Here is a 53,543-nt window from a genome sequence, read left to right as displayed (position 1 = left end):
TGCTGCGCATCTGTCCTTCCATGGTTCGGATGCCTCTATCGGCTAGTGCTGCGCTCTGTCGCGTAGCACGGACCAGGCGACGAGCTTCTGCGAGTGCCGTAGCGATGCATTGGCCGGACTGGTCGACGGCAGCGGTTGCAGGGCGATGTCGAGATGCAGGCCGTCGAGCCTATCGGCGATCAGCGAGTCGAACAATCGCGCCGCGACAGCGCCGTTGAAATAGATGCGGCGTATGCCCGGATGGGTACGCAGGAAAGCGGCGATGTCGTTCGGCACGCGGCCATCCTTCGCCACCGGCGCGCCGGCATAGGCTGTGCGATCACAGGACTGCACCACGTCCCACAGTGCGATGCGGTTCTGTTTCAGGATGCGCAGGCGCAGCTCGTACGGCAGGCAGGGGCCCGCGCCGTACAAGGCGCCCATGATCTTCCAGAACGAATCGCTGGCATGAGCGTAGTACTCGCGCACGCGCAGCGCTTCGATGCCGGGCATGCTGCCTAGGATCAGCGTCTGAGCGCGCGGGTCGCAGACCGGCGCGAACGAACTGGGACGTAGCCGCAAGCTCGGCGGCATGCTTGCCAGCGCGTGGCGCACGGCGGGAACGGTGTGCAGCTGCATCGCCAGATCCGAACCTGCGCTCAGCGCGGCGCGCCGCGGCGGAACAGGTTGACGATGGCCAACAGGATCACCGCGCCCAGCAGCGAAACGAGGAAGCTGCCGAGCGAAAGTCCGGTATTGATCGTGCCGATGCCGACCAGCGGCGAGATGAGCCAGCCGGCCAGGATGGCGCCGACGATGCCGACGACGATGTTGAGCAGGATGCCCTGCTGCGCATCGCGACGCATGATGATGCTGGCGAGCCAGCCGACGACGCCGCCGATGATGAGCCAGATGATGATTCCCATGCCGCACGCTCCTTGTGGACGGGCGATGCGCCGAGGAGCGCATCGCGAAAGATGAAGAGAGGCCCGCCAGGGCAAGAGGCGGGGAGATGCGGCTGGCGGGCCTCATGCAGGACGTTGGCTTGGGGTGTGCCGTCGGCGCTGCAGGATCGTCACTGCAAGTTCGGTGCCAGCCGCTGATCTGCGGTTTTCGCCGTGGTTTCGCCGCAATCTGCAGGCAACGCGAGCGGCGTGGAATGCAGCTCGCACGACGCATGCGGCGCTCAGTTCGGGGTGTCGACGCCCGCCGGCGGTTGCAGGTACATCGCCGGGATGATGCGGCGCGCTTCCGGTGCGGCGATCAGGCCTTCCAGGCAGAGGAGAGCGGCATCGGCGAAGTCGCGATGGCCCTCGGCGGTGGCGAACAATACGAGGTGCGCCAGCGCATCGATCGCATCGGCGGCGGCTTCGGGCAGGACTTGCGCTTCTTCGATCGACATGACTGCTTCCTTTCGTCGGATGTCTTCGCCTCGAAAGCGAGTGTGCTCCGCGAAAGCCGTCCGGTGCGTGAATCGCCATCCGCCGCCGACATGTCGTGCGAACCGCATGGCGGCTTGCAAGCTGCAATGGTTTTGCCAACCGCGTTTCGCGGTGTAGCGCGCCGCGACCTATGGCATGCGCATTGCTTGGCGAACCGTATGCATCGGACGCCAGGACGGCGACCGCGCAAGGAGGAAGCGATGGACAGAACGAGCCATGCCCGTCAGGACGCGGGGCGTAGCGGAAGGAATCCGCGGAAACCAACCTGGCACCAGGCGTCGGAGACGCATGATGTTTCCGAAGGCGACGACTACGGCTTGCGCCGCGACGCCGGCTTCTACTTCAACCAGGGCCAGGGACGGCAACGCTGGATCGAGCAGGGCCTGGGCCAGGAAGGTTTCGAGCGCAGTCGTTACTCCGATCGTGCGGAGAACTATCGCAACGGATATCGCCAAGCGCCGAGAGCGGGCGAGGGCGGTGAAGGTTATGGCGGACCGGTCGATCCGAATCACGGACAATCGGTCGAAGGCTATGGCGGCCAGAAAGATTACGCGGTGGAAGTGTTCGAACACGTCGCGAAAGGCCGCTCGTTCCATGTGTCCGTCCGTTCCGACATGGCGATCGTCGATGAGGTGCGCGAACTGCTGGCCGACAATCCGTCGCTCGACGCGCGTGACATCGACGCGGCCTGTTTCCAGGGCATCGTGACCTTGCAGGGCACCGTCCCCGAGCACGCGATGCGGCATCTGGCCGAAAACCTCATCGCCTATTGTCATGGCGTGCGCCATGTGCGCAATCGCCTGATCGTCGGCGGCGTTTACGCATCGTCGGAGACGAACGTGCGTCCGTCCTTCAATGGAGAGAACTCATGAAGAGCATGGCGAAGTGGACGAGCCTCCTGTTCGTGGCGAGCATCAGCCTGATGTTCAGTCTTGCGTCACTGGCGACCGTGCCCGAACCGGCCAAACCAGTGAACACGGCCGTGGCCGGCAGCGACGACCGGGCCTTCGTCGAGCAGGCATTGCATTCGGGTCAGATGGAAGTGGCGATGGCGCGCATCGCCCAGGAAAAGGCCGCGGATCAATCGGTGAAAGAAACCGCGCGCATGCTCGAGCGCGAGCATGAGGAACTGAACCGGAAGCTGCAGGGCCTGCTGACGACGGCGCCTGGGGCGTCGAGCCAGGGCACCCTTTCGCAAGCGCAGATCGCGGCGGCCAACGCCGACATGAAGACGATGCAGGAACTGCAGGGGGATCGCTTCGACAGCGAGTACGTCGCCATGATGGTCATGCATCACAACGCCTCGATCCTGAAGTTCGAAGAAGCGAGCAACAACGAAAAGCTGAGCGCCGGCGTGAAACAACTGGCGCTCGATGCGTTGCCGACGCTGCGCCGGCATGCGGCGGCCGCACAGGGTCTGCAGGCCAGCCTGGCTGCGCGTTGACGGCGATCGCAAGGAGAAGAGCCATGCCGCGGGGCGAAAAATCGGCCTATACGGACAAGCAGAAGCGCCAGGCCCGCCACATCGAGCAGAGCGAGCTCGACAGCGGCAAGAGCCGCAAGACGGCCGAGCGCATCGCCTGGGCGACGGTGAACAAGCAGGATGGCGGCGGCAAGAAGAAGCGCTAGCTCGCGACGACAAAGAAGCAGGGAAGCAGGCGCGCACGAGCCGGTGTCCGGCGACATCGGCTTTTTGCCCGGCGCAGCGATTGGACAAGGAGAGTTTCATGGCGGATTCGGTGCGGTTGGCGGCGATAACGGCCTTCCTGGTCAAGCATCGCAAATCGCTTTTCTTCGACGCGCAGTCGCCGGATTCTCCGGTCATGGCGGCGGAAGCAGCGCAGTTCGCGAGCGACCTGGAAGCGCTCGGCCCCACGTTCATCAAGATCGGGCAGATGCTGTCCACGCGTTCGGATTTGCTGCCGGCCGAGTATCTCGCCGCCCTCGCGCGTTTGCAGGACGGCGCCGCGCCGATCGATGCCGACAGCATCCTGGAAGTGATCGAAGTGGAACTCGGCGCGCGGCCTGACAAACTGTTCGCGCAGTTCGAAACGACGCCGATCGGTACCGCCTCGTTCGCCCAGGTGCATGCCGCCGTGCTGCCCAGCGGCCGTGAGGTCGCGGTCAAGGTGCAGAAGCCAGGCATCGAAGCGCAGATCCAGGCCGACCTCGCCAGCATCGCGACCCTGGTGGCTTCGGTGGGCCTCGTCAGCGATATCGGCAAGCGTTACGGATTCGCCGAGTGGTTGGACGAATTCCGCATCGCCATCGCCGCCGAGCTCGACTACCTGCAGGAAGCGAGCAACCTCGAGATCTTCGCCGAGCGGTTCTCCGACTTTCCGCATCTCGACGTTCCCGAGCCGGTGCGCGACTACACGACGGCGCGCGTGCTGACGATGGAGCGCATGCGCGGCACGAAGGTCACGGCCATTCCCGGCGTGTTGCGCACCGAGACCGACTTCCTCGCGCTCGCCGAGGAACTGGGTCGTGCCTATCTCGACCAGATCTTCGTGCATGGCCTGATGCACGCCGATCCGCATCCGGGCAACGTGCTGCTGACCGACCCGCCGGGCCTGGCCCTGCTCGATCTGGGCATGGTCGGTTACGTCCCGCCGCGCATCCGCGACCAGCTGCTGAAGCTGGTACTGGCGGTCAGCGAGGGGCGGGGAGAACAGGCGGCCGAGATCCTCATACACCTGGGTACGCGCCTGGAGAAATTCGACGAGGCGCGTTTCCATCGCGAAACCGCCCGCTTGGTGGCGAAGTTCTCCAACGGGCGTTCGCAAGCGCAAAGCGAGGGCAGCATGCTCTCCACCCTGGTTGCGCTGGGCGCCGATTGCGGGCTGCGACCGCCGCGCGAACTGACGATGCTGGCCAAGACCCTGCTCAATCTCGAATCGGTGCTGGTGGCGCTGGAGCCGGCGATCTCGATGCGTGCCGTGTTGCACGAGCGACTGGAGCATGTGTTGCGCGAGCGCGCGCTGGGCAGCCTGGATCTGCGACGACTGGCGGTCGACGCGCTCGACGTGCAGGAACTGTTGCGCGAGTCGCCGCAGCGCCTGTCCAGTTTCCTCCGCACCCTGGCCGACAATCGTTTCCGCGTGCATGTCGCCGGTCTGGAGGAGTCGCGCCTGATCGAGAGCATGCAGAAGATCGCCAACCGCATCACCGCCGGCGTCATCGCGGCCGCGATGGTGATCGGCGCGGCGCTGATGATGCGTGTCGATACGGCCCACCGGCTGTTCGGCTATCCCGCCTTCGCCCTACTGATGTTTCTGCTGGCAGCCGGACTCGGCGGCGCGCTGGTGCTCAGCTCTCTGCTGGGCGACAGGCGGGCCGGCCCGCGCATCGAAAAAGACCCACTGTAAGCACGCATGGATCTCAAGAGCGGCTATCCGTTCTGGGCGATCCGGAGCGGGCTGATTCATGCGTTTCCGCGTCTGGAGCGAGATCTGCGCTGCGACGTCGCCATCGTTGGTGGGGGCATTACCGGTGCGATCGTCGCGACCGAACTGGCGGACCAGGGCTGGGACGTCATGTTGATCGAGAAGCGCGACATCGGCTGGGGTAGCACTGCCGCCAGTACCGCCCTGCTGCAGTACGAGATCGATACGCACCTGGTCGATCTCGCAAGACAGTATGGCGAAAACGACGCGGTGCTGGCCTATCGCGCCTGCCTTGACGCGCTCGACCGCTTGCGCGCGATCGCGCAGGGGCTGCGCGGAGTCGAATTCCGTCGGAGCGACAGCCTGTACGGCGCCAGCAGTTGGCGCGACGTCGGCAAACTGCGGGAAGAGTTCGCGATGCGCAAGCGGCACCATTTCCCGGCGCATTGGCTCGAGCGCAAGGCCCTGCGCGCGCTCTACGGCCTGGACGCGCAAGCCGCCATCCTCAGCACGGCGGCTGCCCATGTTGATCCGTATCGGTTGACCTATCGTCTGCTAACGAGGCTGCAATCGCATGGCGTTGGCGTGTTCGATCGCTCCGAGATCGCGAGCATCGAGGCCGGGGCGCGCTCGGTCCTGCTGCGCCTGTCAAACGGTGTCGCATTGCGCGCCGCGCACGCTGTCATTGCGGGCGGCTACGAAAGTCAGGCGTGGCTGCCCGAACGGGTCGCACGCAATCGCAGCAGCTACGCCTTCGTCACCGATCCGCTCGGCGAGGAGCGCATCGCGGCCCTCAGGCACACGATGTTCTGGGAATCGGCACGACCCTACCTGTACGTGCGTGCGACGAAGGATCACCGTTTGGTGGTCGGCGGGGAGGACGATGCCATCGACGTGCCCGCGAAGCGTGATCGGCGCGTTCTCGGCAAGGCAGAACGGATGGCCAGGAAGCTGCAGCGCCATTTCCCCGCGCTGGAGGTACGGCCCACCTTCTGTTGGGCCGGTACGTTCGCCGAGACGAAAGACGGCTTGCCCTTCTTCGGGCCGCATCCGCGTCACAGTCCGCGTCTGCATTTCGCCATGGCTTACGGTGGCAATGGCATCACCTATAGCGCCATTGGCGCTCAGCTGATTTCGGAACGCCTGCATCGCCGGCGCAGTCGCCTGGGCGAACTGTTTTCCTTCGATCGGCTCAGGCGTTGAGGACGGATTGGAAGGCCGGATGGTGTTGGCACGACTGATGCTGGTATTGCCTGCAAGCCATCGAAGGAGCGTGACATGGACGACAAGCGCAAGAAGGAAAAACCCTCGGCCGCCAAGCAGGTCGGCGCCGACCGGGCCAGGAATGCCAAGCAGCCGCAGGAAGGCCTGCCGACGCAGAACGTGCAGGGCGCGCGCATCCCGGACCAGGGCGGGCGTCGCGAACGCTCGTCGCGCTGAGACGCCGCCATGTGCTTCGCGGGGATAGAGGAAGACCAGTGGCAGCGTTGGCGCGATCAGGAGCGCAGGGAGAAATTCATCGCCAGCAGCGCGACGGCACCGGCCAATAGCAGGAGTTCCAACGAACCGACCATCAGCGTCGTGCGACCGACCTTGCCGAACCTGGCCACGCCGATCCATCTCGACAACGCGATCGGCGCGTAGATCGCGGCGGAAAACAGCAGCCCGACCTGATGCCAGGCGGGCTGCCAGGCGCACAGCGCGTAGAAGATCGCGAGCCCGAACTGCAGGCCTCCATAAACCGTTGCGTATTCGCAGCGGCCACCCGCGCTGAGCGAAAGGTAGCCGACGGCCTGCGACGTGGCGTCCAGACGAATCGTGCACCATGCGGCGAACGCGAGATACAGCATTGCATTTAGCCAGAGGTAGGCCACGGTCATGTCGCGTGCTCCGTTCGGGAATGGCGGCAGGATGCTCGTCGATGCGTGCAGGGCGCGAGAACGCGCGCTGGCATGGCTCCTGCTGCGGAATGTTCGTACCCCCACGGAGATGAGGCCATGAAAACCAGGCATGTCGTATGCACGCCCGATGTCGCCGCCGCCCGTTCGGTGATGCAGGCCGCGCGTGGGCAGGGCATTCCGGAAGACGACATCTTCCTAGTCGCGCGTTCCGATATCGAACTCGAGCGCATTCCCGACGACAAGAAGGTCGTCGCGACGGATTTCGTTCCCGCCGCGTTGCGCGGCACGCTGGCCGGTGCCGTCACCGGCCTGCTCGCCGGCCTGGTCGCCGTCGCCATCCCGCCGCTTGGCGTCACGATCGCCGGTGCCGGCGCGATGGCGGGCATCGGTGCACTGGTAGGGACCTGGTCCTCGGCCTTGATCGGCGCTTCGCTGCCGGATCCCGTACGGCAGATGTACGACGACGAGATCAAGGCCGGGCGCATCCTCGTCGTGGTCGATGTCGCCGACGACGAACTTGAGCAAGCGATGGCGGCGATGAACGCGGCGGGCGGAACGCTGAAGTCCTATTCGATGCCGGCGGCGCTGACCTGAGGGCAAACGCGGCGCCCAGGCCCGCTTTGGCCGGGGCCAGCGGCGGTCGGGCGTCGGGCGAACAGGCGGGAACCCCTTGGCCGGAATGCGGTCCGACTCGCGTGAGTTTCACCAAGCCCGGGTCGGCAGCGACGCGGTAAGCTATCGACGAGCCGTTCGCCCCGCGTGCCATGACCGATCCCGCCTCCACCGCGCCCGACCGCAGCCACCTCTGGATCGGACTGGCGATTTTCCTCGCCACCCTGGCGGCGTCGTGGTTCTTCGTCGACTTCGTCGGCCGCACCGGTCATGGCCTGGAGCGCGAGCGGGTGATGTCGCTGGCGCGCACGGCAGCGGCGACGCTGGACTCGAAGCGCATCGCTGCCTTGCAGGGCACAGCCGCCGACGTCGGCAGCGCCGATTTCGACAGCGTGCGCGACGAGCTGCGGCGTGCGCGCGACGTCAATCCGGATTTCCGTTTCGTCTACCTGATGCGACCTGCCCCGGGCAAGCAGGACGCGATGATTTTCCTCGCCGATGCCGAGGCGCCGGAGTCGGCCGATTATTCGGCGCCGGGCGACGTGTACGACGGCCCGTCCGAGAACCTGCGTTCGGTGTTCCGCACCGGTTTGCCGGTGGTCGAGCCGCCGACGCGCGACCGCTGGGGCTATTGGGTCACCAGCATTGCGCCGGTGCGCGATGCCGGTGGCAGGATCGTGGCCGTGCTCGGCATGGATATCCGAGCCGATGCCTGGCTCGCCACGCTGCAGCGCTACCGCGCGTTCGCCGTGGCGATCTGCGCACTGGTGCTGGCGCTGGAACTGCTGTTCGTCTTCGGCCTGCACCTGCAGAAGCGCGCCGCCGCGCGCCTGGAACTGCTGAACCGCAAGCTTGCGTCGCAGCTCGATGAACTGGAGAAAGCGCAGGAAGGCCTGCGCCTGGCCGATGTCGTCGTGCGCCATACGGGCGATGGCATTCTCGTGCTCGACCCACAGCTGCGCGTGGTCAGCGCCAATCCGGGTTTCGAACGCATCACCGGCCATCGCGCCGATGCCGTGGTCGGCGAAGTGCCGCCGCTGTTCGGCGACGATCCCGATGCCCTGCAGCAGGTGCGTTCGCGCCTGCAGAGCGGCACGCATTGGGAAGGCATGTTGTGGGCGCGTCGTGCCGACGAGGATCGCTTCCCGCTGGAGGCCGGCGTCGATGTCGTGCGCGACGAACACGGGCGCGTGCAGCACCATGTGATGGTGTTCCGCGACGTCACCGTGCAGAAACAGCTGGAAGACCGCCTGCGCGAACTGTCGGCGACCGATGGCCTGACCCTGCTCGCGAACCGCCGCAGTTTCGACGAAGCGCTGGAGCGCGAATGGCACCGCGCCACGCGGCACGGCGAACCGGTGTCGCTGATCATGTGCGATATCGACCACTTCAAGCCCTACAACGACATCTACGGCCATCTCGCCGGCGATCGCTGCCTGCAGCAGGTCGCCACCGCCATCGCCGCCGGCGTGCGCAGCGAAGGTGCCTTGGTCGCGCGCTACGGCGGCGAAGAATTCGCGATCATCCTGCCGCGCACCGACGGGCCGACCGCACAGGAAATCGCCGAGAGCCTGCGCCGTCGCGTCGAGGCGCTGGGCATCGCCCATTCCGGCAACCCCGATGGCGGGCGCGTCACCGTCAGCGTCGGCATTTCGACCCGCACGCCGCCGCAGACCGCCGACTACGTCGATCTGATGCAGAGCGCCGACCAGGCCCTGTACCGCGCCAAGGAAAGCGGGCGCAACGGCGTGGCGAGCTCCGAGTAGCCGAAACGACACGAGAACCGCGTCGCGTATTCGCGGCGTCCGAGTTCTCCCGCGTACCGGATACCGTTAGCATCGCGTTTCCACTGTCATTCCTGGAATCGCGTGACCGAGCACAATCCCTATCTCGCCCCCGAGGCCGGCCTCGCGGATGGCCCTGCTCCGGTACGACCGCGTTTTTATGTGGTCTCCAAGGCGAAGTTCTGGGCGTTGTACCTGGGCACGCTCGGCTTGTACGGCATCTACTGGATGTACCAGCACTGGGCCAACCTCAAACGCGCACGCAAGAGCGACGAGTGGCCGGTGATGCGAGGCATCTTCGGCATCTTCTTCGTGCATTCGCTGTTCGCCGAGTTCGACCAGGAGCTGGCCCGACGCGGTATCCGGCACGAATGGAGCCGCGTGCCTATCGCGACCGCGACGGTCATCCTCATGCTCGCCAGCAACATCATGGACCGCATGGCCTGGCGCGGGGTCGGCAGTCCGTATATCGACGTGCTGTCACTGGGGGTGTTGCCCTTGATCGCTTTCCTGGCCTGGCAGGGCCAGCAAGCCGCCAATGAGGCTTGCGAAGACCCCCGGGGCGAAGGCAATCGCCGGTTCACTGCGGCGAACATCATCTGGCTCGTGATCGGCACATTGTGGTGGCTGCTGGTCCTCCTCAGCCTGTTCGTCATCGTCTTCATGCCCGAGGTCCTGTAGTGGCCATACCACGCGCCGAAAGACCCATTGTCCTGGGCATCGCGGCGCTGGTGTTGGCGACGATCGCGGTGGCGGTCGGAAAACGCTGGGCGGGCCATCGATCCGCGCCTGGCGGGGACCGATGATAGGCGTCTTCAAGTACGGTCTCGTCCTGGCAGCCGTTGCACTGGGGCTGTACGCGATGCTGGTCGTCGGAATGCGCCTGCGTGGGCCGACCGCCGAGCAGGCGGTGGCGCTGAAAGTCTTGAACGAACCGGTCGCGCCCGTGCGCGGGCGAGATGGTTCGGATGCGGTCTGGTTGCTGCCTTTCGATACTCCGGAACACGAGCGTACGGAAGCGGCGCGGCGCCTTCGTGACTACCTGGCCCGATCGTCGGTGCTGGCCGGCACCGGGCGCCAGGAGGAAGCGGATCGCCTGGCCGATCCCTCGCGCGATTTCGCCACGTTCGCGCCCATCGATTCGAAAACGCCGGGCCTGTGTCCGGAATTCGGCGCGGACTGTCTGCGCCTCGTGCGGGAACAGCGCCAGGTCGTGGATCAGGTACTGACGGAACATGCCGCCGGGCTGCGCGCAGCCCGGCGCCTGGCCGACTACGACGGTCTGCGCTGGGGCCTCGAGCCCAGCCTGCATGCCGCGATGCCGCAGTTCGCCCCGCAACGCCTGCTGGTGCGCACGCATTACGCTCGCATGTTCGATCTCGGCGGACAGGAAGCGGCGATCGCCGGCGTTTGCCGCGACCTCTGGGCCTGGAGACGGCTAGGCAGCGACAACGACATGGTGTTGGCGAGCGTGGTGGCTTCTTCGTACGCGCGCAGTGACCTGCGCCTGCTTTCCGAAATGCTGGCCGAATGGCCGGCGGACGCAGGTCTGCCTCCCGATTGTGCCGGAGCGCTTGCGCCGGTCCAGGCGCGCGAGCTCGACCTCTGCCCGGGAATCCGAACCCACTATGCGGCGATGGCGCGCGAGTTCCGGTTCCAGCCTCCTCCCGCCGGGGAAGATGGCCTGGTCCACCGATGGATGGACCGCGAGCATGCCGCAGCGGCGTTGGCGCCTTCGTTCGCGCACTACTGCGGCGCCGATGTCCTGCGACTGCAGCAGCAGGACCGTTCGGCGACCCAGTTGGGGCCGCCGCCCGCAATCTGCGGGTCGCTCGAACGGGTCGCCGACCCGTTTGGCTGCGCGCTGGCGGGGCTGGGCGTCGACGAGCGACTGTCGCGTTACGTCGATCGCCGAACCGATTCCGCGGCAGCGATTGCGCTGATGCGCACCGTGGTCTGGCTGCGCGCGCAATCGCCGGATCCTTCTTCATGGTCTGCCTTGCTGCCGAAGCGGCCGGCCAGTCTTGGATTGAAGCGCGAACCGAAGATTTCCGCCGATGGTGCGCGCATTTCGATCGCGTTGCTTGACCGGAGCCGCGATGCCGAATTCAGCCTGGTCTTGCGCCCGGCGCCACAAGCGATGAACGAGGGCGCCGGTTCGCCATCCGCAGGCGACGGAGGCTCCTCGGCACGCAATCGCTAACGGCTTCAGGACAGTAGCCCCTGCAACGCTGCGTTCACGGCGTTGCGGCGGGTGCTGGCTTAGGATGGCCGCCTCGCCGCGAGACCTCTCGGCGCCCGATTGAAACCATGGAGTACATCATGAGCGACAAGAAGATCATCGCCGTCGTCGGCGCCACCGGTGCGCAGGGCGGCGGTCTCGTCCGCGCGATCCTCGCCGACCCCAATGGCGGTTTCGCCGTGCGCGCGTTGACGCGCGATCCGTCCTCGCCGAAAGCGCAGGCCCTGGCGCAGGCCGGCGCCGAGGTCGTCGCCGTCGATGTCGACGACGAGGACAGCCTGACGCGCGCCCTGCAGGGCGCGCATGGCGCGTATTTCGTCACCTTCTTCTGGGACCACATGTCGCCCGAGAAGGAATTCGCCGAGGCCGGCAATATGGCGCGCGCCGCCAGGCGCGCGGGCATCCAGCATGCGGTCTGGTCGACGCTGGAGGACACACGCCGTTTCGTGCCGCTGGACGACGATCGCATGCCGACCCTGCAGGGCAAGTACAAGGTTCCGCATTTCGATGCGAAGGGCGAAGCCGACCGGCTCTTCGCCGAAGCCGGCGTGCCGACGACGAACCTGGTCACATCGTTCTACTGGGACAACCTGATCCATTTCGGCATGGGCCCCAAGCAGGGCGACGATGGCCGTTGGACCTTCGTCCTGCCGATGGGCGAAGAAAAACTCGCCGGCATCGCGGCCGAGGATATCGGCCGCAGCGCGTATGGCGTGTTCAAGCAGGGCGAAGCAGCGATCGGCAAGACCATCGGCATCGCCGGCGATCATGTGTCGGGTGCCGAGATGGCGAAGGTGTTGAGCGAAGCGCTCGACCGCGAGATCGCGTACTACGCGCCGACGCCGGAGCAGTATCGCGGCTTCGGTTTTCCCGGCGCCGACGATCTCGGCAACATGTTCCAGGTTTACCAGGAATTCCAGCCGCACTTCGAAAGCAGCCGGCCCATCGCGGCGACGCGCGCGCTCAATCCGCAGTTGCAGTCGTTCCGCGAATGGGTGAAGAGCAACGCCTCGCGTCTGGGCTGATCGCCCGCGACGGAATCACTCTTCGAGCAGGTAGACGTCGAGATCCTCGGCGTCGTCGTCGCCGATCGGTTCGGCGCTGAGCGGGTCGGTGGCGGCGGCTTTCGCCACCGTCAACGCAGGGTTCGGCAACGTGCGCACGCCCAGCCGTCGGAACACCAGGGATACCTGCTCGGGGTTGGCCGCGCGGGCATCGGGCCAGTCCTCTTCGAAATAGACGTCGACGCTGACCAGTTCGTCGTTGCTGGCATCGGCGCGGATCGCATAGTGATCGACCCAGTCGATTTCCTGCAGTGCGCGGGAGACGTCGTCTTCGAGGTTGCCGCCGGCGTCGCGGCCCGCGCCGTCGTCGAGGGAACGTTCGAACCGATAGGTGCCCATGCGCCCAGTTTCCCAGTCAAAAAGCCGGCGTTTCCGGCGGAATTACCTTACCCTAGGGGGTGCGCAAAACTTTGAACTGCGTCACAGTTCTGACCAGCGGTGCCTGTAGGCCGACTGACGCGCATTGCCGCACAATTCCTACGACGACAACGGGAGAAATCGCCGTGAAAATCGCTACCTTTCCTGTCGTGTTACTGGCGTTGCTAAGCACGGCTTGCCAGCGCGAGTCCGCACCGCCTTCCGCAGCCGAAAACGCGCCCGCGCCGCCAGCGTTGCTGCCGCAGGATGCGGCGCCGACCAGCGAGCGCCTGCGCGGACAGTTCGTCATCGGCAAGGATGGCTACGGTCTGACCCTGTGCGGCGAACAGACGCAGCGTCGGGTTGGATTGTCGGGCGAAGCGGAAGCGTTCGTCGCCAAGTTGGTCGAGGCACAGGCGCGCGAGTTCTTCGTCGATGCGCAGGGCATGCACCACACCGACACGGGCCTGAGCATCGAACGCTTCGAACGTGCCAGGGCGGAGGGCGGTCGCTGCGACGAAACGGATCAAACCTTCCTGTTCCGTGCCGTCGGCACCGAGCCGTTCTGGTCGGCGAACGCCGCGCTGGGCAAGCTCACGATCGAACGCCCCGACGCGCCGGCCGTCGTTGGAGATCTGTCGGCGCCGACGGAAGAGGGCGATGCGCAGCGTTTCGTCGCTCAGACCGGGCAGGGCGAAGCGAGCTTGCTGCTGGCGCCGACGCCTTGCAGCGACGGCATGTCGGACAACCTGTACGGCTGGACGGCAACACTCGTTTTCGAAAACAGGGAGTGGGCGGGATGCGCATACTTCGGCGAATGAAAGTCTCGATGCTTCCGATCGCCTGGCGCGTTGCCGCATGATCCGTCGTCGTCCGATCCTTTCCTTCCTGCTGCTGACGCTCGCGTTCAGCGCCGTCTTCTACTACCTGATGCGCGGCGGCGAAGCGCGTGGCGGAATCATGCGCTACTACGTCACCGGCGTGATGTGGTGCCCGGCGCTCGCGGCGCTGATCGTGCAACGCCAGTTCGGCGCGACCGCCGACGCGTTGGGCTGGCGCTTCGGCGAATGGCGCTGGAACCTGGGCGCGTATCTGGTGCCGGTGCTGTATGGCCTGATCGCTTATTCGATCATCTGGCTGACCGGCCTCGGCGGGTTCCCCGAACCCGGTTATCTCGCCGACAACGCGAAGATGGTCGGCCTGCCGGTGCCGCCGCTGGTCGCCAATCTCCTGATGCTGCTGGTGCTGGCCGGACCGGGCGTACTGCTTTCCTGCGCCAGCGCGCTGGGCGAGGAACTTGGCTGGCGCGGCTTCCTGACGCCGCGCCTGGTCCAGCGCTTCGGCTTCACCGGCGGCAGCCTCGCGGTCGGTTTCATCTGGGCGGCCTGGCATGTGCCGATCCTGTTCTGGCCGAAATATCTCGGCACGACGCCGATGCCGTTCGCGATGGCCTGTTTCTTCATCAGTCTGATCGCATCGAGTTTCGTCTACACCTGGTTCCGCTTGCGCTCGGGCAGCGTCTGGCCGGCCGTGCTCCTGCACGCCAGCCACAATGTCTTCATCCCCCTGGTCTTCACGCCGCTGACGGCGGAAACGAGCGAACGCACCGCTTATGCGGTGGACGAGTTCGGTTTCATGCTCGCGGCGGTGAATATCGTCCTGGCTCTCGCGTTCTGGTGGCGGCGCGACGAAGCGACCAGGGCCGCCGTGGCCTGAACAATGCGTTTCCAGTCGCCGCGGCGCAGCGAGGTTTCGCCGGAAACGTTCGTGCATCCGATCTTCTCCGGCTTCGATGCGCCCGAAGGCTGGTTGGCCTCGGGCGCGTGGCCGGACGTCCATGCGGCGGTTGCGCCAAGGCATGGCATCACCGGTCGGTCGCTGCGTTTCGCCGACCCGGATCGTTTGCCGGAGGATGGCCTGCATTACGAAGCGCGCATCCACGACGAGGCGGCGATTCCGACGCGCAGCGAAAACTGGCATGACCTGTTCAATGCCCTGGTCTGGCGTCGGTTCCCGGCCATTAAGTCGGCGCTGAACCGACGACAGTACGAAGACCTCGCGCAGGTCGGTCCACATCGCCGGACGCCGGCGCAGCAGGCGATGACGCATTACGACGAAGCCGGCGCCATCGTGCGGCTGCGCGATGCCGCACTGCTCGAGGCCTGGGACCGGCACGATTGGACGACGTTGTTCTTCGAACGCGCGGAAGCCTGGCGCCGCGGCGACATCGACCTGTGGATCTTCGGCCATGCCTTGCTCGACCATGCCCTGGCGCCGGGCCTCTATCCGGTGGCGAAGGCATTGGTGTTTTTCGATGACGGCTGCGCCAGTCACGATTTCGATGTAGACGGCCGTGTCGCGTCCGCGATCATGGCCGGCGAGTGCCTGAACGATCCGCAGGAACTGCGCCCGCTGCCGCTGTCGGGCATTCCGGGCTGGCATCGCGACTTGCAGGACTCCGCGTTCTATCGCGAACGCCCGTGTTTTCGCCCGCTTCGCGCCGGCCGCACCTATCCATCGCCGTTGTCGCCGCAAGACAGGCGCGGCGCAGCGCGCTAGATTGGACCGACTTCGACCGATGGATCGTGCGATGAAACGCCTGCGCCCCATGTTTCTGTTGACCTTGTTCTTTGCCGGCGATGCCGCTGCCGAGACGCTGTACAAATGCCTGTCCGCCGGCGGCGAAACCAGCGTGCAATCCAGGCCCTGTCCGAAAGGAAGCACTCAGGTATGGCGGCGGGACGCCTCGCCCGACCCGATGCCGACGCCGGAACAGCAGCAGGCCGCCGAGCAACGGCGCCAGCAGGACACGCAGAACGCCAAGGCCTTGTCGGTCATCGCCGGTACGACCGAGCCGGAAGCGAAGCCGGCGCCGCCGCCACCACCGCCGAAGCCCGAGCCTGCGACGGTCGACGAGAATCGTCCGAAAGGTCCCTGCCGTCGCGCCCACGAGTTCGCTGATGCGATTCGCGCGAACAACGCCTGGCTGGAGATGCGCGACGACCAGCTCTATCGATTGGATGCTTGGGTCGTCGAACAATGCCGCGAGGCGCGCGAAGGCGAGTGAGGCCGTCCGCCGGCTGAACGGCGCGGTGTCGAGCCCCGAAAGTTCAACGCCGATTCACCGCCCGCGCCCGATCCTGCGAACCGGTGGTACGGAGGATCGGACATGCGTGCAATCACGGGATGCCTGATGGCGATGCTGATCGGCGTCGGCGGTTTGGCCGAGGCCCGGCAGCGGGCGCCGGAACAGCGCATGCGCGTCGAGGTTCCCGCCCAATCGGTGATGTTCGACCAGGGGCGTCCCTTCGATCGCCATGATCGCGCCAAGACCTCGTTGACCGTCGTGGCCGATGCCGACGGTCGCAAGCGTTATTACAGGATGGTTGACCCGAAGGATCCGACCTACTGCGACAAGCCGCAGCCCTGGGTGCAGAACGGCGGAACGGCCCAGGCTTCGCGCGTACGCGCCGACGCGCGCGTCAAGGCCGAAGCCTGCCACACGCCGGGCCCGCCCTATGGCGCCTACGACGATCGCGGGCAGTGGCATCCCTTCAAGCGTTGAGTTCGCACCGTCTCCCAAGAAGACGGGCAACAGTTTCTGATCATTGGAACGGAAAGGCCGGGCAACCCCCGGCCTTCTTTTTTCGAGCGCTCGCTGGCGGCAAGCCCTAGAATGCGTTTCCCTTTCCGCAAGACCGCCCCATGTTGCGACTGATCGGTTTCGACGGCGACGACACGCTCTGGCATAGCGAGGGTTTCTATCGCAGCGCGCATGACGAATTCGAGAGCCTGCTCGGCCGCTACATCGATTTGGCCGATGCGCGCGTGCACGATCGCCTTCTCGCCACCGAGCGCCGCAACCTGAAACTGTTCGGTTACGGCGCCAAGGGCATGACGCTGTCGATGCTGGAAACCGCGATCGAGTTGAGCGAGGAACGCATCAGCGCCCGCGATCTGCATAGCCTGTTGGCCATCGGCAAGGACATCCTCGCGCATCCGGTCGAACTGCTGCCGGGCATCCGCGAGGCGGTAGAAACGGTCGCGAACGAATACCGGATTGTGCTGATCACCAAAGGCGACCTGTTCCACCAGGAGGCGAAGGTCGCGCGTTCGGGCCTGACCGACCTGTTCCACCGCATCGAAATCGTGTCGGAAAAGGATGCGACGACTTACGCGCGCCTGTTCGAGGAGTTCGCCGTCGCGCCGGAGCATTTCGCGATGGTGGGCAATTCCCTGCGCTCGGACATCGCGCCGGTCATCGCGCTCGGCGGATGGGGCGTGTACATGCCCTACCACGTCACCTGGGCGCACGAGCAGGACACCGATTTCGCCGAGGACCACGCGCGCGTGCGCCGCGTCGCCGACGCCTCCGGCGTACCTGCGGCATTGCGTGAGTTGCAGGCCGTGGCCGCCTCGCCGGCCTATAATGCCGACGCCGGATAGGACGGGACCCAAGCATGACGTGGTGGATGTGGCTGCTGCTGGCGATTCTGATGGCGGGTGCCAGTGGCATGTCGGCCATGCTCAGCCTGTCGGCCGGTACCGCCTTCGGCACCGATTACCACACGATGACGCCGCGTCAGCGCGTGATGGGGCGCTTGCTCTATCGACTGGCCTTGTTGGGTGCGTTGCTGTTCGGTCTGACGGGCGCGATCGCGCTGGTGCTGGGCATCCGCCCCTTGTTCGCCTGAAATCGTTCGCCCGAAGCTGGGTTCCGCATGGGCGGCGGCATGGCGGCCGCCGCCCGAGGTCATTCAGCGCTGGAGCGTGAAGCGGATCGGTACGCGCGCATAAGCGCTGACCGCCGTACCTCCCACCTGCGCCGGCACGAACTGCCAACGCGCCTTGACGAATTTTCTCGCCGCCTCGTCGAGCAGACTCGAACCGCTGCTTTGTTCGATGCTGACTTCCAGCGGACTGCCGTCGGCGCCGACCAGGATCATCAGCACGACCGTGCCCTGCATGCGACGTTTTTCCGCCAGCGCGGGATAGGGCGGCGGCGGTGCGACCCGCGTCATCAGTTCGGCGATCGCGGGACCGACGGTCTCGAAGGTGTTCGGCGTACCCGCATCTTCCACCGCCGGAATGCTGCCGGCATCGATGGGTTCGGGCGGTAGATCCGCGATCAGTTCGGGTTGCGGGATCTGCACCGGCTGCGGACGCTCCGTAGGTTGAGTGCGCACCTGTCGGACTTCCGGCGGCGGCGGGGGCGGCGGAAGTTCCTCGGGAACTTTCCACTCGACCTCGGTCGTTACTTCCTTGCTTGTCGCCGGCGCAGGCGCTTGCAACGGCGCCAGCAGCAGCATGAAGGCGAACGCATGCAAGGCGATCGTGACGCTGTACCCGGCGATGCGCTTGGGATCGAGCGAGGTCAGGAGCGACGGGTTCTGGACAAGCACCATGGGACACCTCCGGGTTGGTACATCCCGGAAACGGGCCGGCGTCGGGAATGGGGTTAGACGGCGCGATTCGGGCCTAAGATGGCGGCATGGACCGGATCCGGACGACTGCCCTGATGTGCCTGGCCGCTCTGTTGGCGGCGGGTTGCGGGCGCGAAGGGGCGACCCCCTTGTCCGAGGCCGGCCCGGCGGAGCGCGGCGTCCGGGTCTGGCAGGGCGTGCTGCCTTGCAGCGATTGCCGCGGTGTCGAGACGCGCCTGGCGCTCAGCCGCGATGGCGGAAGGCACGAGTACGTGCTGTCCGAGTCCTATCTCGGACCGCGCCGCACCGACTTCGACCAGATCGGCGTCTGGCGCGAAACGGTACCCGCCAGTTCGCCAGCCGGGATGCGCACCTTGATCGTGCTCGATCCGGGCGAGGCGCGCGAACGTCGATTCGCCCTGATCGAAGACGGTTCGCTGGAGTTGCTCGAAGCCGATGGCTCGCGCCTGGCCGATGGATTCGCGTATCGTCTGCCGCGACGATGAGCGGAGCAGGGCGATGAAGATTCGGACGGTATGCTTGCTGGCGAGTTTGGCCTGCGCGTTCGCGTTGCCGCTGGCGGCGAAAGTCGCGACGAACTATCTGCCGCGCAGCGGCGATGCGGCGCTGGACTCGGACCTGATCGCCCTCGACGAAGCGGCACGCGCCAGCCAGAGCGCCTTGATCGACGCGATGGTGTCCGAACTCGGCGCGCCACGTTACCTGCTGCGCGAATACCTGGGACCGAAGCGCTGGGCGCCGGGCGACGTGTACTGCGCCTGCGCCATCGCCTATCAGTTGCAGCGGCCCTGCCTGGACATGCTGCGCGAGTACGAGCCGCGGCGAAGCGAAGGCTGGAGTGCGTTCGTAAGGTCGTTCGGCCTGTTGCCGGGTACGTCCGGCTTCGATGTACTGAAAGAACGCATCGGCAAGGCCAGGGCCAGGCTCGCGCCGGCGCAGGCGCCGGAAGCTTCGATGAAGCAGGACGTGGCCGCCGACGCGCCGCCCGCCAAGGAAGGAAAGAAATGAGCGACACGGAAACGAACGTGATCCATCGTGGCGGCTGCCATTGCGGCCGCGTGCGTTTCGAGGTCGAAGCGCCGGCCGTATTGCGCGTGCAGGAATGCAATTGTTCGCTGTGCCGGATGAGCGGCTTCTGGCATCTGATCGTGCCGGCCGCGCGTTTCCGCCTCGTCTCGGGGCAGGACGCCTTGACCGAATACACCTTCAATACCGGCGTGGCCAAGCACCGATTCTGTCGCGTCTGCGGCGTGAAGAGCTTCTACATTCCGCGCAGCAACCCCGATGGTGTGGACGTCAATGCGCGTTGCCTGGACGATGGCAGCGCGACGAGCATCGAGGTCGAGCCCTTCGACGGCCGCAACTGGGAACAGAACGCCGGCGCGCTGGCGCATTTGAGTCAGGGCTGATCCCGGCACCGATGTCGATGTTTCTGTAGGAGCGATGACCGCAGGAAATTCCTGTGGGTCGCAAGTCGCGACCTGTCCGGCCACAACGTGTCGCGACTTGCGTCGCTCCTACAGCGGTCGCCCCGAAGACAGGAGCTTGCGATCAATCCAGCTTCTTGCGGATGCGTCGCGTCGAGACGATCAGCAAGACGGCGGCGATGACGCCAAGCGCGAGCAGGTCGTTGGGCATGTCCTGCAATCCTGCGCCGCGCAGCATGATGGCGCGGATCAGTCGGATGAAATGCGTCATCGGCAGGATCTCGGCCAACCACTGCGCGGCCTTCGGCATGCCCGCATACGGGAACATGAAACCCGAGAGCAGGATCTGCGGCAGGAAGGTGAAAAAGGCCAGCTGCATCGATTGGAACTGGGTCTTGGCCAGCGTCGAGATCAGAATGCCGAGCGCGAGATTGGCCAGGATGAAGAGCAGGGCCGCGGTATAGACCTCGAGCAGATGCCCGCGGATAGGCACGGCGAACACCAGCTTGCCCAGCAACAACACAACGGTGACCTGCACCAGGCCGATGCCGACGAAGGGCAGCACCTTGCCCAGCGTCAGCTCCCAGGGCGACACCGGCGTCGCGATCAGCATCTCGAGATTGCCGCGCTCGCGTTCGCGTACCAAGGCCATGCCGGTGAACATCACCAGGGTCATCGTCAGGATCACGCCGATCAGGCCGGGCACCGTGTTCACCGGCGCGCGCCGTTCGGGGTTGTAGAAGTTCACGACTTCAACGCTTTGGTAGCTCGCGGCAACGCCGGCCAGCGGCATCGTCGCCAATTGCCGCGCGGCGGCCTGCACGCTCTGGTCGGATCCGTCCACCATCACCTGCAATGCGGGGGCATCGCGCGTTTCCACGCGGCGTTCGAAATCGGCGGGTATGACGATGCCGAGGCTGATGCGTCCCTGGCGTATCCACTCCTGCAACTGCGCCGGACTATCGGCCTGGCCGTGCAGGGCGATGACGCCGGTCGCGGCCATCGTCGCCAGCGCTTCGCGCGAACGCGCGGTTTGCGCCTGATCGACGGCGGCGGCGTCGATGCCACGGATATCGAGATTGATCGCGAAGCCGAACAGCAGCAACTGCAGCGTCGGGATGCCGAGGATCATCGCGAAGGTCAGGCGGTCGCGGCGAAGCTGCCGCAGTTCCTTCAGCACGATGGCGAACAGGCGCGTGAGGTTCATGCGGCCTCCCGCAATCGCGCCTGTCGCGTCGCGGCGACGAAGACGTCTTCGAGGTTCGGCGCCACCGCTTCGATCTCGACGTTCGCCTCGCCCACGAGCGCGCGCAAGGCGGGCTCGTCCATGCCTGGCTCGGCCAGCACGCGCAAGTCGGTGCCGATCTGCGCGACGCCGAGCACGCCGGCCTTTGCGCGCAGTTGCACTTCAAGCTTGCGCGCGTTCTCGCTGCGCAGGCGCCAGACGCGCCCGGGCAACGCCGCGCACAGCGCCTGCGGCGTGCCGTCGGCGACGAGGCGGCCGCTTTCGAGAATGGCGAGGCGATGGCAGCGTTCGGCCTCGTCCATGTAATGCGTCGACACCAGCAGCGTCGTGCCGGCATCGGCGAGTTCGAAAAGGTTCGCCCAGAAATCGCGACGCGATTCTGGGTCGACCGCGCTGGTGGGTTCGTCGAGCAGCAGTAGCTCGGGTTCGTGCAGCACGGAGCCAGCCAGCGCGAGGCGCTGTTTCTGGCCGCCCGACATGGTGCCGGCCAGTTGCTTGCGCCGGTCGCTGAAGCGATAGCGTTCGATCATCTCGTCGACGCGCTGGCGTGCGAGCGCACGCGGAAGGTCATGCACGGCGGCGAGAAACTCCAGGTTCTCCTGCACCGTCAGGTCCTCGTACAGCGAGAACTTCTGAGTCATGTAGCCGATGCGCGTCTTCAGTTCCTCGGCCTGCTCGGGAACGCGCAGGCCCAGCACTTCCACCTCGCCTTCGCTCGGCGTCAGCAGGCCGCAGAGCATGCGCAGCGTCGTCGACTTACCCGAACCGTTCGGCCCGAGGAAGCCGTAGACCTGGCCGCGCGGCACCAGCAGATCCACATGGTCCACCGCGACCAGTGAACCGAAGCGCTTGGTCAGGCCGCGCGAACGGATCGCGATCTCGTTGTCGTGCGGCGCGTTCATTGCGCGGGCCGCGCCTGCACCGGCAAGCCGGCCGGCAATGTCTTGGCTTCGCCGTCTTCCAGCACCAGCTCGGCGCGATAGACCAGGCGGCTGGCATCGTCGCCGGTCAGCGCGTAGTAGGGCGTGAACGAAGCCTCGCTGGATATCGCGCGTACATGCGCCCGCCATTCGCGTTCGACGCCTTGCACGCTCAGCACGTACTTCTGGCCTTCCTTGATCTTCGCCCGTTCGCTGGCCGGCACGAAGACGCGCGCATACGGCGCCTCGCCGACCAGCAGGCTGGCCAGGTTCGCGCCCAGCGGCGGCTGGTCGCCGGGCTTGAAGGGCAGGGCGTCCACGCGCGCATCGCGCGGCGCATGCACGTCGAGTTTGGCGGCGCTGAGTTTCAGTTCGGCCAATGCCGCTTCGGCCGTCTTCACGGCGGCTTCGGCCTGCGCCAGTTGTTCGCTGCGCGTGCCCTGGGTGAGTTCGCGCAGTTGCGCCTGCGCGGCGGCGACGGCGGCGTCGCTGCGGTCGCGCGTCGCCTTGGCCGCATCCAGCGTCGAGCGCGCGACCAATTGCTTGCCGGCCAGCTCGGCCTGGCGTGCGTACTGCTTGCGCGCTTCGTCGCGCGCGGCCACCGCACTGGCGACGTCGGCGCGGGCGGCGTCGAGCGTTTCGCTGCGCGCGCCGTTCGCCAGTTCCGCGAGCCGCGCCTGCTGCTGTTCGAGCTGCGCTTCGGCCTGCGCGATGCGCGCCTGCATGCGCCTGCCATCCAGGCGCAGCAAGCGGTCGCCCGCTTTCACCGCTGCGCCTTCCTGCACGTCCAGCGCCAGTACGGGCTCACTGGCTTCGGCCGGAAGCGAGATGCGATCCCACTCCAGTGTGCCGAGCAGCAGGCCGTCGGTTTTCGAGTGGCAGCCCGCCAACAACAGCAGGCCGGCGAGTGCGCCGTAGCGCAGGCGATCAAGTTGCATCGTGGTTCTCCAGGCCCTGCCGCAGCAGGGCGAGCGTGTGGCGTTGCATTTTCTGTGTATCGATATCGCCGGCATCGAAGATGCGGCTCCAGATCGGCCGGCCGGCGAGCGGGAACATCGTCAGGCCGATCAGCGAAACGACGGTCAGGCGTGGATCGAGTTCGGGATTGAGTCGGCCGGCCTTCTGTTCGGCGGCGAAGTACTGCGCCAGCTTCTGCGGCAATTGCGGCGCGACGTGGCCGAGCATGAACTCGCGCAGGCCGCCGCCTTCGCTGAGGATCTCGCGCACCCACAGCGAGGGCAGCCAGGGATGGCGATCGACGACGGCATACATGCCGCTGACGAAACGCGAAAGAAGATCGCCCGAGGCATCGCTGCCGGCGAACGCGGCGGCCATTTCGCCGACCACCGGCAACAGGCGCTCCTGCAGTACCGCCGCCAGCAACTTGTCCTTGCTGCCGAAGTAGTAGTGCACCAGGGCCGGGGTGACGCCCGCGGCTTTGGCCACATCGCGCAGCGGCGTGGCGGCGATGCCCTGGGCGACGAAACGCGCCAGGGCCGCGTCCAGCAGGCGCTGGCGCAGGTCGGCCCCGTCCGCTTCGGGGCGGCCAGGGCGGCGGGGACGGGGCGTGGATTTGGGCTTGGTAGGGCTCATGGGGCGAATAGTAATTAACTATTTAATTAATTGTCAAGGCGAGCCAGAATCCGGGCTTGGCCGCTAACATGCGGGCATGGATTCCAGACCCAGCCACGAAGCCAGGCTCAGCGTCGCCCCGATGATGGACTGGGCCGACCTAATGGATAAATAACGATAAATTAATTACTTAGCCAAGAATTGCTACGAAGTAGCAAAGGGGGCGCACCGCGCCAGCGGCGCAACTTGGACTAGCAAGTCAGCCAATAGGCCTGTGATTTCCCGCACATCGGCCATTGCCCCGGTCTGGGGCGCACGGGTACAACGCCCTCAGGGGAGGGCGACATGTCGAGCAAGGCAAAGGATCGCTACGAGTCTGATCCCGACGACGGGTTAAGACGCGATATTGTCGGCGACTGGGCGGAAGAGAAGCATGCCCGGCTCAGGCGCTATGTTGATATCACGCATGCTACCCGTCGAAAGTTCTCCCGCAACTCGCCCGCCTACATCGATCTCTATTGCGCGACAGGACGAGCCCGTATTAGGGAGACCGCAAGAGTGGTTGATGGAAGTCCGCTAGTCGCTTCGCTCGAGGCAAAGAAAAACGTGCCGTTCGGCCAAGTTCACATTGGCGACTTGGACACGCAAAACCTGGCGGCTTGTAAGGAACGGCTGGGGGTGGCCGGAGTTGCAGGGGTGAAGGTGTATGAAGGCAAGGCGGAACAGACTGCGGCAGACGTGGTGCGCAGCCTAAACCCTTATGGATTGCACTTGGCATTTCTCGATCCGTACAGTCTGGATGCGTTGCCTTTCGCTGTAGTCAAGACGCTCGCTGGCGTCAAACGAATGGACTTCATTATCCATATCAACGAAATGGATTTTCAGCGAAATGTCATCGGCAAGCGCGAGGAGCACAAGCTGGACACATTTGCGCCAGGCTGGCGTGATGCTATCGATACAAATCAGCGAAGCGACATCATGAAGCAGAGTTTTCTTTCGCACTACAAGCAGCTCTTAACGCAACTGGGCTACTACGTGAGCGATAATATTGAGCGTGTGACTGGGAGCCACAACCAGCCTTTGTACTGGCTGCTGCTTGCTTCACGAGACAAGCTGGCGGACAAGTTCTGGTCACAGATAAGCAATGTAGATCCTCAAGCCAGAATGTTTCAGTAGACCAATGACAACGACTTCGCGAATCGAATGGACTGAGCGCACTTGGAACCCAGTTGTCGGGTGCACGAAGATTTCGGCTGGCTGCAAGTTCTGTTACGCCGAAGTGATGGCGAGGCGATTGCAAGCCATAGGGGCAAAAGGATACGAGCAGGGGTTCAAGACAGTACGCATCCTTCCGGAGCGGCTGCGCGACCCCGTGCTAAGGCGCCCCCCGACTCTGTATTTTGTTAACTCAATGAGTGATCTTTTTCACGATCAAGTACCTGAGGAGTTCATTGATCAGGTGTTTGAAGTGATGCGCTCGACTCCGAGGCATACCTATCAAGTCCTCACCAAGCGCGGACAGCGGCTCGCTCGCTATGCTCGCAAGAACGGTGTGCCAGACAATGTTTGGATTGGCGTGTCCGTAGAGAATAAGCGCCACGGCGTGCCTCGCATTGCTCATCTTCAGTCGGCTCCCGCAGCCACGAGATTTCTCAGTGTCGAGCCTTTGCTTGAGGACGTCGGGGTGCTAGATCTGAGCGGGATTGATTGGGTAATAGTCGGTGGCGAGTCAGGACACAAGGCTCGACCGATGGATATTGCCTGGGCACGAAACGTGCAACGTCAATGCTTAGAGCAGGGCGTCTTGTTCTTCTTCAAGCAATGGGGAAACTGGGGGCCTGATGGACTGCGGCGAACGAAAAAGGCGAATGGCCGGAAACTTGATGGGAGAACGTGGGACGAGATGCCTTCGCTGGCGATGAGCTGATGTCGAGTCCCCTGCACGCCATTCCTGTCTACCACATTACGCATGTCGACAACCTTGCCGACATTGTTTCTACTGGCGGGCTTATATCCGACATCCTTCTAGGTGCGCGACCGCACTCCGTAATCGGCTACGACAACATTAAGCGACGCCGAATGACCGAAATCCAGGTGGGTTGCTGCCCCGGCACTTTTGTCGGTCACTTTGTGCCTTTCTACTATTGCCCGCGTTCGCCGATGTTGTACGTTGTGAATCAAGGCCGTACGGGTAAGCCAAAAGGATGCCAGAAAGACATCGTTCACCTTGTTACGACGGTTGGCCAGCTTGTTGCACTGGGCCACCAGTGGGCGATTAGCGACTCCAACGCAGGTTCTTTCTATGCCCAGTTTTCAACCCAGTTAGCAGATATTGGCACGTTGAATTGGCGGGCTATTCAGGCCCCGGACTGGCGGGGTGAGGTGCTAGGCTTCAAGCAGGCGGAGTTCCTGGTCCGGGACTCGGTGCCATGGCATGTCTTTAACGAAATCGGGTGCTACGATGCAAATGCGGTTACCCGAGTTACTCACGAAATTCGGCATGCGGCTCATCAGCCGCAGATGGCGGTAAAAAAGGGCTGGTACTACTAATGATCACCATTGCGCACGGGAACCTGTTGAAGGCCAACGTAGAGGCTTTGGTTAACACCGTGAATACCGAAGGCGTCATGGGGAAAGGTATCGCGCTTCAGTTTAAGCGAGCCTACCCGGCCGTCTACGATGCATACGAAGCTGATTGCCGAGACGAGTTGGTCCAGATTGGTGCGGTGCATGTCGTGGACTTAGGCGGCCTTGGTGGTGGCCCAAATTGGGTGATCAACTTCCCCACAAAGCGTCATTGGCGCGCGAAAAGCAAACTGGAAGACATTAAGACAGGGCTTGTTGACCTTGTGGCCAAGGTTCGTGCTTTGGGTATCAAGTCAATCGCGCTGCCGCCACTTGGGTGCGGCCACGGCGGCTTGAATTGGAGCGACGTGCTGCCATTGATCCGAGAAGCATTTAAGGATCTTCCAGATGTTGACGTGCAAGTCTATCCACCGACTGGTACTCCCGACCCGGTTGATATGCCGAACAAAACAAAAAAACCGCCCATCACTGCTAGCAGCGCAGCTGTCGTGGCACTGGCCAGTCAGTATCGTGAAGGACAAATGGATCCGGTCGTGCGGCTTTTGGAAATACATAAGATGATGTATTTCCTGCAGGAAGCGGGGGAGCCTTTGCGATTGAATTACGTCGCTCACAATTATGGCCCGTACGCCAGTAATTTGCGGCACGTTCTGGGCCGGATTGAGGGTCACCTGATAACGGGTTACGGGGATGGTCACGATGGCCCAGGAAAAGAGATTGATATCCTTCCTGGTGCTCTGGACGAAGCGATGGCCTTCTTGGATGGTCGCTTTGATACCAAAGATCGTATGGAGCGTGTCGCTGAACTAATTGCTGGCTATGAGGACCCTTATGGCCTCGAGCTGTTGAGTACTGTTCACTGGGTTATGTGTCATAGCGAAGGTGCTGCTGAGTCTGCTGAATCAGCGATTGATGCCATCCATTCTTGGAATGAGAGAAAAGCTATCGCCATGAAGCCAGAACACATTCGCGGTGCTTGGGCTCGCCTAAAATCGATGCGGTGGGATTCCGAATCTCGTAGTGGGCCTCGCCGTCAGGTGGTTGAGCGCGGCGCCTAGAGTTCTCGCACGTCCTGTGGCCTGAGATGGGTGTATCGCTTCAGTGTTGCCCACGATTCGTGCAATGTGAATTGAGCTACCTCATGAATGGCGTAGCCGCGTTCGAATAGGCGGGAAGTGGCTTCATGGCGCAGGTCGTGGAAGCACAGGTCATCGATCCCTAGAATCTTCGTGGCGCGCGTAAAGGCGGTGCCGATCGATTTTCCGTTGTATGGGAAGACCAAATCTTGGCCTTCCTCATGCGGTTGTGCTTCGATGATCGACCATGCCTCGGCCAGCATGCGGAAGCGCTTGTTATTGCCCTTCTTCAGTCGAGGGTGCTTCACATCTCGGAGCAAGGCAACGCTTTGCGCGCGATCGAGATCCTCCCAGCGTAGGCGGACTATCTCGTCTTGCCGCCTGGCGGTCAGCATTGCGAAGCGAATGATGTCTCCCATCGGGGTGGCGCTTCGATTCTCGAAATGATCGAGCAGCTTGGCCTCTTCACTGCTGGTCAGCCGGCGATCACGCTGCTTCGATTTGCCGATGATTCGTTCCTGGCGCAGAAACTCAGAGGCGCCGTCCAGTTCGGCCAGCGGTACAGGAACGCCCAGCACGGCAAAAGCGGCTCGGAGGACCTGGCGCAGCCAGATGATGTCGTTGGCGGCAGTGGACGGCCCTGCGCCGGCGGCGCGGCGCGCCTCAATCTGTTCGATGAAGTCCCGACGGGTAAGCTGATCGACTCGCCGACTAGCAAGGCGTCCGGTCCGCAGGGCAGAGAGGTCTCTTTTCTTAGTCCGCCCCCAGGGCTGATCCTTTGGTTCTCGAGTTTCGTACCAGCTGACCATCTCTGCGACGGTCATGCGCCTGCCCACAACCTCTCCTCGAGAGCGTTGGACGGCGAGGGCGCCTTCGCGTCGCTTCAACCACTCGGTGGCCAGGGATTTGGTGTTAAATGTGGCCGCCTCGGTGTGGACAATCTGTCCATGCCGCTTCAACCTGATCTGCGCCGTATAGCCAGTAGTGCCGTTCTGCCGTTTCCGGCCTCTGATAGTTCCCATGATTGCGCCTTGATAGTGCCGACAACATATGTCGGAATGCCTTTGGGCCATCGATGCTACAACCAATCTATGTACCACTCGGCGTAGTGCGAAATACCCCAGAATCCCCCGAAATCCCCCGGAAATACCCCGAAACGAAAAGCGCTGAAAACATGGAAGAAACCGCGACAAATCAGCAAGGGGCTTGCGTTTCAGGCACTTACAAACTTTCCGTTGCGCCTATGATGGATTGGACCGACCGGCATTGCCGGGCCTTCCATCGCGTGCTGGCGCCGAATGCGCTGCTGTATACCGAGATGGTGCATGCGCAGGCGGTGATCCATGGCGATCGCCAGCGCCTGCTCGGTTTCGATGCCAGCGAGCATCCGGTAGCGCTGCAACTGGGCGGCAGCGAGCCGTCGCACCTGGCCGAGGCGGCGCGCATCGGCGAAGACTTCGGTTACGACGAGATCAACCTCAACGTCGGTTGCCCGTCCGATCGCGTGCAGGCCGGGCGCTTCGGCGCCTGCCTGATGAAAGAGCCGTCGCTCGTCGCCGATTGCATGGCGGCGATGCGCGCGGCGGTGCGCGTGCCGGTGACGGTGAAATGCCGCCTGGGCGTGGACGAGCTGGAGGACTACGACCTGTTCCTGGCCTTCGTCGACACCGTCGCCGCCGTCGGCATCGAGCGTTTCGTCGTGCACGCGCGCAAGGCCTGGCTCAGCGGCCTGTCGCCGAAGGAAAATCGCGAGATTCCACCGCTGCGTTACGACTGGGTACACCGGCTGAAAGCCGAGCGCCCGCAGTTGCATATCGCCATCAATGGCGGCCTGGTCGAGACCGACGATTGCCTGGCGCAGTTGCAGCAGGTCGATGGCGTGATGCTGGGGCGCGCGGCCTATCACGAGCCGTATCGACTGCATTTGCTCGACCGCGCGATCCATGGCGGCGAGACGCACTCGCGCGAATCGCTGCTGCGCGCCTATTTCCCTTACATACAGGCGCAGCTCGAGCGCGGCGTCGCGCTCAAGCACATCAGCCGCCATATCCTCGGCCTGTTCCATGCGCAGCCCGGCGGACGCTTGTTCCGGCAGATACTCAGCGAAGGCGCGCCGCGTGCGGGAGCGGGCATGGTGTTGCTGGAGCAGGCATTGGACGCGACGCGGTCGCAGGGCAGGGAGGCCGCATGATCACGCGCGATGTCGGGACCTTCGTTGGCTTCGCGAAAAACTGTGCGCCGGATTTCGGGCCGTCCTGCGCGAAGGCCGTCTTCCTGATTGCGCCGGAAGGGTTCGCGCTGGCCGAACAATCGGCCAGCGACAACCGCTACATGGATATGGGTTTGACCACCGACGCGGCGAAGGCCCTGGCCGAACACCGCGGCCTGCAGTCGGCTTTGTCGGCGATCGTACCGACGATCTGCTTCTCTGGCCGTGCCGACACGCCGGACGCGCAGTTTCCGAACAATGTCTTCGCCACCGCGCCCGGCCGTTTGCTGCTCGGCCATATGCGCCATGCGGTGCGCCAGCGCGAAGCCGAGCGCCCGGATATTCGTGGCTTCTTCGCGCAGGCCCTGGGCTATCGCGAGATCGATCTGCGCGACCAGCCCGGTCTGTGCGAGTTGACCGGTGCGCTGGTCATCGATCGCGCGCGTGGCCTGGGCTTTTGCGGGCTGTCCGAGCGTTGCGACGAAGCGGGCGCCAAGGCCATGCACGCCGCCTTCGGCCTGCGGGCGACCCTGATGTTCGACCTGGCGCCAGGCGAGTACCACACGAATGTCGTGCTCAGCGTGCTGGCGGGCCGGGCCGTCGTGATCGCGCCGGATGGTTTCGCCGACCCGGCGGTGGTGGAGGGCATCGCGGAGTGTTATGCGCCGCAGGTGGTCCGACTGGGCCGGGACGAGAAACTCGGCTTCGCCGGCAACTGCATCGCCGTCGCCGAAAAGGCCGTATTCATGAGCGAAGCGGCAGCCTGCGCCCTGCGTGCCGAGAACCGCCGGACCTTGCAGGATGCCGGTTTCGCCCTGCACGCCGTGCCCCTGGCCGAGATCGAAAAAGCCGGCGGTTCCCTGCGTTGCTGCGTGGCCGAGATCTACTGAGGGCGCAGGCGGGGCTTAACAATCGCCTACCCGGAAGGGGCGAAGTTCATATCGGATTCACTGCATTTTGCCCAGACTTCCGGCCAAGCTGACTGGCACATCCCGCTCGCCACCCGTTAACATCCGACCATGTTCCTGCGTTTGTTGGCCCTTTCCCTGCTTGCGTTCAGCCTGACCTTCGGGTCGGCGGACGCGTACGCGCAGAACCAGCGTGATCGGGGGCAGCAGTCGCAGAACTCGCAGGAATCCCAGCGCGAACGCTCGGGCCAGTCGGACCTGCCGAACTCGGTGCGCCGGGTCGAACAGCAGACCGGTGGCGAAGTGCTGCGGGCCGAGCCGATGCAGCGGGACGGGCACGAGGTCTATCGCATCAAGGTACTGACCAGCGACGGCCGGGTGCGCGTCATGCAGGACGATCCGCAGCAGCGCCGCGGCTCGTCGCGACAGGAAAGTCCGAGCCGGCGCTCGTCGCCGCCCCGTTCCGAAGGCAACAACAACGGCGGTGGCAGGGGCAATGGCAACAACAACAGCGACGAAGGCGAACGCCCGCCGTTCTGATGCCGGCTCGCCGCTGACTATCCGCCAAGGAGGCACCATGCGCATTCTGTTGGTCGAGGACGAAGCTCCCCTCCGTGAAACCCTGGCCGCGCGGCTCAAGCGCGAAGGCTTTGCCGTGGATGCGGCGGCCGATGGCGAGGAAGGCCTGTATAACGGCCGCGAGCTGCCCTTCGACGTGGCCGTGATCGATCTCGGCCTGCCGAAGATGTCGGGCATGGAACTGGTGCGCAACCTGCGCACGGAAGGCAAGAAATTCCCGATCCTGATCCTGACCGCGCGTTCGAGCTGGCAGGACAAGGTGGAAGGCCTGAAGGCCGGCGCTGACGACTACTTGGTCAAGCCCTTCCATATCGAAGAGCTGTTGGCCCGCGTCAACGCGCTGATGCGCCGTGCCGCCGGCTGGAGCAAACCCACGCTCGATTGCGGCCCCGTGCGCCTGGACCTGAGTTCGCAGACGGTGCAGGTCAACGGCGGCAGCGTCGACCTGACCAGCTACGAATACAAGGTGCTCGAATACCTGATGCTGCACGCCGGCGAGCTGGTGTCGAAGGCCGACCTGACCGAGCACATCTATCAGCAGGATTTCGACCGCGATTCGAACGTGCTGGAAGTGTTCATCGGCCGCCTGCGCAAGAAGCTCGACCCGGAAGGCGAACTCAAGCCGATCGAGACGGTGCGCGGCCGCGGTTACCGCTTCGCCATCCCGCGCAGCGAATAAACCCCGCGTGCGGCCGGTGGGGTCCCGGATTCGCCTCTCCCGGCGCCGCTGAATGCCGCGGCGGCGTCCTCTTTCGCTGAAGTTCCGCCAGCTGCTGGGCGCGAGCCTGGCGCTGGTGGCCTTCCTCGGCTTCACCGGTTATGCGCTCGACCAGGCCTTTCGCGAAGCGGCCTACAGTTCGCTCGAACAGCGCCTGCAGAACTACATCAAGGACTATTACAACGGCATGGAATTCCTGCGCAACGGGGCGCTGGACATGCCGCAGCGTCCGCCCGATCCGCGTTTCAGCCGTCCGGGCAGCGGCCTGTATGCCGGCCTGATCGCCCACCGGCTGCGCTGGGAATCGGCTTCGTCGCTCGGTCGCGACCTGCCGCCGCCGACGATGATGCGCGCCGGCGAAATGCGCTTCGAAGGCCCGCTGCCCTACAAGGATGCCGACGGCCTGATGGGCGAGGTGTACCGGCTCTCGCACACCACCATCTGGGAAACGCCGAACGGCGACGTGCCGCTGACGTTCGCGGTCTACGAGGAAGCTGGTTATCTCACCCGACAGGTCGGCGTGTTCCGGCGCGCGTTGTGGGGCTATCTCGGTCTTGCCGCCGGCGTGCTGTTCCTCGTGCAGCTGTTGGTGCAGTACTGGAGTCTGAAGCCGATCACGCGCCTGCAACGCGACCTGGAGTTCGTGCGCAACGGCCTGGGCCAGCGCTTGGGCGACGGCTGGCCGAAAGAGCTCGATCCGGTGGTGGAGAGCATCAACGCCTTGATCGAGAGCGAGCGCAGCCATCTCGACCAGAGCCGCAATACGCTGTCGGACCTGGCGCATAGCCTGAAGACGCCGCTGGCGGTGTTGCGCTCGCGCCTGGACACCGATACGAATTTCAACGAGCTGCGCCGGGACGTATCGGCGCAGGTGCAGCGCATGAACGAGATCGTCTCCTACCAGCTCTCGCGCGCCGCGCGCAGCGGCCACGCCCTGTTCGCCGCGCCGATCCCGATCGAGCCGCGCGCGGAGGAAATCGTCGGTAGCCTGGAGAAGGTGTATGCCGGCAAGGGCGTGCTCTGCGAGTTCGACATCGACCCGGCCTCGCGTTTCCCCGGCGAGATCGGCGACCTGCAGGAGTTGATGGGCAACCTGCTCGAGAACGCCTTCAAGTGGTCGCAGCGCCGCGTGTTGCTGACGGTGAAGCAGGAGACGGTGATCGGTTATCGCCGTCCCGGCCTGGCTTTCACCGTGGAGGACGATGGCCCGGGCATCGCGCCGGAGAATGTCGAACGCCTGTTGCAGCGTGGTGTGCGCGGCGACGAACGCGTGCAGGGCCATGGCATCGGCCTGGCCATCGTGCAGGACATCGTGCGCGCCTATCGCGGCGAGATGAAGGTGGATCGTTCGAGCGAACTCGGGGGCGCACGCTTCGTGCTGCGCTTCCCGCCGCTGTTCTGATGCTCGTTATTCGCTAACGGAGAGATCCGCTCGCGCTCGGACCGATTGCTTCAGCGGAACATGCCCGGGAGCAGGCTATGCCAGCGCGGAGCGAAACCGCGCGATCCGTTGCTGCGCACCGGCGTGCCGGTGGCCGCGTTCTGTCCGGTCGCGCTGCTGTCGTTGTCGTTCGGCTGCGTGGCCGTCGTCGACTTCGCGGTTTTCGGGCAAGTGGTCGCGTCGTCGGTCGTGGCGGTGCCACCGGCCATGGCGCTGGTCGCGAAGAGAGCGAGCAAGGCAGCGAGGATAAGACGACGCATGACACGGCCCCGTTTTTGTTGATTTCCAGTTCAGATGCCTGAACTGGACAAAAAGTTGCAAGAAACATTCTAGCGCCTTGGCGGGCGCCGTGGGGGTTATTGCGATGCAGCATGGCGGTCCGTCGCCGGGCGCGGCAGACTCGCGGCGATGAGTGCCGTTCCGATCGCCGTCCCGCCCCTGCGCATCCGTGGCCCCGCCCTGCGGCGGGCCCTGATCTCGGGCGTCCGGCGCGTCATCGCCCAGCGCGAGACCCTGAACCGTATCAACGTATTTCCGGTGCCGGATGGGGACACGGGCAGCAATCTGGCCTTCACCCTGAGCGGCCTGCTGACCGGTGCCCTGAGCCGGCGCACGGCCAGCGCCGGCGAACTGCTGCACCGGGTCGGCGAGGATGCCGTGGACAGCGCCCGCGGCAATTCCGGGGCGATCCTGGCCCAGTTCTTCACCGGCCTGGCCGAAGCGGCCGGTCGGCACGGCGCCATCGATCCCGCCGCCCTGGCGCAGGCCATCCGCGCCGGCGCGGCCTCGGCCCGCCAGGCCTTGGCCGAGCCGAAGGAAGGCACGATCCTCAGCGTCATCCACGCCTTCGCCGAGGCGCTCGACGCCCGGCATGGCGTCAGCGAGCTGCGGCCCTGGTTCCAGAGCGCACTGGCGCGTGCCCGCCAAGCCCTGGCGAATACGCCGAACCAACTGCCGGTGCTGCAGAAGGCGGGCGTCGTCGACGCCGGGGCCCAGGGCTTTGTCGACTTGCTCGAAGGAATCGATGAATTCATGCGGGGTGGTCGCCCGACCGACGATCGCCAGGCCGAAGAGGACAGCGGAGACCTGGAAGCGGCGCAGGCGCATGGCGAATTGTTCGAAGGCGACCCGGAGCATCGCTGGTGCAGCGAATGCCTGCTGATCGGCGAAGGGCTGGATCGCGCCGGTCTGCGCGCGGCGGTCAGCGATCTCGGCGCATCCTGCGTCGTCGTCGCCGGCTCGCATTCGCGTCTGCGATTGCACGCGCATGTTTCCGACCCGAAAGCCTTGTTCGAAACGGCCGCGCGATTCGGCCGGGTCGAAGCGACCAAGGCCGACGACATGCATGCGCAGGCGCGCTCGGCGGCAGCGGGCGGTGGTGTCGCCGTCGTCACCGACAGCGCGGCCGACCTGCCCGACGAGGCCGCGCGCCGTCTGAACATCCACATGATTCCGGTGCGCGTGGGTTTCGGCGACCAGGACTATCTCGACAAGGTCGGGCTGACCACGGCCGAGTTCTACCGCAAGCTGCGCACCGAACTGGTATTGCCGCGCACCAGCCAGCCGCCGCCGGGCGATTTCCGTCGGCAGTTCGAATTCCTGCTCTCGCATCATCCCAGCCTTGTCTACGTCGGCCTCGCGCGCGCCGTCTCCGGAACGCTGCAATCGGCCGAAACGGCGGCGCAGCGCGGTCATCCCGAGCGCACGCGCATATTCGACTCGGCCAACGGCGCTGGCGGCCAGGCCTTGCTGGCGATCACGGCCGCCGAATGGGCGCAACGCGGCGAAAGCGTCGACGCCATCCTCGCCGAACTCGAACGCCTCAAGCCGCTGACCCTGACCTGGGCGGTCGCACGCGACATCGGCCATGCCGTTCGCGGCGGGCGTATTCCGCGTTGGGCCAAGCCGGTGGTGTCGGCGTTGGGGCTGACGCCGATCGCTCGCTTCGGCGCCGACGGGAAATTGAAGATGGCGGGCGCTTTCCTCGGCGGCAAGCGCATTCCCGAGCGCTTCGCCCGCTACGTGGCGCAGCGTGTCGATCGCTCGCAGCGCTGGCGATTGCTGATCGGCCATTGCGATGCCTACGACGATGGCGTGGCCTTGCAGCGCGCGCTGCAGAACGAACTCGACTGCAGCGAAAGCTGGGTGGTCGAAACCGGGCCGGCGGTCGGCGCGCATGCCGGCCCCGGTGCGCTCGTGGCAGGGCTGCAGCCCGCACCCAAGTGACGCCGCCTTCGCCCTTCGGGCGATAATCGCGCCATGACGTCCGTCCTGATCCTGCTGCTGGCCGCCTATCTGCTCGGCTCCGTGTCGGGCAGCCTGCTGCTCGGCCGATTGCGCGGCGTGGACATCCGCACGCAGGGCAGCGGCAATGCCGGCGGCACGAACGCCTTGCGCACGCAGGGCTGGAAGTTCGCGTTGGGTACCGTGATCGTGGACGTCGGCAAGGGCGTGCTGGCGGCCTGGTTGGCCCTGCGTTTCGGTCGCGATTTCGCCTGGTCGCCCTATGCCGCCGTATTGGCGGCGATCTGCGGCCATGTCTGGCCGGTCTTCCATGGGTTTCGCGGTGGCAAGGGCGCCGGCACCTTGATCGGCGGACTGCTGTTGCTCTGGCCCTGGGCATTGTTGCCTGTGCTGGCGGTCTGGATCCTGAGCCTGGGCCTGGGCGGTTACGTCGGACTGTCGACGGTGTTGGCCGTCGCGACCTTGCCGGTGTTCGCGTTGGTTCCGCCGGTGGACGCGATCCGGCTCCTGTTCGGCTTCGCGGTCTCGTTGCTGATCGTGTTCACGCATCGCGCGAACCTCGCGCGTCTGCGCGCGGGCACCGAACACCGCTTCGAACGCGCGCGTTTCCTGCGGCGGCGGCGTTCCGCATGAAGGAAACGCTGGAGAAGCTCCTGGCCGGACCGGTCAGCGGCGAAGCGCTCGCGCACGAACTCGGCATCACGCGCAGCGCCGTGCACAAGCGCATCGAAGCGCTGCGTGCGGCAGGAGTGGAGATCGATGCGCTGGCGGGCCGTGGCTATCGCCTGCGCAGGCCGATCGAATTGTTCGATCGCGATGCGATCCTCGCGACCCTGTCGCCGAGCGCCCGCGCGGAACTGGCGGAGCTGCATCTGGCGTTCGAAACCGATTCGACGCAGTCGCGCGCGCTCGCTGCCGCGGCGCCGACGAAAGGCTGCGCGCTTTGGCTGGCCGAACGTCAAACCGCAGGGCAGGGGCGTCGTGGCCGCGCCTGGGCTTCGCCTCTGGCAGCGCATGTCTGCTTGAGCGTGGCGCGTCGTTTCGATCTTGGTTTCGCCTTGTTGTCGGGGCTGAGCCTGGCGGTTGGCGTGCTGGTGGCGGAGGCGCTGCAGGCGGCGGGGTTCGACGATGTCCGCCTGAAATGGCCGAACGACCTGGTCGTCGGCGGGCGCAAGCTCGGCGGCATCCTCATCCAGTTGCGCGGCGAGGCGATGGGGCCATGCGAGGCCGTGATCGGCCTGGGCCTGAACGTACGCATGCCGTCCTCGTCGGGCGAACTCATCGACCAGCCCTGGTGCGATCTTGCCGGTCTGACGAAGGATGAGGTCTCGCGCCAGCGCGTGCTCGTGGCCGTGCTCGATCGCCTGTTGCCCGGCCTGGCGGTTTACGAACGCGAAGGATTTCCGGCCTTCCTGCGGCGCTGGCAGGCGCTCGATTCCCTGCACGGCCATCGGGTGCGGGTGATCGACGGCCGCGACAGTGTCGAGGGTCTGGCGCTCGGCATCGCCGAGGACGGAGCTTTGCGTGTACAGCTGCCGGAAGGCGAGGGCCGGTATCATGGAGGCGAAGTCAGCGTGCGCTCCGAATGAACTGGTTGATCGATCTCGGCAATACGCGTTTGAAGCTTGCTGCGCTGCAGCCCGATGGCCGGGCCGGCGAAGTGCGGGCATGTACGCACGCAGAAGCGGTGGTCGAAGGGCTGGAAGGCATCGCGGCCGGCGATGTGGCACATCTGGCCTCGGTCGCCGATGCGCGGATCACCGGAGACGTGGAGCGGGCCTTGGATGGCCGCGGCGTGCGCGTCCGGCGCGTCCGTAGCGAAGCGCAGTGCGGTCGCCTGCGTATCGCCTATGCCGCACCCGAACGCCTGGGCGTGGACCGTTTCCTTGCGCTGCTGGCCGCCAGCGAGCGCAGCGATGGACCGCATCTGATCGTGTCGGTCGGCAGTGCGCTCACCGTGGATCTGCTGGCGAAAGACGGACAGCACATCGGCGGACTGATCGCCGCCACGCCGGCGCATCAGCGCCGCGCGCTGGCCGAACGTTTCCCGGTACTCGACGTGGCCGACGGCGAGATCGTCGATTTCGCCTGCGACACCGACGATGCCGTGGTTTCCGGCGTGCAGGCCGCCGCTCTGGGTCTGATCGAGCGCGGCTTGCGCCAGGCGACCATGCGGCTGGGCGAACCGGCGCGATTGCTGGTGACCGGCGGAGGCGCAGCCGATCTGGGCGATCTCTCGCCCCTGCGCCCGATCATGCTGCCGAATCTCGTCATCGATGGACTGGCCCTGCATGCCGGATGGAGTGCGGATTGATGTTGCGCGCCCTGTTGCTGCTGGTGGTGGTGATGAACCTCGGCGTGTCGGCCTGGTGGCTCTGGCATCGTCCATCGCTGCCGCCGCGCTGGACGATGACCGATGGCGCCACGCCCTCCCTGGCCATGGTCGGTGAAAGCGCCGCCGCGCGTATCGAAGCGGCTAGCCCGGCCGAAGCCGTGGTCGAGGAACTGGGCGAGAACCCGGTCTGCATGACGCTGGGTCCGATCGAAAGCAATGCCGAGCTCAGGCGCGTCATGACGAGCCTGACGCCGCACGTCGGGCGCATCCAGTACCGCGAGGAACCGGCGACGCGCCTGCGCGGTTACCGCGTTTTCCTTCCGGCCTCGGGCAGCCGTTCGCAAGCCCTGGAAACCGCACGCGGCCTCGCCGCGCGCGGCATCAACGACTACTACGTCGTGACCGCCGGCGATCAGCAGAACACGGTATCGCTCGGCATCTTCCGCGAACTCGAAAACGCCCAGCGTCGCCAGCAGCAGGTCGCCGAACTCGGCTATCAGGCCAGCGTGGAAGCCCGCACGGAGCAGGGCTCGCAATGGTGGGTGGATATCGCCGCGCCGGTCGGTTTCGATTGGGCCAAGCGCCTGCCCGGCAGCGCCCTGACGGCGCAGAACGTGCAATGCCCATGATCGCGTCCCTGGCCGACGCGCGATAGAATCGCGTCCGTTGCCGGCATAGCTCAGTTGGTAGAGCAACCGCCTTGTAAGCGGTAGGTCCCCAGTTCGAATCCGGGTGTCGGCACCATCTCCGCGCCACCGCGACTCCCTGCATCCTGCAAGCCCTGTCCTCGTGGACGGGGCTTTGCCGTTGCCTAGCAGGAGTCGGCACCGCCGGCGGGCCTTCGTTGCGGGCCGGCCGGCCGGGGAATAAGCTCGATTCGTTCGCATCATGAGGCTGCCCATGATCGAAGTCCCGGGCTACACCATTCTTCGTCCGCTCGGGCAAGGCGGCATGGCGACGGTTTACCTGGCCATCCAGCAGTCGCTGGGTCGCGAGGTCGCGCTGAAGATCCTGTCGCCATCCCTGGCGCAGGATGCGGTCGCCACCGAACGCTTCCTGCGCGAAGCCCGCATCGCGGCCAAACTGCACCACCCGCATATCGTGGCCGTGCACGACGTCGGCGTGCACGAGGGTACGCCCTACATGTCGATCGCCTACGAGGCGGGCGGCACGATCACCAAGATGATCCGCACGCAGCCGGATCTGAAGTTCGCCTTCCGCGTCATCCGCGATATCGCGGCGGCGCTCGACTATGCGCATCGGCAGGGCGTCGCACATCGCGACGTCAAGCCGGAGAACATCCTGATGCGCGCCGACGGCACCTGCGTATTGACCGATTTCGGCATTGCGCACGCGGCCGAATCGCAGATCGGCCTGACGCGCGAGGGCACCAGCGTCGGCACGCCGCACTACATGAGCCCCGAGCAGTTGCGCGGCGAGCATGGCGACGGCCGCAGCGATCTGTACAGTCTCGGCATCGTGCTTTACCAGCTGCTGACCGGCGAACTGCCGTATCAGGGAGCCGATGGCTGGGCGATCGGCATGCAGCACCTGATGTCGCCGGTGCCGCGATTGCCGGCCGCGGTGTCCTTCGTGCAGGAACTGCTCGATGCGATGCTCGCCAAGGACCCGGCCGGACGCGTCGCCAACGGCACCGAAGTCATGCGTTGGATCGACGCGCATGTGACGCTCACGCCGGCGATGACGGTGTCGATGGCGACGCCGCGCGGGTTGCCGATGGCCTCGCAGACCAACAACAGCGCGGCATCCATCGCCGTGCTGCCTTTCGCCGACCTCAGTCCGGCCAAGGACCAGGAATATTTCTGCGACGGCCTGTCGGAAGAACTGCTGGGCCTGCTGGCGCGCGTGCCGAAACTGCACACCGCCGGCCGTACGGCTTCCTTCAGTTTCAAGAACCGCAACGCCAACCTGACCGAGATCGGCCGCGAACTGAAAGTCTCGAACGTGCTCGAAGGCAGCGTGCGCAAGGTCGGCGAACGCGTGCGCGTCTCGGTGCAGCTGATCAAGGTGGCGGACGGCTTCAATCTATGGTCGGAAACCTTCGATCGCCAGCTCGTCGATGTCTTCGAGATCCAGGAGGAGATCGCGCTGGCCGTCGTCGCCGCAGTGCGCGAAAGGCTGTTGCCCGACACGCCTCCGCCTTCGTCCTCCGATTCCGTGCCGGTTGTGCCCTTGGCGCCGACCATGGTGACGCCGATACCGCAGCCACGACCCGACATGGCCGCGCAGCTGCACGAGGAGCGCCGTCGGGAAGAAGCCCGCCAGCAGGAAGAAGCTCGCCAGCAGGAAGAAGCCCGCCAGAAGGAAGAAGCCCGCCAGAAGGAAGAAGCCCGCCAGAAGGAAGAAGCCCGCCAGAAGGAAGAAGCTCGCCAGAAGGAAGAAGCTCGCCAGAAGGAAGAAGCTCGCCAGAAGGAAGAAGCTCGCCAGCAGGAAGAAGCTCGCCAGAAGGAAGAAGCTCGCCAGCAGGAAGAAGCGCGCCAGAAGGAAGAAGCTCGCCAGAAGGAAGAAGCTCGCCTCAAGGAAGAAGCACGCCGGAAAGAAGAAACCCGCCAGAAGGGCGAAGCGAAGCTGCGCGAGATCGAGCTGCAACGACAGATCGAGCTCCAGCGCGAAGCGGAACGCCGCCGCGACGAAGCGGAAGGCGCGCCACCGCGCACGCCGGCGGCGATGCAACCCGGAAGGGAAGTCCCTACCCATGTGCGTGCTGCGTCGGTCGTCGCTGCGGTGCCCGCCGCCGCCGAGCCGGAGGCGATGCACAAGAACATCGCCGACATGGTTTCGGCGATAGAGTTTCGCGATCGCAGCCCGGCGCGACCGGCGACGAAGCGTCGCAACCCGTTGGTACTCGTGCTGGCGATCGGCCTGCCCGTGCTTGGTCTAATGGGCTGGTTCGGTTGGCGTTGGATGACGGCCCAATCGGAACAGGCGCTGGCGCAGTGTCAGACCGCGCTTGCCAAGACCCAGACAGCGATCGATGGCAACGATCTGGCCGCCGCCGGCACCTCGGCCAGCGAGGCCGAAGGCGTCTGCCAGGACGAATCGTTGGTGAAGCTTCAGGCGATGCGCGTGATGATCCAGGCGGCGCAGGCGCAGGCTCAGGCCTGCGATCCGGCAGAGGCGCAGGCCAGGGATTTGTTGCGCCAGGCCAAACCCGGCGAGGCGAAAGCGGTGCTGGACGCCGTGCAAGCCCAATGCACGCGCGAAAGCACGGGCATGCTGGTCCTGCGCACGCAGAACGCGATGACCGAAGCCGCCAGTCTGCTCGAGCAGGCCAAGACGCAAGTGCTCGCGAAGCAACCCGTGCTCGCCCGGCAGTCGGCCGAGAACGCGCTGAAATTCGACGCGTCGGTCGCCGGTGCCGCCGAGGTGATGACGGACATCGAGCGACTGGAGCGCAGCCTGCCGGCGCAGGGTTCCGAAAAGCGTCCGGCGACCGAGCCGGCGAAGCCGCGACCGTTGGCGCCCGCGGCGACGAAGCCTGCGAACAAACCGGCCGCGGCGAAGCCGTCGACGCCAACGCCATCCGCATCGCCGGCGACAGTCGCCGAGCCCGTCGCGCCTGTGCCTGCGCCCACGACGCCGACTCGGGCGGTCGCGACCTCGCCTAGCCTCGTGCCGATCAGCACGCCCGCACCGGACTACCCTCCCGCCGCGCGCCGTGCACGTATTTCGGGCTCGGTGAGGGTCAGCTTCACCGTGCGCGCCGATGGCAGCGTCGACGATGTGCGCGTCCTGGATGCGCAACCGCGCGGCGTGTTCGAACGCAACGTGCAGGCGGCCCTGCGCAAGTGGCGGTTCCAGCCCACCGGACAGTCGCAATCCGTCACGCGCTCGTTCGAATTCAAACCCTGATCTGCTGTCGCTTGCGCTGTACGCTCGCCATGCGGACACTCCACGCCGTGACTTCCGAGGACTGCGCATGTTTGTTCGTCTAGCACTGTTGTTCGCCTGGATGACGTCCACCTGTCTCGCGGCTGGTACGTCGATGTCGCCGGCCGAACTCGCCGCCTTGATCGAATCGCACAAGGCGCCGCTGGTGTTGGACGTGCGCAGCGACGAGGAATTCGCCCAAGGCCATATCCCTGGTGCGGTACTGATTCCGCACGATCAGCTCGAGACACGCATCGGCGAACTCGGCGAACCGCGCGAGGTGGTCGTGTATTGCCGCAGCGGTCGCCGTTCGGGCCTGATCCAGCCGGTGCTCGAAAAGAACGGTTTCAAGGTTCGCCAGCTCGAAGGCAGCTGGCAGGCTTGGCAGGCGGCGAAATTGCCTGAAGAACTACCGGAAAAAGAACCGGCGCCGGAAAAGTCGCCCGCCGCTTCGTCGGCGAAACCCTGAACCAGGCCGTACGGCCGCGTTTTTGCGGTAGCGACGGCTTGAGGCAGAATGGGCGCCCGCGTCCTTGCATCGGCGCATCCCGTCTCTGACGCCGGAATCTTTCCCATGTCGCGAACCTTCCCCCCTGTTGCCCTGATCGGTGCGCCCACCGATATCGGTGCCGGCCATCGTGGGGCCTCCATGGGACCCGAAGCCCTGCGCGTGGCGGGTCTGGCGCAGGCCCTGCGCGACCGCGGCCTGCAGGTGGTGGATCGCGGCAATTTGAGCGGGCCGGTGAATCCCTGGCTGCCGCCGACCGATGGCTATCGCCATCTCGATGAAGTGGTGACCTGGAATCGTCTGGTGATGGACGCCGTCGCGGCCGCGCTCGCCGATGGCCAGATGCCGATCCTGCTCGGCGGCGACCATTGCCTGGGCGTCGGCAGCATTACCGCCGTCGCGAATCATTGCCGCGCCACCGGCAAGAAGCTGCGTGTGCTTTGGCTCGACGCGCATGCCGATTTCAATACGCACCAGGTCACGCCGTCCGGCAACGTGCACGGCATGCCGGTGGCCTGTCTGTGCGGTCTCGGGCCGAAGGCGCTGACCGCGCTCGGCGGCACGACGCCCGCGATGCGTCCCGAGGACATCCGCCAGATCGGTATCCGTTCGGTGGACATCGGCGAGAAGAAACTCGTCAAGGAATACGGGCTCGACATCTACGACATGCGTTACATCGACGAAATCGGCATCAAGCGCGCGATGGAAGAAGCGCTGGAAGGCATCGATGCCGACACCCACGTGCACGTCAGCTTCGACGTCGATTTCCTCGACCCGGCGATCGCGCCGGGCGTCGGCACCACGGTGCCGGGCGGTCCGAACTATCGCGAAGCGCAGCTGGTGATGGAAATGATCGCCGACACCGGCCGCGTGTGTTCGATCGACATCGTCGAGCTGAACCCGGCCTTCGACCTGCACAACCAGACCGCGCAGCTCGCCGTGGACCTGGTGGAGAGCCTGTTCGGAAAATCGACGCTGATGCGGGATTGAGATTCATGGTGGATGGTTTGTGATGAGTGGTTGATGGTTCGTGGTCCGATATCGCCGTGAACTGCGCTTCCACCATCAACTACCGACCTTCCACCATCAACCTGTGAGTAGCGGGCCGGGAGCCATTGGGCCGCTTTCGCGACCCGTTTCTTTTCGGCGCTTGACGATCAGTACTGCGGATCCGGCGCAAAACCGATCGGGAAGGCCTGCGGCTGCGAGGGATAGCCGTAGCCGCGCGTCGGCAGCACGCCCTTCGAGACCAGGGCTTCATAGGAATCGTAGAACAGCGACGTGACCTGGTTCGGGCGCGAGCCGGCGCGTTCGAACACCGTCTGCGTTACCGGGTCGTAGCGGCGTTCGCCATGGCCGGTGCCGAGTTCCTGCGCGGCGAGCTCGCGTTCGCGACGTGGTTCGTAGCCATAGCTACCCGAGCGTGCGGCGCCAGCGGCCGATTCGGCCGACTTCGCGGCGTCCGCCGCCGGTGCCGCCGGCCTGTTCTGCGCACGTGATTCGGCGTAGGGCGAATCGGCGCGACCGATCTGCGGCATCGGCTGATAGGGTGGCGGCGAATAACGGCGCTCGCGGAAAGCGGCGACGCCGATCACGCCGACGTTGGCCGGCCGACCCGTGCGGGCGGCGTAGCTGTCGGGCAGGTCGGTGAAATAGAACTCGGCGATGTCCGAGTAGCTCTTGCGCCAGCCCTGCACCTCGATGCGCTGCCAGGGATCGAGTACGTAACCCGCTTGCGAGGAACCGGCCGTCTGGCCGCTGATCGCGTTCACGCCATCGACCGAGACGACGGCGAGCACGCGCTCGCCGGTCAGGTTCTGCAAGGTCACCGCGAAGCGATGGCCGGGGCGTCCTTCGATGTAGTCGCGGCCGGAATAGGGCAGGCGCGGCAGGGTGTAGCCGGTGTCCTGATTCTGCACCTGCACGTCGACCAGGCGCTCGTTGCGGGCGCAGGCGGGCAGGGCGAAGCAACTGGACAGCACAAGCAGGGCGGCAGCGAGGCGTTTCATGACCGGGTCTCCGTGGGTGGTGCCAACCTTCAACGCACGGGCCGGCGAGGCGGGGTTAACCGGTAAACTAGGCCCGTCAGCTGAAGCCTCATTCCGAATGAACAAGACCCGCGTCCTCACCGGCATCACCACGTCCGGCACCCCCCATCTCGGCAACTACGCCGGAGCGATCCGCCCGGCCATCGCCGCTTCGCGCGACGCCAACGTCGAGAGCTTCTATTTCCTGGCCGACTACCACGCGCTGGTGAAGGTGCAGGACCCGGCGCGCGTGCAGCGCTCCACGCTGGAGATTGCGGCGAGCTGGCTGGCCTGCGGCCTGGATCCGGACAAGGTCTGGTTCTACCGCCAATCCGACATCCCGGAAATTCCCGAACTGACCTGGTTGCTGACCTGCGTCGCCGGCAAGGGCTTGTTGAATCGTGCGCATGCCTACAAGGCGGCCGTGGACAAGAATCGCGAGGCCGGCGAGGACGACGATGCCGCGATCACCGCGGGACTGTTCATGTATCCGGTGCTGATGGCCGCCGACATCCTGATGTTCAAGGCGCATCGCGTGCCGGTGGGCCGCGACCAGGTGCAGCACCTGGAGATGGCGCGCGATTTCGCCGCGCGCTTCAACCACATCTACGGCGACCACTTCGTGTTGCCGGAAGTGTCGATCGAGGAAAACGTGGCAACCTTGCCCGGCCTCGACGGCCGCAAGATGAGCAAGAGCTACGACAATACGATTCCGTTGTTCGCGCCGCGCGCGGAACTGCTGTCTCTGATCAAGGGCATCAAGACCGATTCGCGCGCGCCGGGCGAAGCGAAGGAAACCGAGGGCTCGGCCCTGTTCCAGCTCTACCAGGCCTTCTCGACGCCGGACGAAACCGAGGCCATGCGTCGTGCCTTCGCCGACGGCATCGCCTGGGGCGAGGCCAAGCAGCAGCTGTTCGAACGCATCGATCATGAAGTCGCGCCAATGCGCGAGAAGTACGAAGCGCTGATCGCCAACCCGATCGAAATCGAAGCGACCCTGCGCGAAGGCGCCGACAAGGCAAGGAAGATCGCCACGCCTTTCCTCGGCGAGTTGCGACGCGCGGTGGGATTGCGCGACCTCAGGGAAGCGCCGAAGTCGACGACGAAGACCGCATCGAAAGCGGCACTGCCGAGCTTCAAGCAGTATCGCGAGAAGGACGGGAAGTTTTATTTCAAGCTGGCCGATGGCGAGGGCGCCGTCCTGTTGCAGAGCCGCGGCTTCGACACGCCGAAGGAAGCGGGTGGCGTGATCGGGCAGTTGCGCAGCGGCGAGATGTCGGTGTCGCACTTGCATGAAACTGCCACGCTGGGTGAAGGCGTGAGTGAGAACGACGTGCAATCGGCGCTGGACGCCCTGCGTGCCGCCGACGAGGCGAAAGCCTGATGTCCTTGCTCGCCCTGGTCCTGTTCGCGCCGTGGTTCGCCATCCTCGGCTGGGTGTATTGGGCCTTTCCGAAATCGCATGCGCAGACGCCGGCGCGTCGCCGTTTCGACTTGATCGCGCTATCGCTCGCTGTCGTGCTCAGCGCCGTCGCGATGCATTGGGCCTATTCGATCGAATTCGAAGGCACCGGCCCGCTGTGGCCGCAGGTGATCGCGACGCTGGCGGGTTACCACGCCTTCCTGATCGTGTTGATCGTCGCCTTCTTCATGCGGCGCAGCCGCTACGGCAACACGCCGGACAACGCGTAGGGTGGGCCTTGGCCCACCATCGAGAACTCGGGTGAACCGGTGCGCTTGAGCGCGCCCTATGAATCAACCCCAAGTGTTGAGGTCGATGCCGGTCTTGCCCGGTTGCTGGCGCACGACGCAGAAACGGTGTCCGCTCGGCGCCTGCATCACCCACCAGCGCTTGATGAACTGCACGCGCGTGGCGCCCAGCGCTTCGAGCCGGGCGACTTCGGCGTCGAGATCGTCGGTTTCGATGTCCAGGTGCACGCGTGGGTCATGATCGACCTTCTGCAGCAGCAGGAAGGGCTCGTCCGGCTCGGTATGCAGCTCGGCGTACTTGCCGTCGCCGTCCTGGTCGCGCGTGACGATATCCCGTCCGAAGGCGGCGCCCCAGAAATCGGCGGCCTTGCCGAGGTCATCGGTACGGCAGTCGATGACCAGGGCGATCAATACGCTGCGGTGCTTGGGCGCACGCGCCTTCTTCGCAGGCGCCGGCGCGCGCTCCTCGTCCTCGCGCCAGTGCACGACGCAGAAACGTTGTCCGGTCGGCGCTTCCATCACCCACCAGCGGCCGCGTGGGTTGCCGATGCGCTTCGCGCCTAGCGATTCCAGTCGCGCGGCTTCAACGTCGATGTCGTCGGCCTCGATGTCCAGGTGCAGGCGCGAGGGGTGGTCGACGCATTGCACTTCGATATGCCAGCCGCCCGGGCCCTTGCCGAGCAGGGCGTAGCGGCCTTCGTCGCCTTCGTCCGGATCGACGATCGGCAGGCCGAGCGCCGCGCTCCAGAACTTGCGATCGCGTGCCAGGTGCTCGCCTTGGCAATCGATCATGAATCCCGCCAGCCTGCGAGCCATCAGGGTTTCGCCTGATCGAGAGGCAGGGCGATGCTCGAACGGCGCATCAACGCGCCTTTTGCAGGTCGTCGATCATCGCCCTCAGGAAGCGCGCGGCTTCGCCGCCGGTGGCGGCGCGGTGGTCGAAGGTCAGTGACAGCGGCATGATGCGATGCGTCTCCAGTCCGCCGAGCACTGGCACCACGGCATGGTGCAGGCGACCGGCACCGACGATGCAGACGCAGGGCGGCACGACGACCGGCGTGGCGTACTTGCCGGCGAAGACGCCGAAGTTCGACAGCATGATCGTGTAACCGGTCAGCTCTTCCGGCGGCAGGCTGCGTGTCTTCACGCCGTCCCTCAATCGGTTGAGTTCGGCGCGCACCTGGCGCGGATCCAGGCGTTCGCAATTGCGCAGGGCCGGCACGAACAATCCATCCGGCGAATCCACAGCGATGCCGACATCGACACGCGTATGGCGACGCAGCGTGCCTTCCTTGCCGTTGTACCAGGAATTCATCGCCGGCTCTGCCTGCGAGGCCACGGCCAGCGCGCGGATCGTGCGCGCCATGATGTCTTCGCCCGGCGCCCAGGCATGCAGGTCGGCATCGTCCATCAAGGTCGTCGGCACGACTTCGGCATGCGCGGCGCTCATCGAGCGCGCCATGTTGCGGCGGACACCGCGTACCGGCTCGTCGCTGTCGAACTTGACGTCGGCGCGCGGTGCCGGTGCAGGCGAGGCGGAACGCGCCGCAGGTGCGGGGGCGCTGTACGCAGGCGCCGGGACGGGAGCAGGCGAGGCTCCTGCACGTGCGGTGCCGGCTGCGGCCGCCAGCTTCACGTCATTGATCGTCACGACGCCATCGGCCCCGGTCGCGCGAACGCGAGACAGGTCCACGCCGAGCTTCTTGGCAAGCGCGCGTACGGCCGGCATCGCTTTCACGCCGCCGATCGCGACCGCCTGTTCGCTGCGGATCGCATCGGAGGATTGCATCGCGCCCACGACGGTGCCGGCATCGGCGGACTTCTCCGGTGCAGCAGCGGCGGGAGCGCCAACAGTGTTGTGCAGGGCTTCGGGTTCCGGCGCAGGCGGCGGTGCGGTGGTGGCGTGACCGCCGCCGTGATGATGACCGGTGTCCTGCGCTTCGGCCCGCTGCGGCAGGTTCGGATCGATCTCGAACTCCGCCAGCCAGCTGCCGGTGACGATCACGTCGCCCGCCGCGCCGGCCAGTCGCGTCACCTTGCCGGAGAACGGCGAGGGCACGTCGACGACGGCCTTCGCCGTTTCCATCGAAATCAGCGGTTCGTCGAGACGGATTACGTCGCCGACCTTGACATGCCATTCGACGATTTCCGCGTCGGGCAGGCCTTCGCCGAGGTCGGGCAGCAGGAAGAGTTTCTTGTCGCTCATGAGGGGTTCCGTTCCAAATCGATATCGCGCGCCGGCAACCAGCCGCTGCGTCCGTCATCCGTCGCCGACCACCACCAACCGCCGGCTTCTTCGATCAATTCCACGATCTGTCCTGCGTCGGCATCGAGTTCGCGCGCCGTGTAATCGCGAACGGCCGTCGTCTCACCCGTATCGCCCGCGAGATAGCGCTGATGCACCCAGCCGCTGCGTCCGTCGGGATCGGTGGCCCATAGGAACTCCGGCCATTCGGTATCGCGATCGTCGACGCGTACCGTCTCCCCGGCAAGGAATCGCACCGGATCGTGGTACTGCGTGCGGTAGTCGCGGAGCAGGCGAGCGTGCATCGTCGGTCAGCTGCGCGCCAGGGTGCGTTTCGTCGCGGCGACGATCTTCTCCACGCTCGGCAGGTATTTCATTTCCAGCCGGAACAGCGGGATATGCGTGTCGTAGCCGGTGACGCGCTCGACCGGCGCGACGAGGTCGTACATCGATTCCTCGGCCAGGCGCGCGGCGATCTCCGCACCGAAGCCGGCCGTCTTCGCCGCCTCGTGCACGATCACGCAGCGGCCCGTCTTCGCCACCGATTCGCGGATCGTGTCGAAATCCAGCGGCTTCAACGTGGCCACGTCGATGACTTCGGCGCTGATGCCGTCCTTCGCGAGGGCGTCGGCCGCTTCCAGCGTTTCCTTGACCTGCGCACCCCAGGTGACGAGCGTGACGTCGCTGCCGTCGCGCAGCACGAAGCACACGTCCAGCGGCAGGGCTTCGCCGTCGTCCGGCACTTCTTCCTTGTACTGACGGTAGATGCGCTTGGGCTCCATGAAGATCACCGGATCCGGATCGCGGATCGCGGCGAGCAGCAGGCCGTAGGCGCGTTGCGGCGAACTCGGCAATACGACGCGCAGCCCGGGCACATTGGTGAAGATCGCTTCGTTCGCCTCCGAATGATGTTCCGGTGCGCGAATGCCGCCGCCCCAGGGCACGCGCAGCACCATCGGGCAGGTCAGGCGGCCGCGCGTGCGATAGCGGAAACGCGCGGCGTGGCAGACGATGTGGTCCACCATCGGATAGACGAAGCCGTCGAACTGCGATTCGGCGACGGGCTTCATGCCCTGCGCCGCGAGGCCGACGGTGAGGCCGGCGATCGTGGTCTCGTCCAGCGGCGTGTCGAGCACGCGCTGTGGGCCGAAGGTCTGCTGCAGGCCGGCGGTGGCGCGGAACACGCCGCCGTTCACGCCGACGTCCTCGCCGAGCACGATGACGGTCTCGTCGTTGCGCATCTCGTAGGCGAGCGCCTGGGTGATGGCTTCGATCAGGGTAATGGCCGCCATGTCAGTGTTTCTCCCACTTCAGCGCATCGGCGCGCTGTGCGGCGACGTCGGCCGGCAATTCGGCGTACAGGTAATCGAACATCGCTTCCACCGGCTGCACCTTCGTTTCGAGGTAGGCGTTGACCTCCTCGTCGGCGATGCGATTGCATTCCTCCTTCCACTTGGCCTCTTCGGCCTCGCTCCAGACCTTTTCGGCGATCAGGAAGGTGCGCAGGCGGGTGAAGGGTTCGCGTTCCCAGGCGGCCTTGACCTCTTCCTCGCCGCGATAGCGGCGGGCGTCGTCAGCCGTGGTGTGGTCGGACAGGCGATAGGTGACGAATTCGATCACGCTGCCGCCGTGGCCGTTGCGCGCGCGCAGGATCGCGTGGTCCATCGCCGCGCGCACGGCGATGATGTCGTTGCCGTCCACCTGCACGCAGTCGAGTCCGCCGGCCAGGCCCTTCTGCGCCAATGTCTTGGCGCCGGTCTGCGCGTTGCGCGGTACCGAGATCGCCCACTGGTTGTTGATGATGCACTGGATGAAGGGCAGGGCGTAGGCGCCGGCCGCATTGATCGCGGCGTAAGTATCGGTCTTGCTCGAACCGCCGTCGCCGACGCAGGCCACCGCCACGCGCGGTTCGCCGCGCAGCTTGAACGCCAGCGCCGCGCCGGCCGCGTGCAGGTTCTGCGTGCCGATCGGAACGCACCAGGAATAGTCGTGCGGCGGGCCGGAGAAATCGTTGCCGCGTTCGTCGCCGCCCCAGTACATCAACACTTCGCGTGGTTTCACGCCGCGCATGAACTGCGCGCCGTATTCGCGGTACGAGGGCGCGAACACGTCGTCGTACTGCATCGCGCTGCCGATGCCGATGTGCGTGGCTTCGTGGCCGAGGCAGCTGGCGTAGGTGCCGAGTTTGCCGGTGCGCTGCAGCGCGACGGCCTTGGTGTCGAAACTGCGCACGAGCAGCATCTGCTTGAACAGTTCGACCAGGTTCTGGCGGTCCTTGGCGAATTCCGGCAGGTCGTCTCGGACCAGCCGGCCGTCCGGGCCGAGGTATTGCAGGTATTCGATGTCGAAAGTGGCGACGGTGGGCATCGGGGCGCTCCAGGCAGACCGTCTAGATAGCAGTCCGGGACCGATGCTGGCAAGGCGCGAAAGCCCTTCCGGCGGCGTTGCGTGAACTCCGGCTCAATGCGACCGGGTACGGACAAAAAGAAAGCGCGGCCGGAGCCGCGCTTTCCGTCTTGCCTATGCTGGCCGACTCAGCGGCGCGGCACCGGGGCCGAGGCCGAGGCGCTGTTGTTCGACGGCTTGCTGTCCAGCGTCGAAGAGCCGACGGTTCCGCTCATCGTCATCGCCGTGCCGGTCCAACCGGCGGGCATGATCACGTTCACGCTGACCACGTCCTTCTTCGCGCGCGGCAGCGTGCTGCCCGGGCAATGCCAGGTGCTGCTGGTCGGCGTGCTCGACTGCGCGGTGCAGCCGGTGAAATAGCCGTACTGCGACGAGATCGACGTGACCGCGCTGGACGGGGCGTTCAGCGTGAAGTCGAAGGTCGGCGCCGAAGCAGAGACATTGCCGGCATTGACGATCGTGGCCTTGAAAGCCACCGGCACGGTCGCGCTCAGGCGGCCGGTCGGCGGCGCGATGACCAACTGCAGGTCCGTCGTCACGTTGAACAGCACCGTGGCGCTGGCGCTGTCGTTGCTGTGGTCAGGATCGGTGGTGGCGCCGGTGATCGCCGCACCCAGGGTCAGCGACGAGAAGCTGTCGCCCGTGGTCGTGTTGACGTTCACCTGGAAGCTCGACGCTTCGACGGCGATCGTCGCGCGGTTGCAGTGCACGATGGTGCCGCCACTGCCATCCGTCTGCGGCGTGCCGCAGGTCCAGCCCAGGCCCGGGCTCACGCTGACGCGTGCCGGGGCGACCGCGATCGAGAAGTCCAGCTTCAGGCCTTGGCCGCTGTCCGGCCCATAGCTGCCCGCGATCACCTGGAACTGCGCCTGCTGGCCGAGGTTGATCGGCGAAGCGATGGCGGAGACGCTCGTGTACAGATCGGCCGTCGAGAAACTGGTCGCACCGAGATACACGACGACCGGGTCGTGGTCGGAAATGCGCAGGACCGAACCGGCCGAGAAGTCGCCGTAGTCCACCTGCGGGAAGTCCGCGTTGATGCGGGCGTGATCCTCGTCCACCGTGAAATCGGTCAGCACGGCCTGGTTGGCGATTGCATGATCGAGCGACTGCGCGTTGCCGTCGAACGAGTACGAATAGCGCTCCGCCGGCGGGTTGAGGCTCGCGAGGCTGGTCAGGTTCGGATCGACCAGGTCGGCGCCGTCGTTGGGCACCACGGTGGCGCTGTCGGCGGCCGGCGTGCCCATGATCGTGCCCAAGCTGTCGCCGAGGCCGTCGTTGAACTCGAAGACGTTGAAATCGCCGACCAGGATGATGCGTTCGCCCGCATCGGCGACCTGGCGCGCCTGGATCATGTTGGCCAGCTCCACCGCCTGCTGATGGCGCTTGGCGCGCACGCGGGCGCCGTCGGTCGTGTAGCCGTTGCTGCCCGCGCCGAAGGTATTGGCGTTGTTGAGCGAACGCATGTGGTTGGCGACGACGGTGATGTCCTCGGCCGCGCCATTGGCTGCGTGGACCGTGGCGTCGAGGAACAGCGGCGGACGATCGTTGAGGAAGGTGCCCTGCTGCACGCAACCGTTGTTGTAGGCGGGCCCGCCGGTGGTGACGTCGTTACCGCTGGCGTCCTTGAACAGCGTGCACAGGCCCTGCTGCGTCACGGCGTTGACGGTCACGCGCGGCACGCCGGCCGAGACTTCCGCCGTCTTGACCAGGAAGCCGGCATCGATGCCGCCCGGGTCGTTGCCTTCGGTCAGATAGGCGACGTAGTGCGGCGCCGTCGCGCAACCGCTATTGGCGGTGTCGTCGATCGCGGCGGCCAGCGCGTCCAGCACCGCCTTCTTCTCGACTTCGACCGTGCCGATGATGTCCGGCGCGTTCATCGCCTGGCAGACCACCCGGGCGGCCTTCGCGATGCGGTTGTTGTAGGTGGTCAGGGTGACGTTGGCGACGTCGCCGTTGTTCGGACCGGCGCCGTCGTTGATGTTGTCGTAGAAGCGCAGCAGGTTGGCGCCGGAGACGGTGATTTCATCGGCGGCCGGCAGGCGCGCGAAGCTCGGGTTCGAGCCCGGCACGATGACCGGCGAGCTGCCGGGGTCGGGCAGGATCGTGTAGTTGCCGGAGAACACGTCCATCACGCCGACCAGGCCGGTGATGCCATCGCCCACGGCGACATTGAAGACCAGCGAGCTTCCGCTCTGGCCTTGGCCGCGCACGCGAATGCGCTCCATGTTCTGGTCGAAGACCGGGCCGGCGTAACCCGGATAGAAGGGCACTTCGGCCACCGCCAGGCCCGGTTCGCGGAACGGACGGGCGACGCCGCCGATCACGCCGAAGAAGGTGTGGTCCGACGTGACGACGCCGCTGCTCTCGTTGATGCTGCCGTCGCTGGGCGCGACGACGTCGAGGTCGCTGACGGAGACGCGCATGCCTTCGTAACGCTCGAACGTATCGACCGTGTAACTCGCGAAAGCCAGATCTGCGTTGAGGTCGATAGCGCCCGGCAAGGCATTGCCGGTGGAGTTCTGCGTCACGGTGGGGCTGGTGAGTTCCGTGACCGGCGCATTCCACGGCGTCGCGGACGGGACGAATTCAGCGACCGTGCCGTTCACGGTCACGTTGTTGCCGACCGCAGCGGTGGCGGGCGGCGTGGAACTGGTAAAGACGAAGATGCCTTCCGAGGTCGCCGGGTCGGCATCGACATCGGCCGCTTCTTCCTGCACGAAGAAACCGCTGCCCGTGCGCGCCGTCACGATGCCGCGCACATGCACGTTGCTGCCGACGATCGGCGAGCTGGCGCCCGGGCCCTGCACATCGTGGATCGGGGTGATCGTGATGTCGTCGTTGTTGATCGTGCCCTGGCCCTGGCCGTCGGTGACGGTGGCGCCGGTCGCATTGGTAACGTTGACGAAGAAGGTCTGGTTGGCTTCCGTCGTGGTATCGCCATTGACGCTGACGTCGAAGGTATAGCTCGAGTTGCCCGCGCTGATCGTCTGCGAGGTCAGAGACTTGGAGACGTAGTCGTTGTCGGCGGTGGTCGCGGTGCCATCGGCGGTGGCGATATCGAAGGTCACGCCGCCCGCACCGGCCGGAGAGGACAGGCTGACGGTGAAGCTGAAGGTCGTCGTGCCGGCGTTGCCTTCGGCCAGCGTCACGTCGTTGATCGAGAGGTTGGGCGTGACGGGTCCACCGCTGCAGGAATTCGTCGAGGAGCTGCTAGTGCGGGGATTCGGGGCGGCGGCGGCGAAGTCGGCGCTGTTGCTGCCGCTGTCGGTGCAACCGCCGAG

At 65.5% G+C, this 53,543-nt stretch carries 59 protein-coding genes, 1 tRNA gene and 2 pseudogenes (2 of these 62 cut by a window edge); 41 read left to right on the top strand and 21 right to left on the bottom strand.

Annotation, left to right across the window (positions count from 1 at the left end; all coding sequences use genetic code 11):
* The 4 genes from QM707_RS10055 to QM707_RS10040 all read right to left on the bottom strand — a co-directional run.
* Positions 1-22, bottom strand: the beginning of a protein-coding gene (locus tag QM707_RS10055) for a PA2169 family four-helix-bundle protein (protein WP_415001710.1). The gene continues 428 nt to the left of window position 1, outside the view; only the first 22 of its 450 coding nucleotides appear in the window; the start codon lies at positions 20-22; the stop codon falls past the left edge of the window.
* A 20-nt stretch (positions 23-42) separates the two neighbouring features.
* Positions 43-618, bottom strand: a complete 576-nt coding sequence (locus QM707_RS10050; protein ID WP_415001709.1) for a DNA-deoxyinosine glycosylase — start codon at positions 616-618, stop codon at positions 43-45.
* 20 nt (positions 619-638) lie between these two features.
* A complete protein-coding gene (locus QM707_RS10045; RefSeq protein WP_415001708.1) occupies positions 639-905 on the bottom strand; it encodes a GlsB/YeaQ/YmgE family stress response membrane protein in 267 nt (88 codons plus the stop codon).
* 260 nt (positions 906-1,165) lie between these two features.
* Positions 1,166-1,381, bottom strand: coding sequence for a hypothetical protein (locus QM707_RS10040; RefSeq protein ID WP_415001707.1), 216 nt, complete (start codon positions 1,379-1,381; stop codon positions 1,166-1,168).
* Between the two features lie 240 nt (positions 1,382-1,621).
* Here QM707_RS10040 and QM707_RS10035 point away from each other — a divergent pair, with 240 nt between their 5' ends.
* From QM707_RS10035 to QM707_RS10010, 6 genes and pseudogenes are all read left to right on the top strand, one after another.
* On the top strand, positions 1,622-2,293 hold the full coding sequence (locus QM707_RS10035; RefSeq protein WP_415001706.1) for a BON domain-containing protein: 672 nt from the start codon (positions 1,622-1,624) through the stop codon (positions 2,291-2,293).
* A complete protein-coding gene (locus QM707_RS10030) occupies positions 2,290-2,865 on the top strand; it encodes a DUF4142 domain-containing protein (protein ID WP_415001705.1) in 576 nt (191 codons plus the stop codon). The genes QM707_RS10035 and QM707_RS10030 overlap by 4 nt, the downstream gene beginning before the upstream one ends.
* Positions 2,866-2,888: 23 nt before the next feature.
* Positions 2,889-3,041 (top strand): annotated as a pseudogene (locus QM707_RS10025) (HupB); the annotation flags it as partial.
* Between the two features lie 107 nt (positions 3,042-3,148).
* Entirely contained in the window at positions 3,149-4,789 is a 1,641-nt protein-coding gene (locus QM707_RS10020) for an ABC1 kinase family protein (protein ID WP_415001704.1), read from the top strand.
* A 6-nt stretch (positions 4,790-4,795) separates the two neighbouring features.
* A complete protein-coding gene (locus QM707_RS10015; RefSeq protein ID WP_415001703.1) occupies positions 4,796-6,010 on the top strand; it encodes an NAD(P)/FAD-dependent oxidoreductase in 1,215 nt (404 codons plus the stop codon).
* 75 nt (positions 6,011-6,085) lie between these two features.
* Entirely contained in the window at positions 6,086-6,247 is a 162-nt protein-coding gene (locus QM707_RS10010; protein ID WP_415001702.1) for a hypothetical protein, read from the top strand.
* Between the two features lie 56 nt (positions 6,248-6,303).
* On the opposite strand, the gene QM707_RS10005 is transcribed toward QM707_RS10010, so the two are convergent.
* Positions 6,304-6,687: a DUF4345 domain-containing protein gene (locus tag QM707_RS10005; RefSeq protein ID WP_415001701.1), complete on the bottom strand. Its 384-nt coding sequence runs from the start codon at positions 6,685-6,687 to the stop codon at positions 6,304-6,306.
* Positions 6,688-6,804: 117 nt separating this feature from the next.
* On the opposite strand from QM707_RS10005, the gene QM707_RS10000 reads away from it, so the two are divergent.
* The 5 genes from QM707_RS10000 to QM707_RS09980 all read left to right on the top strand — a co-directional run bounded on the left by QM707_RS10000 (position 6,805) and on the right by QM707_RS09980 (position 12,371).
* A complete protein-coding gene (locus tag QM707_RS10000) occupies positions 6,805-7,302 on the top strand; it encodes a hypothetical protein (protein ID WP_415001700.1) in 498 nt (165 codons plus the stop codon).
* A gap of 170 nt (positions 7,303-7,472) precedes the next feature.
* Positions 7,473-9,086, top strand: a complete 1,614-nt coding sequence (locus tag QM707_RS09995) for a diguanylate cyclase domain-containing protein (protein ID WP_415001699.1) — start codon at positions 7,473-7,475, stop codon at positions 9,084-9,086.
* A 102-nt stretch (positions 9,087-9,188) separates the two neighbouring features.
* Positions 9,189-9,785: a hypothetical protein gene (locus QM707_RS09990; RefSeq protein WP_415001698.1), complete on the top strand. Its 597-nt coding sequence runs from the start codon at positions 9,189-9,191 to the stop codon at positions 9,783-9,785.
* Positions 9,786-9,906: 121 nt separating this feature from the next.
* Complete coding sequence (locus QM707_RS09985; protein WP_415001697.1) at positions 9,907-11,307, top strand: hypothetical protein; 1,401 nt, start codon at positions 9,907-9,909, stop codon at positions 11,305-11,307.
* A gap of 119 nt (positions 11,308-11,426) precedes the next feature.
* Positions 11,427-12,371, top strand: a complete 945-nt coding sequence (locus tag QM707_RS09980; protein ID WP_415001696.1) for an NmrA/HSCARG family protein — start codon at positions 11,427-11,429, stop codon at positions 12,369-12,371.
* A 15-nt stretch (positions 12,372-12,386) separates the two neighbouring features.
* On the opposite strand, the gene QM707_RS09975 is transcribed toward QM707_RS09980, so the two are convergent.
* Positions 12,387-12,749, bottom strand: a complete 363-nt coding sequence (locus tag QM707_RS09975) for a hypothetical protein (protein ID WP_415001695.1) — start codon at positions 12,747-12,749, stop codon at positions 12,387-12,389.
* Between the two features lie 164 nt (positions 12,750-12,913).
* On the opposite strand from QM707_RS09975, the gene QM707_RS09970 reads away from it, so the two are divergent.
* The 7 genes from QM707_RS09970 to QM707_RS09940 all read left to right on the top strand — a co-directional run bounded on the left by QM707_RS09970 (position 12,914) and on the right by QM707_RS09940 (position 17,461).
* Entirely contained in the window at positions 12,914-13,588 is a 675-nt protein-coding gene (locus tag QM707_RS09970) for a COG3650 family protein (protein ID WP_415001694.1), read from the top strand.
* A gap of 37 nt (positions 13,589-13,625) precedes the next feature.
* Positions 13,626-14,483: a lysostaphin resistance A-like protein gene (locus QM707_RS09965; RefSeq protein ID WP_415001693.1), complete on the top strand. Its 858-nt coding sequence runs from the start codon at positions 13,626-13,628 to the stop codon at positions 14,481-14,483.
* A 3-nt stretch (positions 14,484-14,486) separates the two neighbouring features.
* Positions 14,487-15,326: a DUF3025 domain-containing protein gene (locus tag QM707_RS09960; protein WP_415001692.1), complete on the top strand. Its 840-nt coding sequence runs from the start codon at positions 14,487-14,489 to the stop codon at positions 15,324-15,326.
* A 31-nt stretch (positions 15,327-15,357) separates the two neighbouring features.
* The gene (locus QM707_RS09955) at positions 15,358-15,834 is read left to right on the top strand and encodes a DUF4124 domain-containing protein (protein WP_415001691.1); all 477 of its coding nucleotides are present in this window, start codon (positions 15,358-15,360) and stop codon (positions 15,832-15,834) included.
* Between the two features lie 102 nt (positions 15,835-15,936).
* Positions 15,937-16,332 (top strand): hypothetical protein, encoded by a 396-nt coding sequence (locus QM707_RS09950; protein ID WP_415001690.1) that lies wholly within the window; start codon positions 15,937-15,939, stop codon positions 16,330-16,332.
* A 140-nt stretch (positions 16,333-16,472) separates the two neighbouring features.
* A complete protein-coding gene (locus QM707_RS09945) occupies positions 16,473-17,213 on the top strand; it encodes an HAD family hydrolase (RefSeq protein ID WP_415001689.1) in 741 nt (246 codons plus the stop codon).
* A gap of 14 nt (positions 17,214-17,227) precedes the next feature.
* Complete coding sequence (locus QM707_RS09940; protein ID WP_415001688.1) at positions 17,228-17,461, top strand: hypothetical protein; 234 nt, start codon at positions 17,228-17,230, stop codon at positions 17,459-17,461.
* 63 nt (positions 17,462-17,524) lie between these two features.
* Here QM707_RS09940 and QM707_RS09935 read toward each other — a convergent pair whose 3' ends face one another.
* Positions 17,525-18,172, bottom strand: a complete 648-nt coding sequence (locus QM707_RS09935; protein ID WP_415001687.1) for an energy transducer TonB — start codon at positions 18,170-18,172, stop codon at positions 17,525-17,527.
* Positions 18,173-18,258: 86 nt separating this feature from the next.
* Here QM707_RS09935 and QM707_RS09930 point away from each other — a divergent pair, with 86 nt between their 5' ends.
* From QM707_RS09930 to QM707_RS09920, 3 genes are read left to right on the top strand one after another with little or no spacing between them, the layout of a single operon-like run.
* Positions 18,259-18,696: a copper resistance protein NlpE N-terminal domain-containing protein gene (locus QM707_RS09930; protein WP_415001686.1), complete on the top strand. Its 438-nt coding sequence runs from the start codon at positions 18,259-18,261 to the stop codon at positions 18,694-18,696.
* A 13-nt stretch (positions 18,697-18,709) separates the two neighbouring features.
* Positions 18,710-19,219 carry a hypothetical protein gene (locus tag QM707_RS09925; RefSeq protein WP_415001685.1) on the top strand — a complete coding sequence of 170 codons (510 nt, stop codon included), beginning with the start codon at positions 18,710-18,712 and terminating at the stop codon, positions 19,217-19,219.
* Positions 19,216-19,620 carry a GFA family protein gene (locus QM707_RS09920; RefSeq protein WP_415001684.1) on the top strand — a complete coding sequence of 135 codons (405 nt, stop codon included), beginning with the start codon at positions 19,216-19,218 and terminating at the stop codon, positions 19,618-19,620. The genes QM707_RS09925 and QM707_RS09920 overlap by 4 nt, the downstream gene beginning before the upstream one ends.
* Before the next feature lie 142 nt (positions 19,621-19,762).
* On the opposite strand, the gene QM707_RS09915 is transcribed toward QM707_RS09920, so the two are convergent.
* Genes QM707_RS09915 through QM707_RS09900 form a run of 4 tightly spaced genes read right to left on the bottom strand, consistent with a single transcriptional unit; the run spans position 19,763 to position 23,397 of the window.
* On the bottom strand, positions 19,763-20,845 hold the full coding sequence (locus QM707_RS09915) for an ABC transporter permease (RefSeq protein ID WP_415001683.1): 1,083 nt from the start codon (positions 20,843-20,845) through the stop codon (positions 19,763-19,765).
* Complete coding sequence (locus tag QM707_RS09910; protein WP_415001836.1) at positions 20,842-21,756, bottom strand: ABC transporter ATP-binding protein; 915 nt, start codon at positions 21,754-21,756, stop codon at positions 20,842-20,844. The genes QM707_RS09915 and QM707_RS09910 overlap by 4 nt, the downstream gene beginning before the upstream one ends.
* A 26-nt stretch (positions 21,757-21,782) precedes the next feature.
* Positions 21,783-22,742, bottom strand: a complete 960-nt coding sequence (locus QM707_RS09905; RefSeq protein WP_415001682.1) for an HlyD family secretion protein — start codon at positions 22,740-22,742, stop codon at positions 21,783-21,785.
* On the bottom strand, positions 22,732-23,397 hold the full coding sequence (locus tag QM707_RS09900) for a TetR/AcrR family transcriptional regulator (RefSeq protein ID WP_415001681.1): 666 nt from the start codon (positions 23,395-23,397) through the stop codon (positions 22,732-22,734). The genes QM707_RS09905 and QM707_RS09900 overlap by 11 nt, the downstream gene beginning before the upstream one ends.
* Positions 23,398-23,721: 324 nt before the next feature.
* Here QM707_RS09900 and tcmP point away from each other — a divergent pair, with 324 nt between their 5' ends.
* The 4 genes from tcmP to QM707_RS09880 are packed head-to-tail and all read left to right on the top strand — an operon-like array spanning position 23,722 to position 27,020.
* On the top strand, positions 23,722-24,552 hold the full coding sequence (gene tcmP / locus QM707_RS09895; protein WP_415001680.1) for a three-Cys-motif partner protein TcmP: 831 nt from the start codon (positions 23,722-23,724) through the stop codon (positions 24,550-24,552).
* Positions 24,553-24,556: 4 nt separating this feature from the next.
* A complete protein-coding gene (locus tag QM707_RS09890; protein WP_415001679.1) occupies positions 24,557-25,303 on the top strand; it encodes a DUF5131 family protein in 747 nt (248 codons plus the stop codon).
* A complete protein-coding gene (locus QM707_RS09885; RefSeq protein ID WP_415001678.1) occupies positions 25,303-25,926 on the top strand; it encodes a DUF4433 domain-containing protein in 624 nt (207 codons plus the stop codon). The genes QM707_RS09890 and QM707_RS09885 overlap by 1 nt, the downstream gene beginning before the upstream one ends.
* Complete coding sequence (locus QM707_RS09880) at positions 25,926-27,020, top strand: macro domain-containing protein (protein WP_415001677.1); 1,095 nt, start codon at positions 25,926-25,928, stop codon at positions 27,018-27,020. Before QM707_RS09885 ends, QM707_RS09880 begins: the two co-directional genes overlap by 1 nt.
* On the opposite strand, the gene QM707_RS09875 is transcribed toward QM707_RS09880, so the two are convergent.
* Complete coding sequence (locus tag QM707_RS09875; RefSeq protein ID WP_415001676.1) at positions 27,017-28,060, bottom strand: site-specific integrase; 1,044 nt, start codon at positions 28,058-28,060, stop codon at positions 27,017-27,019. The two genes, QM707_RS09880 and QM707_RS09875, sit on opposite strands and share 4 nt — an antisense overlap.
* 152 nt (positions 28,061-28,212) lie before the next feature.
* On the opposite strand from QM707_RS09875, the gene dusA reads away from it, so the two are divergent.
* The 5 genes from dusA (at position 28,213) to QM707_RS09850 (ending at position 32,854) form a co-directional block, all read left to right on the top strand.
* Positions 28,213-29,229, top strand: a complete 1,017-nt coding sequence (gene dusA / locus QM707_RS09870) for a tRNA dihydrouridine(20/20a) synthase DusA (protein WP_415001675.1) — start codon at positions 28,213-28,215, stop codon at positions 29,227-29,229.
* Complete coding sequence (locus QM707_RS09865; RefSeq protein WP_415001674.1) at positions 29,226-30,137, top strand: arginine deiminase-related protein; 912 nt, start codon at positions 29,226-29,228, stop codon at positions 30,135-30,137. The genes dusA and QM707_RS09865 overlap by 4 nt, the downstream gene beginning before the upstream one ends.
* 129 nt (positions 30,138-30,266) lie before the next feature.
* Complete coding sequence (locus QM707_RS09860) at positions 30,267-30,695, top strand: PepSY domain-containing protein (RefSeq protein WP_415001673.1); 429 nt, start codon at positions 30,267-30,269, stop codon at positions 30,693-30,695.
* 37 nt (positions 30,696-30,732) lie between these two features.
* Positions 30,733-31,413, top strand: coding sequence for a response regulator transcription factor (locus tag QM707_RS09855; RefSeq protein ID WP_415001672.1), 681 nt, complete (start codon positions 30,733-30,735; stop codon positions 31,411-31,413).
* Positions 31,414-31,465: 52 nt separating this feature from the next.
* Complete coding sequence (locus QM707_RS09850; protein ID WP_415001671.1) at positions 31,466-32,854, top strand: ATP-binding protein; 1,389 nt, start codon at positions 31,466-31,468, stop codon at positions 32,852-32,854.
* 50 nt (positions 32,855-32,904) lie between these two features.
* Here QM707_RS09850 and QM707_RS09845 read toward each other — a convergent pair whose 3' ends face one another.
* Complete coding sequence (locus QM707_RS09845; protein ID WP_415001670.1) at positions 32,905-33,153, bottom strand: hypothetical protein; 249 nt, start codon at positions 33,151-33,153, stop codon at positions 32,905-32,907.
* A gap of 148 nt (positions 33,154-33,301) precedes the next feature.
* Here QM707_RS09845 and QM707_RS09840 point away from each other — a divergent pair, with 148 nt between their 5' ends.
* The 9 genes from QM707_RS09840 (at position 33,302) to rocF (ending at position 42,861) form a co-directional block, all read left to right on the top strand.
* The gene (locus tag QM707_RS09840; protein WP_415001669.1) at positions 33,302-35,119 is read left to right on the top strand and encodes a DegV family protein; all 1,818 of its coding nucleotides are present in this window, start codon (positions 33,302-33,304) and stop codon (positions 35,117-35,119) included.
* A gap of 33 nt (positions 35,120-35,152) precedes the next feature.
* Positions 35,153-35,770, top strand: a complete 618-nt coding sequence (gene plsY / locus QM707_RS09835; protein ID WP_415001668.1) for a glycerol-3-phosphate 1-O-acyltransferase PlsY — start codon at positions 35,153-35,155, stop codon at positions 35,768-35,770.
* Positions 35,767-36,726, top strand: coding sequence for a biotin--[acetyl-CoA-carboxylase] ligase (locus tag QM707_RS09830; protein ID WP_415001667.1), 960 nt, complete (start codon positions 35,767-35,769; stop codon positions 36,724-36,726). The genes plsY and QM707_RS09830 overlap by 4 nt, the downstream gene beginning before the upstream one ends.
* Entirely contained in the window at positions 36,723-37,451 is a 729-nt protein-coding gene (locus QM707_RS09825) for a type III pantothenate kinase (protein WP_415001666.1), read from the top strand. The genes QM707_RS09830 and QM707_RS09825 overlap by 4 nt, the downstream gene beginning before the upstream one ends.
* Entirely contained in the window at positions 37,451-38,101 is a 651-nt protein-coding gene (locus QM707_RS09820) for an SPOR domain-containing protein (protein WP_415001665.1), read from the top strand. Before QM707_RS09825 ends, QM707_RS09820 begins: the two co-directional genes overlap by 1 nt.
* Positions 38,102-38,140: 39 nt before the next feature.
* A tRNA-Thr gene (locus tag QM707_RS09815) sits at positions 38,141-38,216 on the top strand.
* Between the two features lie 156 nt (positions 38,217-38,372).
* On the top strand, positions 38,373-41,345 hold the full coding sequence (locus tag QM707_RS09810) for a TonB family protein (protein WP_415001664.1): 2,973 nt from the start codon (positions 38,373-38,375) through the stop codon (positions 41,343-41,345).
* Between the two features lie 67 nt (positions 41,346-41,412).
* Entirely contained in the window at positions 41,413-41,832 is a 420-nt protein-coding gene (locus QM707_RS09805; RefSeq protein WP_415001663.1) for a rhodanese-like domain-containing protein, read from the top strand.
* A gap of 105 nt (positions 41,833-41,937) precedes the next feature.
* Complete coding sequence (gene rocF / locus QM707_RS09800) at positions 41,938-42,861, top strand: arginase (RefSeq protein WP_415001662.1); 924 nt, start codon at positions 41,938-41,940, stop codon at positions 42,859-42,861.
* 167 nt (positions 42,862-43,028) lie between these two features.
* Here the strand turns inward: rocF and QM707_RS09795 are convergent, their stop codons facing one another.
* Positions 43,029-43,880, bottom strand: a complete 852-nt coding sequence (locus tag QM707_RS09795) for a hypothetical protein (protein WP_415001661.1) — start codon at positions 43,878-43,880, stop codon at positions 43,029-43,031.
* Here QM707_RS09795 and QM707_RS09790 point away from each other — a divergent pair.
* Positions 43,879-45,282 (top strand): tryptophan--tRNA ligase, encoded by a 1,404-nt coding sequence (locus QM707_RS09790; RefSeq protein ID WP_415001660.1) that lies wholly within the window; start codon positions 43,879-43,881, stop codon positions 45,280-45,282. The two genes, QM707_RS09795 and QM707_RS09790, sit on opposite strands and share 2 nt — an antisense overlap.
* Positions 45,282-45,590 (top strand): hypothetical protein, encoded by a 309-nt coding sequence (locus QM707_RS09785; protein ID WP_415001659.1) that lies wholly within the window; start codon positions 45,282-45,284, stop codon positions 45,588-45,590. The genes QM707_RS09790 and QM707_RS09785 overlap by 1 nt, the downstream gene beginning before the upstream one ends.
* Positions 45,591-45,653: 63 nt before the next feature.
* Here the strand turns inward: QM707_RS09785 and QM707_RS09780 are convergent, their stop codons facing one another.
* The 7 genes and pseudogenes from QM707_RS09780 to QM707_RS09750 form a co-directional block, all read right to left on the bottom strand.
* Positions 45,654-46,019 carry a VOC family protein gene (locus QM707_RS09780; RefSeq protein ID WP_415001835.1) on the bottom strand — a complete coding sequence of 122 codons (366 nt, stop codon included), beginning with the start codon at positions 46,017-46,019 and terminating at the stop codon, positions 45,654-45,656.
* A gap of 84 nt (positions 46,020-46,103) precedes the next feature.
* A pseudogene (locus QM707_RS09775) lies at positions 46,104-46,400 on the bottom strand (VOC family protein); the annotation flags it as partial.
* A 70-nt stretch (positions 46,401-46,470) separates the two neighbouring features.
* Positions 46,471-47,814: a dihydrolipoamide acetyltransferase family protein gene (locus QM707_RS09770; RefSeq protein WP_415001658.1), complete on the bottom strand. Its 1,344-nt coding sequence runs from the start codon at positions 47,812-47,814 to the stop codon at positions 46,471-46,473.
* Positions 47,811-48,158: an SH3 domain-containing protein gene (locus QM707_RS09765; protein WP_415001657.1), complete on the bottom strand. Its 348-nt coding sequence runs from the start codon at positions 48,156-48,158 to the stop codon at positions 47,811-47,813. The genes QM707_RS09770 and QM707_RS09765 overlap by 4 nt, the downstream gene beginning before the upstream one ends.
* 6 nt (positions 48,159-48,164) lie before the next feature.
* On the bottom strand, positions 48,165-49,145 hold the full coding sequence (locus QM707_RS09760; RefSeq protein ID WP_415001656.1) for an alpha-ketoacid dehydrogenase subunit beta: 981 nt from the start codon (positions 49,143-49,145) through the stop codon (positions 48,165-48,167).
* Between the two features lies 1 nt (position 49,146).
* Positions 49,147-50,220 carry a pyruvate dehydrogenase (acetyl-transferring) E1 component subunit alpha gene (gene pdhA, locus QM707_RS09755; protein WP_415001655.1) on the bottom strand — a complete coding sequence of 358 codons (1,074 nt, stop codon included), beginning with the start codon at positions 50,218-50,220 and terminating at the stop codon, positions 49,147-49,149.
* A gap of 167 nt (positions 50,221-50,387) precedes the next feature.
* Positions 50,388-53,543: the 3' portion of a lamin tail domain-containing protein gene (locus QM707_RS09750; protein ID WP_415001654.1), read on the bottom strand. The gene runs 522 nt beyond the window's last position; 3,156 of the gene's 3,678 nt are visible here — the last part of the coding sequence; the start codon falls outside the window, past its right edge; it ends in the stop codon at positions 50,388-50,390.

This window comes from Arenimonas sp. (assembly GCF_047602345.1).
Classification (GTDB): domain Bacteria; phylum Pseudomonadota; class Gammaproteobacteria; order Xanthomonadales; family Xanthomonadaceae; genus Arenimonas.
Note: the sequence above shows the minus strand (reverse complement) of the source record. Positions and strands in the feature narration are given on the sequence as shown.

Excerpts from the sequence above, each read along its gene's own strand:
- QM707_RS10050 (WP_415001709.1), bottom strand. The coding sequence starts at position 618 with ATGCAGCTGCACACCGTTCCCGCCGTGCGCCACGCGCTGGCAAGCATG.
- QM707_RS10045 (WP_415001708.1), bottom strand. The coding sequence starts at position 905 with ATGGGAATCATCATCTGGCTCATCATCGGCGGCGTCGTCGGCTGGCTC.
- QM707_RS10040 (WP_415001707.1), bottom strand. The coding sequence starts at position 1,381 with ATGTCGATCGAAGAAGCGCAAGTCCTGCCCGAAGCCGCCGCCGATGCG.
- QM707_RS10035 (WP_415001706.1), top strand. The coding sequence starts at position 1,622 with ATGGACAGAACGAGCCATGCCCGTCAGGACGCGGGGCGTAGCGGAAGG.
- QM707_RS10030 (WP_415001705.1), top strand. The coding sequence starts at position 2,290 with ATGAAGAGCATGGCGAAGTGGACGAGCCTCCTGTTCGTGGCGAGCATC.
- QM707_RS10020 (WP_415001704.1), top strand. The coding sequence starts at position 3,149 with ATGGCGGATTCGGTGCGGTTGGCGGCGATAACGGCCTTCCTGGTCAAG.
- QM707_RS10015 (WP_415001703.1), top strand. The coding sequence starts at position 4,796 with ATGGATCTCAAGAGCGGCTATCCGTTCTGGGCGATCCGGAGCGGGCTG.
- QM707_RS10010 (WP_415001702.1), top strand. The coding sequence starts at position 6,086 with ATGGACGACAAGCGCAAGAAGGAAAAACCCTCGGCCGCCAAGCAGGTC.
- QM707_RS10005 (WP_415001701.1), bottom strand. The coding sequence starts at position 6,687 with ATGACCGTGGCCTACCTCTGGCTAAATGCAATGCTGTATCTCGCGTTC.
- QM707_RS10000 (WP_415001700.1), top strand. The coding sequence starts at position 6,805 with ATGAAAACCAGGCATGTCGTATGCACGCCCGATGTCGCCGCCGCCCGT.
- QM707_RS09995 (WP_415001699.1), top strand. The coding sequence starts at position 7,473 with ATGACCGATCCCGCCTCCACCGCGCCCGACCGCAGCCACCTCTGGATC.
- QM707_RS09985 (WP_415001697.1), top strand. The coding sequence starts at position 9,907 with ATGATAGGCGTCTTCAAGTACGGTCTCGTCCTGGCAGCCGTTGCACTG.
- QM707_RS09980 (WP_415001696.1), top strand. The coding sequence starts at position 11,427 with ATGAGCGACAAGAAGATCATCGCCGTCGTCGGCGCCACCGGTGCGCAG.
- QM707_RS09975 (WP_415001695.1), bottom strand. The coding sequence starts at position 12,749 with ATGGGCACCTATCGGTTCGAACGTTCCCTCGACGACGGCGCGGGCCGC.
- QM707_RS09965 (WP_415001693.1), top strand. The coding sequence starts at position 13,626 with ATGATCCGTCGTCGTCCGATCCTTTCCTTCCTGCTGCTGACGCTCGCG.
- QM707_RS09960 (WP_415001692.1), top strand. The coding sequence starts at position 14,487 with ATGCGTTTCCAGTCGCCGCGGCGCAGCGAGGTTTCGCCGGAAACGTTC.
- QM707_RS09955 (WP_415001691.1), top strand. The coding sequence starts at position 15,358 with ATGAAACGCCTGCGCCCCATGTTTCTGTTGACCTTGTTCTTTGCCGGC.
- QM707_RS09950 (WP_415001690.1), top strand. The coding sequence starts at position 15,937 with ATGCGTGCAATCACGGGATGCCTGATGGCGATGCTGATCGGCGTCGGC.
- QM707_RS09945 (WP_415001689.1), top strand. The coding sequence starts at position 16,473 with ATGTTGCGACTGATCGGTTTCGACGGCGACGACACGCTCTGGCATAGC.
- QM707_RS09940 (WP_415001688.1), top strand. The coding sequence starts at position 17,228 with ATGACGTGGTGGATGTGGCTGCTGCTGGCGATTCTGATGGCGGGTGCC.
- QM707_RS09935 (WP_415001687.1), bottom strand. The coding sequence starts at position 18,172 with ATGGTGCTTGTCCAGAACCCGTCGCTCCTGACCTCGCTCGATCCCAAG.
- QM707_RS09930 (WP_415001686.1), top strand. The coding sequence starts at position 18,259 with ATGGACCGGATCCGGACGACTGCCCTGATGTGCCTGGCCGCTCTGTTG.
- QM707_RS09925 (WP_415001685.1), top strand. The coding sequence starts at position 18,710 with ATGAAGATTCGGACGGTATGCTTGCTGGCGAGTTTGGCCTGCGCGTTC.
- QM707_RS09920 (WP_415001684.1), top strand. The coding sequence starts at position 19,216 with ATGAGCGACACGGAAACGAACGTGATCCATCGTGGCGGCTGCCATTGC.
- QM707_RS09915 (WP_415001683.1), bottom strand. The coding sequence starts at position 20,845 with ATGAACCTCACGCGCCTGTTCGCCATCGTGCTGAAGGAACTGCGGCAG.
- QM707_RS09905 (WP_415001682.1), bottom strand. The coding sequence starts at position 22,742 with ATGCAACTTGATCGCCTGCGCTACGGCGCACTCGCCGGCCTGCTGTTG.
- QM707_RS09900 (WP_415001681.1), bottom strand. The coding sequence starts at position 23,397 with ATGAGCCCTACCAAGCCCAAATCCACGCCCCGTCCCCGCCGCCCTGGC.
- tcmP (WP_415001680.1), top strand. The coding sequence starts at position 23,722 with ATGTCGAGCAAGGCAAAGGATCGCTACGAGTCTGATCCCGACGACGGG.
- QM707_RS09890 (WP_415001679.1), top strand. The coding sequence starts at position 24,557 with ATGACAACGACTTCGCGAATCGAATGGACTGAGCGCACTTGGAACCCA.
- QM707_RS09885 (WP_415001678.1), top strand. The coding sequence starts at position 25,303 with ATGTCGAGTCCCCTGCACGCCATTCCTGTCTACCACATTACGCATGTC.
- QM707_RS09880 (WP_415001677.1), top strand. The coding sequence starts at position 25,926 with ATGATCACCATTGCGCACGGGAACCTGTTGAAGGCCAACGTAGAGGCT.
- QM707_RS09875 (WP_415001676.1), bottom strand. The coding sequence starts at position 28,060 with ATGGGAACTATCAGAGGCCGGAAACGGCAGAACGGCACTACTGGCTAT.
- dusA (WP_415001675.1), top strand. The coding sequence starts at position 28,213 with ATGGAAGAAACCGCGACAAATCAGCAAGGGGCTTGCGTTTCAGGCACT.
- QM707_RS09865 (WP_415001674.1), top strand. The coding sequence starts at position 29,226 with ATGATCACGCGCGATGTCGGGACCTTCGTTGGCTTCGCGAAAAACTGT.
- QM707_RS09860 (WP_415001673.1), top strand. The coding sequence starts at position 30,267 with ATGTTCCTGCGTTTGTTGGCCCTTTCCCTGCTTGCGTTCAGCCTGACC.
- QM707_RS09855 (WP_415001672.1), top strand. The coding sequence starts at position 30,733 with ATGCGCATTCTGTTGGTCGAGGACGAAGCTCCCCTCCGTGAAACCCTG.
- QM707_RS09850 (WP_415001671.1), top strand. The coding sequence starts at position 31,466 with ATGCCGCGGCGGCGTCCTCTTTCGCTGAAGTTCCGCCAGCTGCTGGGC.
- QM707_RS09845 (WP_415001670.1), bottom strand. The coding sequence starts at position 33,153 with ATGCGTCGTCTTATCCTCGCTGCCTTGCTCGCTCTCTTCGCGACCAGC.
- QM707_RS09840 (WP_415001669.1), top strand. The coding sequence starts at position 33,302 with ATGAGTGCCGTTCCGATCGCCGTCCCGCCCCTGCGCATCCGTGGCCCC.
- plsY (WP_415001668.1), top strand. The coding sequence starts at position 35,153 with ATGACGTCCGTCCTGATCCTGCTGCTGGCCGCCTATCTGCTCGGCTCC.
- QM707_RS09830 (WP_415001667.1), top strand. The coding sequence starts at position 35,767 with ATGAAGGAAACGCTGGAGAAGCTCCTGGCCGGACCGGTCAGCGGCGAA.
- QM707_RS09825 (WP_415001666.1), top strand. The coding sequence starts at position 36,723 with ATGAACTGGTTGATCGATCTCGGCAATACGCGTTTGAAGCTTGCTGCG.
- QM707_RS09820 (WP_415001665.1), top strand. The coding sequence starts at position 37,451 with ATGTTGCGCGCCCTGTTGCTGCTGGTGGTGGTGATGAACCTCGGCGTG.
- QM707_RS09810 (WP_415001664.1), top strand. The coding sequence starts at position 38,373 with ATGATCGAAGTCCCGGGCTACACCATTCTTCGTCCGCTCGGGCAAGGC.
- QM707_RS09805 (WP_415001663.1), top strand. The coding sequence starts at position 41,413 with ATGTTTGTTCGTCTAGCACTGTTGTTCGCCTGGATGACGTCCACCTGT.
- rocF (WP_415001662.1), top strand. The coding sequence starts at position 41,938 with ATGTCGCGAACCTTCCCCCCTGTTGCCCTGATCGGTGCGCCCACCGAT.
- QM707_RS09790 (WP_415001660.1), top strand. The coding sequence starts at position 43,879 with ATGACCGGGTCTCCGTGGGTGGTGCCAACCTTCAACGCACGGGCCGGC.
- QM707_RS09795 (WP_415001661.1), bottom strand. The coding sequence starts at position 43,880 with ATGAAACGCCTCGCTGCCGCCCTGCTTGTGCTGTCCAGTTGCTTCGCC.
- QM707_RS09785 (WP_415001659.1), top strand. The coding sequence starts at position 45,282 with ATGTCCTTGCTCGCCCTGGTCCTGTTCGCGCCGTGGTTCGCCATCCTC.
- QM707_RS09770 (WP_415001658.1), bottom strand. The coding sequence starts at position 47,814 with ATGAGCGACAAGAAACTCTTCCTGCTGCCCGACCTCGGCGAAGGCCTG.
- QM707_RS09765 (WP_415001657.1), bottom strand. The coding sequence starts at position 48,158 with ATGCACGCTCGCCTGCTCCGCGACTACCGCACGCAGTACCACGATCCG.
- QM707_RS09760 (WP_415001656.1), bottom strand. The coding sequence starts at position 49,145 with ATGGCGGCCATTACCCTGATCGAAGCCATCACCCAGGCGCTCGCCTAC.
- pdhA (WP_415001655.1), bottom strand. The coding sequence starts at position 50,220 with ATGCCCACCGTCGCCACTTTCGACATCGAATACCTGCAATACCTCGGC.